Raw genomic sequence first — 56,372 nt, 5'->3', positions numbered from 1 at the left:
TTGGCCGCGCCCACGTAGTAGCGCAGACCGCCTTCGAGCGAGCCGGCGCGGGCGATGCATTCCTTGAGCACCTTCACGCCCACGCGCAGATTGCTCACCGGGTCGAACGCTGCCAGCTGGCCGCCGAAATGTTCGTACTTGTCGGTGTGCACGCGGGTCATCACCTGCATCAGGCCCTGGGCGCCGACGGAGCTCTGGGCAAAGGGGTTGAAGCTGGATTCGATGGCCATGATGGCCAGGATCAGCGTGGGATCGAGCTGGTTGCGTTCGCCCAGTTCATAGGCTTCGGAGACCAGCACCGCCAGCGGCTCGGCGGCCACGCGGTACTTCTTGCTCAGCCAGTACGCCACGGCGGCCTGCTCCTTGGGCAGCTCCGTCGGGTTGGTGGCAGTGGCACGTTCCACGGCATCCGGTTCGACCGGCGTGCCCAGCGTGGCCACCTGGCGCGCCTGCAGCCAGTCGCGCAGCTGGGCCTCGCCGGAGTGGCGCAGGTCAGGGCGGCTGATCAGCAGGATGGCGGCAAAGGCCACGGCCAGACCCAGCAGGGCAAAACCGTTGTGGGTGATTTCAATGAATCCGTCGGCAACGTCCTTGGCGAACGTGCGCAAGCCGGAAACTACCTGTGCAGATGCAGGCATAGCATTCCTTTCGTGGGGGTGCCTATGCGACCGTGGACTCGGAGGTCCGGCGGCTCACAGGGTGGCGCCCAGTGGGGTGGTGCTGCGGTCCATGCAGGAGGAGCGCGGGAGGATCGCGAAAAAGAGCGCGATCAAAAAGCAGCAAAAAACGTCAAAAAAATGACTCAAAGCAAAAGTGGGCGGATTCTAGTGGGGTGCTAAATTCCAGGTCAATACTATCAAAATTCTTTTTTATGATTTTAATGTATATAAAAACTGTATGTGCATCCAGGTTTTTAGGATGAATGCGGTGCCTGGCCCCCTGAAGCCCGGGAGATTAGGCTGCAGTGAGCGTTCGCTATCAAACAGATGAAAGAGTTTGTCAGAAACGATTGATTTCGCCGATGGCGGTGATTACATTGGAGTCGTCTGCAACGCGCAGGCATCGCCAGAAACCTCGGAACCCGATTGCCATGGACCAGCTAGGTGCCAGCGGCAGGTGAAGAGGAAGAACGGCACCATGGAAGCAATCATTGCTTCCGGGCATGCGGGGACGATCCTCTCCCTGATGCTCTAGCGGCACCGGCCTTTGCGCCTGCCGTGAAGCCCGGACGCCGGCGTAGCTGGCATCCGGGCTTTCGTGTTTTTGCACTCTTTCACGGTCGAGAGGGCGTAGTTTCTGGCGCAATCGCGGCGGACACGATAGATTCCATGCACAAGGAGAAGGTGCATAAGCATGCAATTGCAATTTTGGCGCAGTGCCACGCTGTGGCGCAGATTGGGGTGGGGAGCGGCTGCGGTCGTGGCGTTGTGGTTGCTCACCTGGCTGAGCTTCCCCTGGGCCGCCAAGCAACTGATCGAAAAACAGGGCAGCCAGGCCCTGGGCCGGGCGCTGACCGTCGGCAAGGTGGATTTCTCCCCCTGGACCATGGAATTGAGCCTGCACGACCTAGCGCTGGCCGGTGCGGACGGCCAGCCGGAACCCCAGGTTTCCATAGCGCGTATCTATATAGATGCAGAGCTGTCTTCTCTACTGCGCTGGGGCCCGGTGGTGGACGCCATCCGGCTCGACTCCCCCCACATCCGCCTGGCCCAGCTCGAGCCCGGCAAACTGGATATCCAGGACATTCTGGACAAGCTGGGCGCCGACAAGAAAGAAGACAGCAGCGCCGAGCTGCCGCGCTTTGCCCTGTACAACATCGAGATCAGCGACGGCCGCCTGGCCCTGCAGGACAAGGTGGCCGGCGCCGACCACCTGCTCAAGGACCTGCAGCTGAAACTGCCGTTTGTGAGCAGCCTGCCGTCCAAGCGCCAGGTCAAGGTGCAGCCGGAGCTGTCGTTCGACCTCAACGGCAGCCGCTTTGCCAGCGAGGCGCAGAGCACCCCGTTTGCACAGGACCGCAAGACCGCTGCCACGCTGACGGTGCAGGACCTGGACCTCAAGCCCTATCTGCCGTACTGGCCTGCCAGCCTGCCGCTGAAGCTGCAGGACGCCATGCTGCAGGCCCGCATCGATGTGGCCTTTGAGCAGCACACCGACTCCGTGGTGCGCCTGTCCGGCAAGGTGCAGGCCACCGGCGCCAAGCTGCAGGACCTGGCCGGCAAGGACTGGCTGCAGTGGGAGGCGCTGGACATCGATCTGGCCGATGTGCAGCCGCTGGCCGGCGTGGTCAAGCTCGGCCGTGTCAGCCTGCAGAAGCCTTCGCTGGCGCTGCGCCTGGACGCCAACGGCCAGTTGCTGAAATTCCCGGAACCCGCCAAGCCGGCGGCCGACAGCGCAGCGGCGGCCCCGGCGGAGGCCACCGAGGTGGCACCCGCCGGCCCTGTCGCGCCTTCGGCGTCCCCCACACCGGACGCCACGACGGCGGCTGCGGCCGCGGCCAACCAGGGCGGTGCCCAGGCGGCAGCTCCTGCCGCGGCAGCCGCTCCCAGGCCCTGGAAGATTGAAGTCGCGCAATGGGATGTGCAGCAGGGCCAGGTCAGCTGGACCGATGAAACCCTGAAACCTGCCGCCGAGGTCAAGGTGCGCGATCTGGCACTGTCCGGTCGCCAGGTCACCTGGCCCATGCAGGGCGACAGCCAGTTTGAAGGCCGGCTGGCACTGGCAGGGTTCGAAGGCGCCTCGCATGCGCGCCTGTCCGGCCACGGCACGCTGGAAGTGGGCCAGGTGGGCGTGGTGCTGGACGGCGTGCCGTTCGAGGTGGGCCGCGCCTATGTGTCGCAGTTCCTGCTGCCCCTGCTGCGTGCCCGCGCCGACGGCACGGCCGGTCTGGCCTGGAACAAGGGCCGGCTGTTCGCCGTGGTGCCGGAGCTGGCGGTGCAGAACCTGAGCCTCGGCGAGGACAAGACGCCGCTGGCAGCCTGGAAGCGTCTGGCGGTGGAAAACGCCCGCGTCGACATGGCGCAGCGCACCATGCACACCGAGCTGCTGCAGCTCGACGCCCCCCAGGTCAAGGTGTCGCGCGACCGCAAAGGCCAGTGGATGTACGAATCCTGGCTGCGCAAGGCCCCGGTCAAGGACGCGGCGGTGGCGCCCAAACCCAAGACCGGCGGCAGCGCCGGTGCCGCCGAGCCGGCGTGGACGGTGCTGGCTGATCAGACCCGCATCCGCGACGGCGTGGTGCTGCTGGAAGACGCCCAGGCGCCGCGTCCCGTGCGCCTGGGCCTGTCCAGCCTGAACCTGGACGTGAAGGGTCTGGACAGCCGCATGGGCAAGGCCCCCATCGACATCAAGCTGAGCGCCCAGCTGCTGTCCGTCAACACCCGGGGCCTGCTGCGCCCCAGCAAGACCGATGGCAGGCTGGACTTCACGGGCCAGCTGCGCCTGGCGCCGCAGATGGCCGCCGAAGGCCGCGTCCAGGCCCAGCGCCTGCCGCTGCACCTGTTCGAAAGCTATATGGACGGTGTGGTGAACATGCGCATGCTGTCCGCGCTGGCCAGCTTTGACGGCAAGGTGCGCTATGCCGACGCCAGCGGCAGCCCGTCGGTGCAGGTGCAGGGCAATGCCGGCCTGCACGACGTCTATGTGCAGACCGTGCACCGCACGGGCACGGCCGAGAAGACCACCATGGAAGCCGGTGAAGACCTGCTGCGCTGGAAACAGCTGCAGCTGACCGGTCTGGCGCTGGACATGCAGCCGCACAAGCCGCTGTCGGTGCAGGTGCAGAAAACCCTGCTGCGCGACTTCTTTGCCCGTGTGGTGGTGCAGCCCAATGGGCGCCTGAACCTGCAGGACCTCGCCGGTGCCCCGGACACCGAAGTCGCCGATGCCTCCGCTGGTGGTGATGCGCAGGCCCAAAAGGTGGAATCCAAGACGGAGGGGACCACCACGGCCAGCGTGCAGGTGGCGCCTGCGGCGACCGCACCCGATCCCATGGCGCCGCGCATCGTCGTGGGCCCGGTGGAGCTCAAGGGCGGTACGGTGAAGTTCTCCGACTTCTTCATCAAACCCAACTACACGGCCGACCTGACCGAGCTGTCCGGCTCGCTCAGTGCCTTCTCCTCGGTGGCGCCTGCCGCCGGTCAGCCGCCTTCCATGGCCGATCTGTCGATACAGGGCGTGGCCCAGTCCACCGCCAGTCTGGACATCTCCGGCAAGCTCAACCCGCTGGTCAAGCCGCTGGCGCTGGACATCACCGGCAAGGTGCGCGATCTGGAGCTGCCGCCGCTGAGCCCCTACTCGGTCAAATACGCCGGCCACGGCATCGAACGCGGCAAGCTGAGCGTGGATGTGCGCTACGAGGTGCAGCCCAACGGCATGCTGACTGCCAGCAACAAGCTGGTGCTGCACCAGCTGACCTTCGGGGATGCCGTGCAGGGGGCGCCGGCCTCGCTGCCGGTCAAGCTGGCGGTGGCCTTGCTGGCCGACAGCCAGGGTGTGATCGACCTGGACCTGCCCATCAGCGGCTCGCTCAACGATCCGCAGTTCCGCCTGGCTCCGGTGATCTTCAAGATCATCGGCAACATCATCCGCAAGGCCATCACGGCGCCGTTCGCCTTGCTGGCCGGTGCCTTCGGGGGTGACGAGAAGGGCGGCGGCGATGTGAAGTTCCCGGCTGGCACGGCCACGCTGGATGCCGAAGCCAAGAGCCAGCTGGATAAGATTGCCAAGTCGCTGAAGGACCGCCCTGGCCTCAAGCTCACGGTGGCGGGCAGTGCCTCCTCCGCCCAGGAGGCCCAAGGCTGGAAAGCCGCCAACCTGGAGGCGCAGATCGCCAGACAGGGCAAGGGCGAGGAGGACGATGCCGTACTGAGCGACAAGGAGCGCGACAGCCGCCTGAAGTCCATCTATCGCAAGGCGGACATCGAAAAGCCCCGCAACATGGTCGGTCTGTCCAAATCCCTGCCGCCCGAGGACATGCGCAAACTGCTGGTCGAGCAACTGCCGCTGCCACCCACGGCCATGCAGGAACTGGCCGCGGCACGTGCCATGGCAGTGCGCAGCTACCTGGGACAGCAGGGCATTGAGATGGCCCGTCTGTTCCTGGGAGACTCCAAGGCCGATGGCAAGGAAGCCGGTGCAAAAGCCCAGCTGAGTCTGGCAGTTCAGTAATTCGCTGCAGGCATGGAGCAATAAAGGGGAAAATACGCCCCATGCTCCGCGCATGCCTGTGCACGAGGAGCCATGCCCGCCCTATGGCGGGCATGCCCGTTATCCATAACTCATGTACCAACTTTTTTTGAAGCAGAAAAATGTCTGAAGCCCCAGAAGTGAACCCGACCCCGGCCAAAACCCCCGAGGCCCACCCGCTGGATGCAGTGACTGGCGGTGCTTTTTCTGCAGAAACCTCGGGCGACCGTGCAGCCCGCCTGCGTGACTGGCTGGCCACATCGCCCGCCCACGATGTGCTGCAGGAAGTCTTCAAGGAAATGAATGCCCGCGACAAGGGCGCCGCCCGCGTCGTGCGCGAGCGCCTGGACGAGCTGCGCCGCGCCAAGGACCAGGACGCCATCGCTGTGGAATGGGTGGAGAAGGCCCAGGCCCTGCTGGCCCAGCCGGCCCTGAACCTGGCCGATGCCGCCGCCTGGCAGCGTGACGCCGCCAAGGCCGGCGCGCCGCTGTCGCGCGAACCGCTGGCCGGTTTCAAGGCCCAGCTGGCCGAGCGCATCAAGGCCGCCGAAGACCTGCAGCACCGTGTGCAGGTGCAAAAGGAAGCGGCTGTGCTGCTGTCCCAGCGCATCGAAGTGCTGTCTACCAAGTCCTGGAAGGACGCCGCCGCCGTGCAGGAAGCGCTGAGCGCCGACGTGGCCCGCTGGCAGGAGCAGGCCCAGGCGCTGACCGAAGATGCCGCTTGGCCCAGCCTGGACGCCCGTCTGGCCCAGCAACTGACCAGCTCGCGCGACCAGCTGCGTGTGGTGTGGGACGCCTTTGTCTCGGCCCTGGCCGTGACCCAGGCTGCCGCCGACAATGCCGAAGCCGCGCTGCCTCCCGTGCCTGTGTGGGCCGACGAAATCCGCGTGGGCCGTGGTCTGCCGGCCGAGCTGGCCGCCGATGCACCGGCCGCCAAGCCGGCCAAGGGTGATGCACCGGTCAAGGCCGCTGCCGTGGTGCTGCAGGCCGCCCAGGTGCTGCAGCCTCTGGTGGGCACCGAGGAAGACAAGACTGCCGCCATCGCCGGTCTGCGTGCCGCACTGCGCCAGCACGGTCGTGCGCTGGATGCCGAAGTGATCCAGCAGATGGATGCGCTGCTGGTGCAGGCAGGCGACGCCCGTGGCTGGAAGCCCCAGGCCGTGGATGCCGAGCGGGAAGCCCTGATCGCCAAGGCCAAGGGCCTGGTGGAGCGCCCCGAAGGCCAGACTCTGGGTGGCCGCAAGGTCCAGGAGACACTGCGCCAGCTGCGCGAGCAATGGAAGCTGCTGGACCAGGGCGCGGTGCCCAACCACGGTCTGTGGAAGCAGTTCGATGAAGCCTGCAACACCGCCTACAAGCTGGTCGAAGGCTGGCTGGACAAGCTGCGCACCGAATCGGCCCAGCACAAGGCTTCGCGTACCACGCTGATCGAAGAACTGCGTGCCTGGGGGCAGTCCGTCAAGGACTCCAAGGACTGGAAGGGCATGGCCCGCAGCCTGCGCCAGTTTTCCGAACGCTGGCGCGAAGGTGGCCATGTGGGCGAGAAGCTGTATGCCGAGCTGCAACAGCAATGGCGCCAGGCCATCAGCGAAGCCGAAGCCCCGCTGCAGCAGGCGCAGAAGGACAGCCTGCAGCGCCGCCAGGCCATGATCGAGGAAGCCCAGGCACTGGGCGCGGCACCGGCCCTGCAGATCGCTGCCATCAAGGCGCTGCAGCAACGCTGGCAGGCCGAAGCCCAGGAAGTGCCGGTGGACCGCCGCCAGGAACAGAAGCTGTGGGATGCCTTCCGCAAGCCGCTGGACGAGGCCTTCAGCCGCAAGCCGGCCGAGCGCGGTGAGCGCGGCAGCCGTGCGGTCAATCTGGAATCGCTCAGCGCCCACGACCGTGCGGTGCTTGAAGCATCGCAGCAGCTGGAAGCCGCCAACGCGGAAGGCGATGCGCAGAAGATCCGTGCAGCCCTGACGGCGCTGGAAGACGCCCTGCGTGCCGCCCCTGCGGCCGAAGCCGGGCAGCCGGCCACTGCGGCAGCACCAGCGGCCCCTGTGGCGGCCGACCGCCCGGTGAAGGCGGTGCGTGGCGATGACCGCCCCGGCATGCGCAAGGAAGCCCCGGCCGCGGCGGCAGCCGGCCGCAAGCCCGGCCCCCGCCAAGACCGGGGTGACCGGGGTGACCGTTTCGAGCGCACGGCCCGTGGCCCGCGCCTGGGTGATGCGGCTTTCCGCGCCCAGCGTGAAGCCCAGGAACACGCCCAGTCTGCGCTGCGCAAGCTGACGGCCCAGGCCCATGGCGAAGCCCTGACCCAGCTGATGGACGCCTGGTCCAAGCGCGACGCGGCCCTGGTGCCGCCCGCGCAGGAACTGGGCAAGCTGAGCAATGCCTCCCGCAACAGCTGGCATGCCGCCGTGGGCGCTGCCGCCAAGGGCGAGGCGACCGAATCGCTGCTGCGCCTGGAAATGGCCGCTGACGTGCCCACCCCGGCCGACCAGCTGTCCGCACGCCGTGCACTGCAGCTGCAGCTGCTGACCAACCGCAAGGCCACGGACCCGCGCACCACCTGGGAGCAGGATGTGGCGGCGGTGCTGGCTGCGGAGCGCAGCGACAGTGCGGCCCAGCGCCTGCAAAGCGCGCTCAAGGCTTTGCTGCGCGGCAGCAAGTAAGGCAGGCGCCAGCAGCGCCAGGATGCAGGGTCCTGCGCTGCAACCGCAAAAAGCCAGCCGAACGGCTGGCTTTTTTCATGCCATTTCAGGGTTTATGGGGACGCCGAAGGCAGTGACGCGGCAGAAAGAGGCTCGCACAATGGGGCATCTGCCCGCCACAACAAGGAGAGACCCATGCTGCTGCGTCGCTGGATGTGGATTGCCTGGCCGGCCTTTCTGGCCGCCGGGGTGATGGAGATGCTGGTGTTTGCCGTGGTCGACCCGCTGGAAATGCAGTGGCTGTCGGCCTACATCGAGGTGTCGCGCCTGGGCGTGTGCACGGTGGCCTTCTTTGTGTTCTGGGCCATCATCATGATGGCATCGGCCATGACCAGCCTGCTGGCGCTGTCCCCGCAGGAGCTCAATGGCCCGCAGGCCCGCGTTCCGTCGCTGTGAGCCGGGGGCATCACCCGGCAATGAAAAAAGCCTCCGGACGGAGGCTTTTTGCATGGGGCGGAAGGCGCTTATTCGCACGCGTGCTGGCTGTTGACGATGCGCTTGAGGCCTTCGGTGTCCAGGATGCGCACATGGCGCTGCTTCACTTCGACCAGACCTTCCTCGACAAACTTCGAGAAGGTGCGGCTGACCGTCTCCAACTTCAGGCCCAGGTAGCTGCCGATCTCCTCGCGCGTCATGCGCAGCACCAGCTCGGAAGACGAGAAGCCCCGGGTGTGCAGGCGCTGCACCAGGTTCAACACGAAGGCGGCCAGGCGCTCCTCGGCGCGCATGCTGCCCAGCAGCAGCATCACGCCGTGCTCGCGCACGATCTCGCGGCTCATCACCTTGTGCACATGCGACTGCAGGGCAGTCACTTCGCGCGAAAGCTCTTCCAGGCGGTCGAACGGCATCACGCAGACTTCCGCGTCTTCCAGCGCCACGGCATCGCAGGTGTGGTGGTCGTGCACGATCCCGTCCAGGCCAATGATCTCGCCCGCCATCTGAAAACCTGTCACCTGGTCACGGCCATCTTCCGTGGCCACGCAGGTCTTGAAGAACCCGGTGCGGATGGCATAGAGCGCCGTGAAGTCTTCGCCATTTCGGAACAAGGTGCTGCCCCGTTTGATTTTGCGACGCGTGGCCACAATATCGTCAATACGGTGCAACTGCTGCTCATTCAAGCCTGTGGGCATGCACAGTTCGCGCAGATTGCAGTTGGAGCAGGTGACTTTGATAGGGGGTGGTGTCATGGCACTGACGCCTTGGGCTCCCGCTGAACGGGCCATTGGACGTAACGCTGAAAGGTTATCGGGCTGGGAGGCGAGAGAGGGGGTGCTCAGTTGTGCGAATGATATGAATCAATTGTCTCAGGAATGGTATTTGAATGTCTTGATTTGCATCAAGGCTGATTTTCCCGGGGTGCGGCACAGTGCTGGGCAGCACCTAAGGAATATTCAATGACAGCAGTAACGCCGGAGCTTTTGCGTCGGTACGACGTGCCTGGGCCCCGTTATACCTCTTATCCCACCGCAGATCGCTTTATTGAAGCATTTGGTCAGGATGATTATGTGTTGGCGCTGGAACAGCGTAAGCACCATTCTGCGGCCAAGGCGCTTCCCATGTCACTGTATGTGCATGTGCCTTTTTGTGAGGCCTTGTGCTACTACTGCGCGTGCAACAAGATCATCACCAAGCACCATGAACGTGCGGTGACCTACCTGGAGTACCTGGAAAAAGAGGTCGCTCTGCAGGTGGCGCACTGTGGCAAGGGACAGGCAGTCAGCCAGTTGCATCTGGGTGGCGGCTCGCCGACCTTTCTGTCGGATGCCGAGCTGACCCGGCTGATGGACATGTTGCGCGCGAACTTCGCTTTTGAAGCGGTGGGCGAGTATTCCATCGAGGTCGATCCCCGCACGGTCACCCGCGAACGCCTGGCCCATCTGGCGCAACTGGGATTCAATCGCCTGAGTTTCGGGGTGCAGGATTTCGATCCCGATGTACAGAAGGCGGTGCACCGCGAACAACCGGCCGAGCAGGTGTTCGATCTGGTGCAGGCAGCGCGCGAACTGGGTTTCCATTCGGTCAACGTGGACCTGATCTATGGCCTGCCCAGGCAGACCGCCGCATCGTTTGCGCGCACCTTGGAACAGGTGTGCCAGCTGCGGCCGGACCGGATCGCGCTGTATGCCTATGCGCATTTGCCGGAGCGCTTCAAGCCGCAGCGCCGCATTGCCATCGAAGATCTGCCGGAGGCTTCGGACAAGCTGTCCATGCTCTCGGGCTCCATCGATGCCTTCATGCAGGCCGGCTATGTGTATGTGGGCATGGACCACTTTGCCCTGCCGGAAGACGCACTGGCCATTGCCAAGCGGCAAGGACGGCTGCACCGCAACTTCCAGGGCTACAGCACACAGCCGGACTGCGACCTGATTGCGCTGGGTGTGTCCGCCATCGGCCGCGTGGGTGCGACCTACAGCCAGAACGCCAAGACCCTGGAAGAGTATTACGACTTCCTCGATCAGGGCCGGCTGCCGGTGGTGCGGGGCCTGGCGCTGGGGCGGGATGACCTGGTGCGGCGCGCCGTCATCATGTCGCTGATGTGCCAGGGGGAAGTGCTGTTCGAGCCCATGAGCCAGTCGTGGCTGCTGGACTTCCAGCAGTACTTCGCGGGCGAACTGGAAATGCTGGCCCAGCAGCAGAAGCAGGGCCTGGTGGTGATCGATGACGACGGCATCAAGGTCACGCCCATGGGCTGGTTCTTTGTGCGCGGCGTGGCCATGACGTTTGACCGGCATTTGCAGGCGGGCAAGAACCGGGCGCGTTTTTCCAGGATCATCTAGCCCATGTGGCTGTCGTTGCTTGGAACCGCTTTTTTCATGGGGCTCGTGGGTGGGCCCCATTGTCTTGCGATGTGCGCCGCACCCTGTGCGGCCATCGTCTCGCCGTTGCGCACCGGCGGGCGGGTGGTATCCATCCAGCAAGAAGGGGCTTCGGCCCAGCCGATGGAGGCTGCCAATGCCGGGCGCTGGCTGGGCTTTCACGCCGGTCGCCTGATGGGCTATGCCGCGCTGGGTGGCGTGGCGGCCTATGCCATGGAGACGGTGGCCTGGTTCTCCGACCGTACCTCCGCCTTGCATCCGCTGTGGGTGCTGCTGCACCTGGCGGCATTGGCATGGGGCCTGATGCTGCTGCTGCAGGCCCGCCAGCCGCAGTGGGTGGAATCCGGCGGGCGCAAGCTCTGGGGCAAGGTGCAGCACGGTGTGCGCGGGCCGGGTGGAACCTGGGTGGCCGGTAGCCTGTGGGCTTTCCTGCCCTGCGGTCTGCTCTATTCCGCTGTCATGGTGGCAGCCCTGGCCGGTGGCGTGTGGCAGGGCGCTGCATCCATGGTGGCATTCGGGGTCGGTGGGGGCCTGTGGCTGGCCCTGGGTCCCTGGCTGTGGCGGCGCATTAGCCGCCTGCAGCAGTGGCGCGAAGCCTGGGGGCTGCGCACCGCTGGCGCCCTGCTGGCGGGCGTCTCGCTGTGGGCGCTGTGGATGGACATGGTGCATGTGCCGTCACAGTGGTGCCGCTGAGGCTGACATGGGATGGTGACATGGTGCAATATGCTGTTGCTTGCTGAAGCACAGCGGCGTCGCTTGCACAACCCCTTTATGTAAGTACTTATTTGTCCCAGGCAGTCGTCATAATGAGCGGTTTGGATCGACTGGCTTGCTGGCGTGCTGCAGCCCAAACAACGTGACGCACTCCCTTTTAATTGACGTTCGGGACATCTGCATAGGTATGTATGTCCAATTGGACATTGGCTGGTTGCGCCATCCATTTCCAGTGAGCAGCTTTCGAGTGACCAGCCAGGAACAGATTGACGTGCTGCAGTCACTGGGTTTGGATGAGATTCGTTGCATTCCTGCAAAATCTGATCCCAGTGTTTTGACTTTTTTACCTCCTCTTACAAATGAGGAGGAAGAGGTGCCCCCAGCTGAGGCCGCGCCGCCACAGCCGGCACGGCCTGCCACCATCGGCTCGTCCGGGCTGCACATCCCGACACTGGCGGCACGCGATGTGTCGGCCACGGCGTCGAGCGAAGTGGCCGCGCTGAAAACCTGCGACCAGCGTTTCTCGGCAGCCACCCACAGCTACCGCGAAGTCGTGTCGCGGCTGGTCAACGACCCGCAGGACGCGATGCGCGCCAGCTCGAGCCTGGTGGCCGGGTATATCGCCGAGCTGCTGGATGCCTCGCAGACAGCCATCCGCCTGCTGTCCGAGAGCGTGGGCGAACAGCAAGGCGCCCACCCCATCAATGTCACCGTGCTCTCGCTGCTGCTGGGCAAGTCCCATGGGCTCAATTCGGCGCGGCTCATGGACCTGGGCCTGGCCGCCTTGCTGCACGATGTGGGCAAAAGAGATATCGATCCCCGCTGCACCGAACTGCTGCCCAGCTTCACACCGGAGCAGAAGGCCGCATACGAAGACCATGTGGGCGCTTCGGTGGCCTATGGCCAGCGCATGGGGCTGTCGCCCGCCGCCCTGACGGCGATTGCGCAGCACCACGAGGCGACGGACGGCACCGGCTTTCCGCTCCATCTGGTGGAGGAGGACCTGACCATCGAAGGCCAGATCCTGGCGCTGACCAATTGCTACGACAAGCTGTGCAATCCGCTGGCGCATGCGGTGGCGCTGACGCCGCACGAAGCGCTGTCGGACCTGTTTGGGCGCCGCCGCGGCGGCTTCACGCGCGAGCTGGTGGAACTCTTTGTGCGTGTGATGGGGGTGTATCCCCCGGGCTCGGTGGTGCAGCTGAGCGATGAACGGTTTGGCCTGGTGGCCTCCGTGCGCAGCGACCAGCCGCTGAAACCTGCGGTGCTGCTCTACAACCCGGACGTGGACCGGACCAAGGCCGAGCCCGTGGAGCTGTCGGAGCTGCGCGGCGTGGTCATCAAGCGCAGCCTGCGTCCTGCGCAGCTGCCGCGCGAGGTGCTGGACTATCTGTCGCCGCGCCAGCGCGTCTGCTACTTCTTTGAGCGCGCCGTGCCGCTGATGTCTGCCGTGGGAGGGGAGGCATGAACCAGTCCACCCATTTGCAGGCATGGTGCCAGGCGTTTGAGTGGATGACGGAGGCGGTGTGGCTGGTGGATCCCCACAGCCTGACCGTGGCGTATTCCAATTCGGCGGCGCAGCGTCTGGTGGGCCTGACGGGTTCGCGCCTGCAAGGCTGGCACGTGCGTGATCTGGCGGCGGCGCCGCAGGACATGTACCGCTGGAACGATGCTGCGGAAGTCAGCTGGGGGCAGGTGACCCACACCCAGGTGCTGCATGCCAGCGGCAGGGCCATCCCGGTGGAGCAGCGCATCCGTGAAGTCGAAGACCCCCAGGGTGGGAACTGGCTGCTGTGGACCTTGCTGGATCGCAGCGAGCAGGAGCACAACGAGCGCGAGCTGGAGAGCCTGCTGGCCGAGCTGCGCGCCACCCTGGATTCGGCGGCCGATGGCGTGCTGGTGTGCTCGGCCGATGGCGCGATCCGCGCCTTCAACCAGAAGCTGGCCGAGATCTGGGCCATGCCGGCTGCGCTGCTGCTGCAGCGCAATGATGCGGCCATCATGGCCTGGATGCGGGACCAGGTGCTGTCGCCGGCCCTGTACGACCAGCAGCTGCAGGCATTGGGCCAGGACCCCCTGGTGCACACCGCCGATATTCTGAATCTGGCGGACCGGCGCGTGGTGGAACGCCGCTCGGTCCCGCTGCTGCGCCACGGCATGGCCGTGGGGCGTATTTTTTCGTTCCGCGACATCTCCAGGGAGATGGAAGTCCAAAGCGGCCTGCGGGTGGCCGCCCAAGTGTTTGAAAGCAGCCTGGACGCCATCTTCATCGCTGATGCGCAGGGGGCCGTTCTCCAGACCAATCCGGCCTGCGACGGCATGCTGGGTGCAGCCCTGTCCCCCGGTGCGCAGGCCAGCACGCTGTTTGCGCAGACCGAGCCGGAATGGCTGGACGCGGTGGCGCAGGAATGGAAAGAGGTCGGGCACTGGGAAGGCAACCGCCAGCTGCAGCGCGTGGACGGCAGCCTGTGTGCCGTGCGCCTGTCCTGGGTGGTTTCACGCGACGAGCGCGGGCAGGTGCAGCAAAGCGTGGGCTTCATCCGGGACCTGACCCAGCAGCAGGCGGCGCAGCAGAAGATCGAACAGCTGGCATTCAGCGATGCGCTGACCGGCCTGCCCAACCGCCTGATGCTGGGCCAGCATGTGGAGCAGGCCATCACCCAGGACACGCAGGCCGAGTTCGCCATCCTGTTCCTGGATCTGGACCGTTTCAAGATCATCAACGACTCCCTGGGCCACCAGTTCGGCGACCGGGTGCTGCAGCTGGTGGCGCAGCGCCTGCAGTCCTGCCTGCGGCCGCTGGATGTGCTGTGCCGCCTGGGCGGAGACGAATTCGTGCTCTACCTGCACGCGTGCCAGAAGCAGCATTCCGAGCGGATTGCCCGGCGCATCCAGGATGCGATGCGCGAGCCGTTCGTGCTGGACGGCCTGGGCTTTTCGGTGCAATGCAGCATCGGCATGGCCCAGTACCCCGAGCATGGGCGCACGCTCAATGAGCTGATCAAGCAGGCCGACACGGCCATGTACCGGGTCAAGGCCAGCGGCAAGGGCAGCTTCGGCTTTTACGAGCCGGCCATGTCCAACGGGCTGCTGGGCCGGGTGCAGATGGAGCACGCGCTGCGGCAGGCACTGGACCGCGACGCCTTGCGCGTGGTCTACCAGCCCCAGGTCGAAATGCACACCGGCAGCATCGTCGGTTGCGAGGCGCTGCTGCGCTGGACGGATGCACGCCTGGGCGTGGTCTCGCCCGGGGTGTTCATTCCGCTGGCCGAGGAGTCCGGCTACATCGTCAAGCTCGGCGCCTGGGTGCTGGAGCAGGCGGTCAAGGAAGCGGTGCGCTGGGTCAAGCAGGGCCTGGGCGTGAAGGTGTCGGTCAATGTCTCCTCGCTGGAGCTGCACCAGCCCGACTATGCGGCGCGCGTGGCAGCGCTGCTGAGTGCCTATGGCCTGCCGGCTTGCTGGCTGGAGCTGGAACTCACCGAGTCGGCCCTGCTGCAGAAGGAGCCGGTCATCGTGCACTGCATCGAACAGCTGGCGGACCTGGGTGTGCAGCTGGTGATCGACGACTTCGGCACCGGCTATTCCAACCTGGCCTACCTCAAGCGCATGCCGATTTCCAAGCTCAAGGTCGACCAGTCCTTTGTGCGCGGTCTGCCGCAGGACATGAGCGACAAGGCCATTGTGGAAGCGGTCATCGGCCTGGGGCGCGCCCTCGATGTGGAGATCGTGGCAGAGGGCGTGGAAACCGCTGCGCAGCGTGAAACGCTGATGCGCATGGGCTGCGGCTTCTACCAGGGATTTCTGTGTGCCCCAGGGGTCGAGGCGGCCACGTTCCAGGCCATGCTGCGCGCCCAGGCGGCAGGCCTGGAAGCGGGAAGTCTGGGGGGCGGAGTGCCGGGAGAAGACCGGCCGGTGTAGCGGCTTTGGCCGCCGGGATGAGGGTGGGGGGTGTCTGCAAAAACCACCGCGCCGTCATCCTGAACCGGGGGTTCAGGTGGGCGAGGGCAACCAGACGTTGGGTTCGTCTAACGCGAGACGATCACGCTTGCCTGGCAATGTACCAAGCCCGTGCTCAGGGAGCATTGGTTCAAGGCAATATAAAGCACGGCAGATTTGCAGACGCCTTCATTTTAGCGCGTGCCCGGCGGCTTGTGGTGGACCGGATGGAGAAAAGGGGAATTTGCGCGGCAGCAGCTTTTCGGCGTTGCCGCAAGGCCTCTACAGCAGCTTGCTGTCGACTTCCAGCGCGGCTTCCAGGCGTTCGATCAGCGCCTGCGCCTGTTGCAACTCGTGCTCGCGCAGCGCCAGCAGCTCTTGCAGCTGCGAAGCCAGTGCCTGGGCTTCTTCCTGTGCCTGCTGCGCTTGCTGCAGGGCGTCTTCCTGCGGGGTGTCTTGCAACGGGGCCGTGGGCAGTGCGTCGGCCGCAGGGGCGGCAGGTGCCAGGCCGTTTTCCAGCGTCAGTTCCAGCTCCTGCTCCAGTTCCTGCACGCGGGTGTAGAGCGATGCACTCTCGAACGCCAGATTCACGGCGGCCAGCACCCCCACGCGTTCGCGGGCGCGCACCTTGCCGGTGTTGCGGATACGTTCCATGTCGGCATCCACCCGCTGCACGGCGGCCAGCAGCATGTCTTCCTGGCCCTCGGGGCAGGTCAACACATAGTCTTGCTGGAGGATGCGCGCTTCGATCTGGCTCATGGTGCCTCTTGGTTGGCGGGCAGGCGCTCAATCAGTGCGTCCACCCGTGCACGTGCCGCCTGCAGGCGCGAACGCAGGGAATCGCGCTCCTGTGTGAGCGCGGCCACCTGCTCGGCCAGCAGGGCATTGGTGCGCTGAAGCTCGGCGTGGCGCAGCAGCAGGCGATCAACACGCTCTGCCAGCGGCTCGATCATGGAAGGCTGCGAGGTCATGGACATAGAGGGTAGCAATTGTAGGCGTGGCTAAATGTAAGCAGGTGAAATAAGGCCGAATCAGCCTGCATATGACGCTGGAAAACACCGGTGCACAGCACTTTTTTTACGAACGGCACGACTGAAACTAAAATCGGTGCTGTTGGTGCTCGCAGCGCGGTTCACGCGCAGCAGTTCAACGGGAAGCAGGACGGCCTCGTTTTTTTCAGAACCCGCCCAGCCTGCGCTGCCCCCGCAACGGTGAGTCCCTGGTGCATGCCATGCACCCCCGCTATCTGATACCGCCACTGGATGCCTTGAACAAGCGTCTGGGAAGGCGATGGTGTGGAGGACCAGCCCGGATACCGGCCAACACTGGTGTGCCCGCTCGAACGGGCATGGTTTTGCCCATCACTGGCGGGGAGGCTGGTACGGGCGACTTGGTGTTTTTTCTCATGTTTTCGAATGTTTTGAAGGCCGGTGCCGTGGCGCCCGCCTTGCCGTGGTCTGCCGTGTCGGCGGCCGTGTTGTGCGCTGTGGCGGCAGCCGCCCAGGCCCAGGAGAGCCCCACAGCTCGCTCCACGCTGGAGGAAACTGTGGTGGCCGCCACGCGCAGCGAGCAGCGCCTGTCGGATGTGATCGCGGACATGACGGTCATCGACCGCGACCAGCTGGACCAGCAGGCCGGCCGGTCGCTGGAAGATGTGATGGCCAAGTTGCCCGGCGTGCAGATCACCCGCAACGGCGGCCCCGGCACCGAAACCGGTCTCTACCTGCGCGGCGCCAGCAAGCAGCACACGGCGGTCTATATCGACGGCATCCGTGTCGATGTACAGAACGGCTCCGGCGGTGCGCAGTGGGAGTCCCTGCCGGTGGACCTGATCGAGCGCATCGAAGTGCTGCGCGGCCCCGCGGGTGCGGTCTATGGCTCGGACGCGCTGGCGGGCGTGGTGCAGGTGTTCACCAAGCGCGGTGAAGCCGGCGTGCAGCCCTTTGTGGGCGTGGGGGCCGGCGAGTACGGCAGCCGCAAGGCCGAGGCCGGCATCAGCGGCGCCCAGGGCATGATGGATTACGCGCTGGGCCTGTCCTATGCCGAAAGCCATGGCTTCGACTCCAAGAACCGGGGCGTGCACAACGAAGACCGCGATGGCTACACACGCAAATCGGCCAACGCCCGCGTGGGGCTGCAACTGAACGCAGACCAGCGCCTGGAACTGACGGCCCTGACCAGCCGCACCAATGCCGGGTATGACGCCAGCAAGTCGGTCAAGGACGACCGTGGCCTGCGCGCGCTGGATGCCTATGGCCTGAGCTGGACTGCCCAGTGGACGGAGCGCTTTCGCACGCGCCTGTCCGTCAGCGAATCCACCAACCGCTACGAGACCTCGGGCACCAGCACCTACGAAGCCGAAACCCGTCTGCGCACGGCGCTGCTGCAGAACGAGTGGCTGCTGGGCCCGGGCACGTTGAGCCTGGCGCTGGAGCGGCGCGAAGACACGCTGGAGAACACCGGCCTGAAAAACACCAGCCACAAGGACCGCGACCAGACCGGCGTGGCCATTGGCTACGGTGCCAAGTTCGGTGCCCACAGCGTGCAGCTGAATGCCCGCAGCGACGAGGACAGCGACTTCGGCCGCAAGAACACCGGCGGCATCGGCTACGCCTGGGCGTTTGCACCGCAGTGGCGCGCCACCGCATCCACCTCGACCGGTTTCCGCGTGCCCAGCCTGTACCAGCGCTTTTCGGACTATGGCGATCCGGCGCTGGCCCCCGAAGAAAGTCTGAACAAGGAAATCGGTCTGCGCTGGGCCGATCAGGGCAACCACCTGGGGGTGACGCTGTACCGCAACAAGCTGCAGAACCTGGTGTCCTATGAAAAAGGTCTGGGCAGCTGCGGCAAGACCTCCTGCTATGTGAACGTGGAGCGTGCGCAGCTGCAGGGCATCACCCTGACCGGGGCCTACCGCACCGGTCGGCTGAAATGGTATGGCTCCCTGGATTTCCAGAACCCCACGAACGAGGCCACCGGCAAGCTGCTGGAACGCCGCTCGCGCCGTTTTGCCACCCTGGGGGTGGATGCGGCCGTCCACGGGTGGACACTGGGCGGGGAAATGCAGGCGGCCAGCCGCCGCTACAACGCCAAGGACGAGCAGGTCATGAGCCTGGGGGGCTACACCCTGTTCAATCTGTCGGCCTCCACGCAGGTGGGCAGGGACCTGACCCTGACCGCACGCGTCGACAACCTGATGGACCGGGCCTACACACTGGCCCAGGATTACGCCACGCCGGGTCGCACCTTCTGGGTGGGCCTGAAATGGCTGCCCCGCTGACCGCAGGGGCTGCCGGAAAGCATGCATGTTGACTGAAACTTCCGCCCAAGCTGCGCGCCGCTGCGTGGCCGTGTTGGTGGCGGCTCCGGCCTCGGGTCAGGGCAAGACCACCGTGACCGCCGCGCTGGCGCGCTGGCACACCCGCCAGGGGCGCACGGTGCGCGTGTTCAAGTGCGGTCCGGACTTTCTGGACCCCTATTGGCACCAGCTGGCCAGCGGTGCGCCGGTGCACAACCTGGACGGCTGGATGGTGGGCATGGACGAGGTCCGGGCCCGCCTGCATGCCGCTGCCGGCGAGGCCGACGTCATCCTGATCGAAGGGGTGATGGGCCTGTTCGACGGCAGCCCGACCGCGGCCGATCTGGCCCAGCAGTTGGGGGTGCCCGTGCTGCTGGTGGTGGATGCGGGCGCCATGGCCGGCTCGTTTGGCGCCCTGGTGCTGGGCATGCGGCAGTACCAGCCGCAGGTGCCGTGGGCCGGGGTGCTGGCCAACCGCGTGGCCACCGGCATGCATGCGCAGATGCTGCAGACCAGCCTGCGCGAACCCGAGCTGTGGCTGGGCGCGCTGGCGCGCATCGGCCAGGGCAGGGATGCACAGCTGCTGCCGGAGCGCCACCTGGGCCTGGTGGCCGCGCACGAGCTGCCCGATGCCATGGCGCGCCTGAACGCCGCCGCCGACCAACTGGCGGACACCCCGCTGGGCCAGATGGACTGGGCCGCCTGGCAGCGCTGGAGCGTGGAATTCCCCGCTGCTGCCGCGGCCCAGCCGCCGGCCGGACAGCAGGCGTTGCAGCCCTGGCTGCAGGGGCGCACGGTGGCCGTGGCCAGCGATGCGGCCTTCAGCTTCATCTACCCGGCCAACCTGGACTGCCTGCAGGCCATGGGGGCCAATCTGGCATTTTTCTCACCCCTGGCCGGCGAAGGCCTGCCGCCCTGCGACGCCCTGTGGCTGCCCGGCGGCTATCCGGAACTGCATGCCGACAAGCTGGCGGCCAACACCGGGCTGCAGGCCGATCTGCGCGCCCACGTGGCGGCGGGCAAGGCCGTGTGGGCCGAATGCGGCGGCATGCTGGCCCTGGGGCAGCAGATCACCGATGCGCAAGGCCAGTCCCGGCCGCTGTGGGACATCCTGCCGGGCACGGCACAGATGCAGACCCGGCTGGCCGGTCTGGGCATGCAGCAATGCGTGCTGCAAGGCAGCGTGCTGCGCGGCCACACCTTCCACTATTCGCGCTTTGACTGCAGTGCGCCCGAGGTGGGGCGCACCAGCCGCGCACGCCAGCCGGTGGAGCCCGGCAAGGGCGAGGCGGTCTACCGGCAGGGCAGCGTGCATGCCAGCTACTTCCACGCCTGGTTCCCTTCGCACCCGCGTGCGGTGGCCGCCTTGCTGGGGGCCGAAACAGTGTCCTGGGACGGGCCGGCAGAGCTTTCATAATCCACGCCACCATGAGCGATTCCCTTTCTTCCCCCGTGGCCTGGCAGGAACTCATCCTGGGCGGCCAGAAAAGCGGCAAGACCCGCCGTGCAGAACAGGCTGCGCGTGACTGGCTGGATGCCGCCCCCGGGCGCAGCGCCACCTACCTGGCCACCGGCCAGGCCTGGGACGACGAGATGCGCGCCCGCATTGCCCGCCACCAGGTGGACCGGGCCGCGCGCGTGCCGGGCATGCAGACGGTGGAAGCGCCGCTGCAGCTGGCCCAGGCCTTGCAGGCCCATAGCAGCCCCCAGGCGCTGGTGGTGGTGGACTGCCTGACCATGTGGCTGACCAACTGGATGATGCCCATGGAGGCCACTGCGTCCGCTGCGTCGTCCGCCCCGTCGTCGGCGCCATCTGCGGCGCCAACGCCGGACTGGGGCGCGCAGCGCAGCCGGTTTCTGCAGGTGCTGGCGCACTGCCCCGGCCCGGTGGTGCTGGTGGGCAACGAGATCGGCCTGGGCGTGATCCCCATGGGGCGCGAGGTGCGCGCCTTTGTCGACACGCTCGGGGTCTTGAACCAGGACGTGGCCGCCGTGTGCAGCCGCGTGACCTTGATGGCAGCGGGCTTGCCGCTGCAGCTGAAATGACCGGGATGGCTTCTTCCATGGCACTGCCGCGCGCTGCGGCCCAGGGATTGCGCCACCGTGCAGCGGCCATCGCCTGCCTGGTCCTGTGGGCGGCGCTGCCGTCCATGCCCGCGCAGGCCGCTGCAGTGCCGCCGCCGCTGGCGGAAAGTGCGCGCCTGGCGCCGCAGCCCATCACCGATGACCGGGGCAGGACCGTGCAGCTGGCCAAACCGCCGCAGCGCATCGTCAGCCTGCTGCCGTCGCTGACCGAAAGCACCTGCGCCCTGGGCCTGTGCGACCGGCTGGTGGGCGTGGACCGCTACTCGGACTGGCCGGCTTCGGTGCAGAAACTGCCCGTGGTAGGCGGCGGGCTGGACCCCAGCGTGGAATCCATCGTCGCCCTCAAGCCCGATCTGGTGCTGCTGTCCAATGCCTCCAAGGTGGCGGAGCGTCTGGAGTCACTGGGCATCAAGGTCGCCGCGCTGGAAGTGAAATCGCAGGCCGGCGTGCACCAGGTGCTCGACAAGCTCGGCCGGTTGCTGGGCGTGCCCCCGGCCCAGGGAGCCGACCGGGTCTGGCGCGAACTGCAGACCGGCGTGGCCGATATGGCCCGGCAGATGCCGGACAGCGCCAAGCAGGTGCGTGTGTACTTTGAAGTCAGCCGCGGCCCGTATGCGGCAGGGCCCCAGTCCTTCATCGGTGAAACACTGACCCAGCTGGGCGTGCGCAATGTGGTGCCGTCCGATCTGGGGCCGTTCCCGCGCCTGAGCCCCGAATTCCTGCTGCGCGCCCAGCCCGATGTGATCATGCTGGGCAACCGCAGCATGCAGGTGGCCACCAGCTACCCGGGCTGGAACAGCCTCAAGGCCGTGCGCGGCAACCAGGTGTGCACATTCAGCGAACAGGAATCCAATGTCATCGTGCGCCCCGGCCCCCGCATGGCCGAGGCGGCGCAGCTGATTGCCCGCTGCCTGATCGACAAGGCCCCCAAAGCGCCTGCATCGGGGGCGAACCGCTGATGGTGCATCCCATGTCATCCTCTTCCGCGCACCGGCATGCCCATGCCCCGGGCCAGCGCCGCAGCACCGTGCTGGCCCTGGTGCTGTTGGCGCTGACCGCCGTCCTGCTGATGGGGGGCGCCAGCGTGGGCAGCACCGGCTGGGAAAGCGTGCTGCGCATGCGGGACGACCCCGTGTCATGGCAGATCGTGGTGGACATCCGGCTGCCGCGCTCCCTGGGGGCATGGCTGGCCGGTGCGCTGCTGGGCCTGGCAGGCGCCGTGGCGCAAGGGCTGTTCCGCAATCCGCTGGCCGATCCCTACCTGCTGGGCAGTGCCTCTGGCGCTTCGCTGGGCAGTGCCGTGGGTCTGGTGCTGATGGGCTCGTCGGTGACCAGCCTGAACCTGCTGTACCGCCTGGGCATGACCGGCATGGCCTTTGTCGGCGCCGCCTGCGCCGTGGCGCTGACCGTGGTGCTGGCGCGCAATGTGCAGAACACGCTGCGCCTGCTGCTGGCCGGCGTGATCGTGGGTGTGGTGCTGGGCGCCGTGCGCGATCTGCTGGAGCTGCGCCACCCCGACATCCTGCAGGCCATGCAGGCCTTCACCCTGGGGACTTCCGCCTTTGTGGGCTGGGAAGGCTGCGTGCTGATGGCCGGCGTGCTGCTGGTGTGCGGCCTGGCCACCTGGGCCTGCGCCCGCGTGCTGGACGGGCTGACCCTGGGCGAGGCCACGGCCGCCAGCCTGGGCCTGCCGCTGGCGCAGCTGCGCTATGGCCTGGTCGCGGTGCTGGCGCTGGCCACGGGGACCTCGGTGGCCCAGACCGGTCTGATTGCCTTTGTGGGCCTGGCGGCCCCGCACCTGGTGCGCAGCCTGGTGCGTGTGGGCCATGGCCGCAGCACCTTGCTGGCGGCTGCCATGGGGGGCGTGCTGCTGCTGGCGGCCGACATCCTGGCGCGCTGGCTGGTGGCGCCGCAGGAGCTGCCCGTGGGCGTGCTCACCGCCGCCCTGGGCGGCAGCTACCTGCTGTGGCGCATGCACCGCAGCACGCGCGCAGGGGGGGCGATGTGATGCCGTCCCATTCGCCGAGCCTGGCCCTCAGCGCGCACCGGATCCATGCCAGCGTGCACGCCCAACCCATTCTGCGGGATCTGTCCGTGGACTTCACACAGGGGCGCTGGACTAGCATCGTCGGCCCCAACGGCGCTGGCAAATCCAGCCTGCTGAAGGTGCTCAGCGGCCTGTGGCCCGCGCACAGCCTGCAGGGCCAGGTGGCGCTGCAGGGCCGGCCGCTGCACAGCTGGCCGCGCCGGCAGCGCGCCCAGATCCTGGCCTGGCTGGGCCAGGGCGAGGTGGTCACTGAAGACCTGACCGTGCTGGACGTGGCCCTGCTGGGCCGCCTGCCGCACCAGTCCTGGCTGGCCGCGCCCAACAGCGCGGACCACGCGATCGTGGAGCGCTGCCTGCGCCAGACACAGGCCTGGGAATGGCGCCATCGTCCGGTGGCCGAACTCTCGGGCGGCGAGCGCCAGCGGGTGCTGCTGGCCCGGGCCATGGCCGTGCAGGCCAGCGTGCTGCTGATGGATGAGCCGCTGGCCAATCTGGACCCGCCGCACCAGACCGACTGGATGCATGCCGTACGCGCCCTGGTGGCGCAGGGCACCACGGTGGTCAGCGTGCTGCACGAGCTCTCGTTTGCCTTGCTGGCCGATGAGATGGTGGTGATGGCGGCAGGGCAGGTGGTGCACCACGGTGCCTGCCAGGCCCCGGAGACCCATGCGGCGCTGGAAGCCGTGTTCGACCACCGCATCCGCATCTGCCAGGTGGAAGACCTGTGGATGGCGCTGCCACGCTGATGGACGCACTGATTTTTTAACCTGCATTGCCCGCAATGCCCTTTGGAAGGAGACCTGCCATGCATATCGAACCGGGACTGGTGGATGGAAGCAAGATACTGCTGAGCTATGCTACGGCCACGGCCGCGCTGGCCTACACCGCCAAACTGGCATGGGACATGTTGCGGCACAACGGCCCGTTGGCCCTGCTGCTGCGCTCGGCCGTGGCCGCTGCGCTGGTGTTCGCCTTCTTCGAGGTGTTCCCGCACCACCCCGTGGGCGTGTCGGAGGTGCACCTGATCCTGGGCACCACCTTGCTGCTGATCTTCGGCTCCGCACCGGCGGCGATCGGGCTGGCCGCCGGCCTGCTGGTGCAAAGCCTGTTCTTTGCTCCCCAGGATCTGCCGCAGTACGGCATGAACGTGACCACCTTGCTGGTGCCGCTGTTCGCCACGGCCGCCCTGGCGCGCCGGGTGATCCCCGCCGACATGGCTTATGTGGACCTGGGCTACGCGCAGACCTTCAAGCTGTCGGTGGCCTACCAGGGCGGCATCGTGCTGTGGGTGGGCTTCTGGGCCATTTATGGCCAGGGCGCTGGTGCCGCCAATCTGGCGGACATTGGCCGCTTTGGCGCAGCCTATATGACGGTGGTGCTGCTGGAGCCCCTGATCGATCTGGGCGTGCTGGCCATCGCCAAGGCGTGGCAGCGCCTGCAGGGCAGCGCCCTGGTGGAGCGCCGCATGTACCAGGCCGCCTGATCGATCGGACCTGACCTGGCCTAACCGAGCCGGGCCGCTGGTGCCGGTTGTTTGCGCATGGGCCACCGTGGTGGCCCCCTTTTTTGGAATCTCCCGGACCTTGAAGGTCCACTCTCGCCTTATGCAAATCGAAACCCCTCCTTCCGAAAAGCCTTACGAAAAGCCCGAGGGCGAACGCCGCGGCCTGGTCATCGTCAACACCGGTGACGGCAAGGGCAAAAGCACGGCCGCCTTCGGCCTGGCTTTCCGCGCCACCGGACGGGGCAAGGCCGTCAAGGTCTACCAGTTCATGAAGGTGCCGACCGCCCGCTTTGGCGAACACCGCCTGGCCGAACGGGTGGACCTGCCCGTGGTGGGCCTGGGGGACGGCTTCAGCTGGAAGAGCAAGGACCTGGAGCAATCGGGCCAGCTGGCGCGCGATGGCTGGGAAAAGGCCAAGGCCGACATCCTCTCGGGCGAGTACTTCCTCGTGGTGCTGGACGAAATCACCTACCCGCTGATCTACGGCTGGCTGCCGCTGGAAGATGTGCTGGGGACCCTGCGCAACCGCCCCAAGGACGTGCATGTCTGCCTGACCGGCCGCCGCTGCCCCCAGGAAATCATCGACCTCGCCGACACCGTGACCGAGATGAAGCTGATCAAGCACGCCTTCCAGGCGGGCGTTCCGGCGCAGCGCGGCATCGAGGACTGAACGCTGCCAGCGGCGCAGCATCCGGCCATAGTGCAGCATTTTGGGCGCTGCCCGGGTCATGCGCCGCTGCCGCTGGAAGTCCCTGCGCCAAAGGCCCACAATCCCCCTATGTCTGAAGCACCCACCACCCCGACCATTGCGGCCACGCCGTTCACCGAGGCCGAGCGTGCCGCCGTCTACCGCGCCATCTATGAGCGCCGGGACATGCGCCACTTTGCCGGCGGCACGGTGGCCGAAGACGTGCTGCTGCGCCTGCTGCGTGCAGCGCACCATGCGCCCAGCGTGGGTTTCATGCAGCCGTGGCGCTTTCTGCGCGTGCGCAGCCCGGCGCTGCGCCAGGGCATCCATGCGCTGGTGGAGCAGGAGCGCTTGCGCACCGCCCAGGCCCTGGGCGTGCGCGAAGAAGACTTCATGAAGCTGAAGGTGCAGGGGGTGCTGGATGCGGCCGAGGTGCTGGTCGTGGCCATGCCGCCGGGCCGCGAGGCGCACATCTTCGGCCGCCGCACCTTGCCGGAGATGGACATCGCCAGCACCGCCTGCGCCATCCAGAACATGTGGCTGGCTGCGCGGGCCGAAGGCCTGGGTCTGGGCTGGGTGTCGATCTTCGACCCCCAGGAACTGGCCCAGCTGCTGCAGATGCCCGAAGGCGCCCACCCGCTGGGCGTGCTGTGCCTGGGACCAGTGGATGCCTATTACGCCGAGCCCATGCTGCAACAGGAAAAATGGGCCTGCCGCGCGCCGCTGGAAGACATGCTGATGGACGACCTGTGGGATGCCTCGCGTCCGCCGCCGGTGGCGGCCACACCGCCAGCGCCTGCACCGTCGGGTGCCGCCCCATCGGGTGCCGCCCCATCGGGGGGCTCCCCCAAGGCCGCGCCGGACGGCGCCCAGCCCTGAGCCGGTGTGCCTGTTTTTTTGTGCCCCGGCCCTGGCTGGCGGGGGCAGGTGATCTGTGACTGAATGACTGCGATACCGTTGATCGAGCTGCTGGCCACGGCCGTGAGCCCGCTGGCCTGGCTGTGGAAGCTGTGCACCACCAGCGGCGGTGCGCCCCAGCTGTGGGCCCAGGACCTGATGGGCGCGGCCCTGGCCGTGCTGGTGGCGCTGGCGCTGGACCGGCTGTGGGGCGAGCCGCCCGTGTGGCTGCACCCGGTGGTCTGGATGGGCCGCCTGCTGGGCGCCACCGGCCGGTGGATCGCGCCCCGCGCGCCGGTGTCCCGGGACTGGATGCGTTTTGCCGCCGGCATGCTGGCCTGGTGTGCGCAGGCCGCCCTGGTAGGCCTGATCTATGCCGTGCTGCAGCTGTTGCTGCCGCCCCAGCCCTGGTGGCTGGCGGGCGCGCTGACCGGCGTGCTGCTCAAGCCGCTGCTGTCCTGGCGCATGCTCAAGGATGAGGTGCTGGCGGTGGAAGCCGCCCTGCAGCAGTCCCTGCCGGCAGGGCGCGAACGCCTGACCTGGCTGGTGAGCCGCGATACCGCGCAACTCGATGCGGCCACCGTGCGCGAAAGCACCATCGAGACGCTGGCAGAAAACCTGAACGATTCGGTGATCGCGCCGCTGTTCTGGTTTCTCGTGGGGGGGCTGCCCGGGGCGGCCATCTACCGCTTTGCCAACACGGCCGATGCCATGTGGGGCTACCCCGGCTGGCGCGGCACGGGCGCCCAGCGCCGCCACTGGCAATGGGCGGGCAAATGGGCGGCGCGCGCGGACGATGTGCTGAACTGGATTCCGGCACGCATCACTGCCGCCTGGCTGGCGCTGCTGGCCGGTGGCGTGTCCTGGTCCGGCCTGCGCCGCGATGCGGCGGTGACGCCGTCGCCCAACGGCGGCTGGCCCATGGGGTGCATGGCGCAGGCGCTGGGGGTGCACCTGTCCAAGCCGGGGGTCTACCAGCTCAACCCGGCGGGCAGGGCGCCGCAGGCCGATGATGTGCAGCGTGCCGTGGGTCTGGCCTCCCGGGTGGTGACCCTGCAAGTCGGGGCCGCGCTGGCAGCGCTGGCCGGCCTGGGCCTCTGGCTGTGGGGGGCTGCCCTCCATGGCTAGTTTTTCCCACGGCGGTACCGATGCGCTGGGCGTGCCCGCCCATGATTTTTCCACCAACCGCAACGCCTGCGGGCCGTGTCCTGCAGCGGTGGCGGCACTGCAGTCCGCGCATGTGGCGCAGTACCCCGATCCGCTCTACACCGATCTGCGCGCGCAGCTGGCAGCCTTCCATGGCGTGGCGGTGGCGCGCGTGCTGGTGGGCGGCAGCAGCAGCGAGCTGATCCACCGCTTCACCCAGCACGCCGTGCGCAGCGGAGCGCGCCGCGCCACATTGCCTGCGCACCACTACGGCGACTACCTCCAGGCCGCGCAGGTCTGGGGGCTGGCGGCGCAGTCCCGCTCCGTCCCCGGGCCGCAGGGCCTGCACTGGGCCTGCGAGCCCTCCAGCCCGCTGGGGGCGCCGGACGCGGTCTGGCCCGACTGGGCGGCGCCGCCGGCCAGTGGCCCCACATGGCGCATGCTGGACTGTGCCTACCGCCCGCTGTGGCTGGAAGGCACAGCGCCGCAGCGCGATCTGGACACCGTCTGGCAGCTGTGGACGCCGAACAAGGCGCTGGGCATGACCGGCGTGCGCGCGGCCTATGCGATAGCGCCACTGCATGCGGCGGCGCAGGAGCTGGAAGCCCTGCGCCTGCTGGCCCCGTCGTGGGTCGTGGGCGCGCACGGTGTGGCCATGCTGCAGGCCTGGGTGTCCCCGCCGGTGCAGCAATGGCTGGCGCAGAGCCTGGAGACGCTGCGTGCCTGGAAAGCGCAGCAGCTGGTGCTGTGCGAACAGCTCGGCTGGCAGGTGGTCACTGGCCACCAGGCCAATTACCTGGTCGCGCGCCTGCCGCTGCCGCCGCAGGAGCTGGGGCACAGCCTGGCGGCCTTGCGGACCCACGGCGTGAAGCTGCGCGACTGTGCCAGCTTCGGGCTGCCCGGCCATGTGCGCCTGGGCGTGCTGCCGCCGGCATCACAGGCCGCGTTGGCGCAGGCCTGGAACCTTCTGGAGAACTAGAACATGACAGCCTCGATTCAACTTCCGCGCCCCGTGCCCGGCCAGCGCCCGGCGCTGTGCGTGATGGTGCTGGGCACCAGCAGCGGCGCTGGCAAGAGCTGGGTGGCCACGGCCCTGTGCGCCTGGTACGGCGCACAGGGCTACCGGGTGGCCCCATTCAAGGCGCAGAACATGAGCAACAACGCGCGCGTGGTGGCCACGCCCGACGGCAAGTGGGGCGAAATCGGCACGGCGCAGTACCTGCAGGCCCTGGCGGCCGGCGTGGTGCCCGATGTGCGCATGAACCCGCTGCTGCTCAAGCCCGAGGCCGACACCCGCAGCCAGGTGGTGCTGCTGGGGCAGGTGGACGAGGCCCTGTCCCAGCTGCCCTGGCGGGGCCGCAGCCTGCGGGTCTGGCCGCAGATTGCGCAGGCGCTGGATGCGCTGCGCGCCGAAAACGATGTGGTGGTGATCGAGGGCGCGGGCTCGCCCGCCGAGATCAATCTGCACAGCAGCGATGTGGTGAACATGCGCGTGGCCCGGCACTGCGGCGCGCACTGTCTGCTGGTGTCGGACATCGACCGGGGCGGGGCGTTTGCCCACCTCTACGGCACCTGGGCGCTGTTGCCGGAAGACGAGCAGGCCCTGATCCAAGGCTTTGTGCTCAACAAATTCCGTGGCGATGCCGCCTTGCTGGCCCCGGCCCCGCAGATGCTGCAGGACAGGACGGGCGTGCCCACCGTGGCCTGCATTCCCATGCAGTTCCAGCACGGTCTGCCGGAAGAGGATGGCGTGTTCGACGACCGCGGCAGCGCGGGCGCCGGCCAGGCCGTCCACACCACCATTGCCATCGTCGCCTATCCGCGTATCAGCAACCTGGACGAGTTCCAGCCCTTGCTGCAGGTGCCGGGCGTGCGCGTGGTCTGGGCACGCACACCGGCGCAGCTGGCCGGGGCTGATTGGGTCATTCTGCCCGGCAGCAAGGCCACGGCGGCAGACCTGGCCTGGATGCGCAGCCAGGGGCTGGATGCCGCCGTGGTGGCGCACGCCGCTGCGGGCAAGCGGGTGCTGGGTATCTGCGGCGGCCTGCAGATGCTGGGCGAGGCCCTGATCGACCTGCACGGGGTGGACGGCAATGCGGCCGGCCTGGGCCTGTTGCCGGTGACCACGCTGTTCGCGCAGGAGAAGACGGTGCAGCGCACCGAGGTGCGGCTGCCGGCCCTGCCCGCACCCTGGCAGGCCCTGGAAGGCATGGCGGCATCGGTCTATGAAATCCACCATGGCCGGACCGCACCGCACACCGCCATGCAGGCGGCCGGACAGACGGTAGTGGAAGCCGTTCCCGGCCTGCTGTGGCACAGCCCGGACGGCGTCGTTCTGGGCTGCTACTGGCATGGCCTGTTCGAGAACCAGGCCGTGCTGCAGGCATTGTGGGGCACGGCCGCACCGTCGCTGGAAACCGTGTTTGCGCGCATGGCCGAAGGGGTGGGGCGCTGGTTCCAGACGGTGGAATGAACTGCGGCGCTGCCGCACTGTAGGCGGTGGCCTGCATGCGTTGACGGGCTGGGCCGATAAGCCGTCCGGGAAAACACCAGCAAGCTTCGATTCTTGTGTTCCCACCCTGGAAAGGAGTTGCTGATGACACGCACCTGGATTCGTCCCGTCCAACTGGGCCTGAGCGCGCTGGCGCTGAGCATGGCTGGCTGGGCCGGCGCACAAACCGCGGCACCGGCCGATGCCCCGCCACCACCGCCGGCGGCGATGAAAAAGGCCCCCGACAAACCTCCCATGGGCAAGCACCACCGTCCGCACCACCGCGGTGACAAGGCGCAGCACCCCGGGGACCGCGATCCGGCCACCCGCGAAGCGGGCGCGGCACGCGAAGAAGCCCGCCGCGGCAAGCTGGACACCCGGACACCGGAAGACCAGTTGCAGCGCAATGCCCTGGCACGCTGCGAAGTGTTCAAGACCGATCTGGACCGCCAGGCCTGTGTGGGCCGTGTGCGCAGCGGCCAGGTCAGCGGCTCGGTGCAGGATGGCGGCACCATCACCGAATACACCCAGCAGGTCCCGGTACCGCAGTAAGCCACGGCCAGCCGCCCGGACTGGCCCCCGCGCCTGCAGCCTGCTTGTGGCCTGCATGTAGCCCCCAATCTCTTCCGCCCGCGCGGAAGAGATTTTTTATGGTCTTGTGCCATGGCAAAGCCGCCGGTGCGGGCGCAGGAGGATACTTGGACGCTTCTTTTGTGAGCGTGGCACGCAGCCCGTGCCCCGCGTAGGAACCGCTTCGCCATGTACGACTTTCTGCCCGCCATCCCGTCCATCCAGGACGACACCTTCACCCAGCATGTGCAGCAGTTGCTGGACCACAAGACCAAGCCCGTGGGCTCGCTGGGCGTGCTGGAGCGCCTGGCGCTGCGTGTGGCGACCATCCTGGGCCAGGACCAGCCGGTGCTGCAGCACCCGCAGATGGTGATTTTCGCGGCCGACCATGGTCTGGCTGCGCGGGGCGTGTCGGCCTATCCCACCGATGTCACCTGGCAGATGGTGGAGAACTTTCTGGCCGGGGGCGCGGCGGTGAGCGTGCTCTCGCGCACCAACGGCATCCACCTGAACATCGTGGATTGCGGCGTGGCGCGCGACATTGCCCGCCGCGAGCAGGACCCGGAAGACAAGCTGCCCAAGCCCGGCGAGCCGCGCCTGTGGCGCCGCAAGGTGGCCTATGGCACGCAGGACAGCTCGGTCGGCCCCGCGATGACCGATGCCGAATGCCGCCTGGCGATCCAGAACGGCATGGCGCTGGTCAAAAAGCTTCCGGGCAACGCGCTGCTGCTGGGCGAGATGGGCATCGGCAACACCTCCTGCGCATCGTTGCTGCTGGCGCGGCTGGCCAACATCGATGTGGCCAGCGTCAGCGGCATGGGCACTGGCCTGGATGCCGAAGGCGTGCGCCGCAAGGTGGAAGTGCTGCGCGCCGTACTGGACCTGCATGCCGGGGTGACCGAGCCGCTGGCTGTGCTGGCCGCCATGGGCGGGCTGGAAGTGGCCACCATGGTCGGTGCGCTGCTGCAGGCCGCGGCCGAACGCCGCGTGATTCTGGTGGACGGTTTCATCACCTCGGCCGCCGTGCTGGTGGCCAGCCGGCTGTGCCCTGCAGTGCTGGAGCGCTGCGTGTATGCCCATCGCTCGGGCGAGCGCGGCCACACGCTGATGCTGCTGGAGCTGGGGGCAGAGCCCCTGCTGGACTGGCATATGCGCCTGGGCGAAGGCTCGGGGGCGGCCACGGCCTGGCCACTGCTGGTGGCCGCCTGTGCCGTGCTGCGCGAGATGGCCAGTTTCAGCACGGCCGGGGTGTCGGTCAAAAGCGCCTGACCGGCGCCTGCCGCGCAAGGCGCCCTGTGGCGCTGCGCCTTGTCTTCCCGTCTCCGGTCAGCCCGGGGCGGAGAAGGGGGGGGGGGTGTCAGCGTACCTGAATGCCGGGCAGGAATTCAATGCCGGTGCGGCGCACCAGTTCCTGGTAGCTGATGGGGCGGGTCACCGTGGCGTGGTCGGCATTGGCCTGCCAGTGGGCCCAGGCGCGGTGGGTCTGGGCGTCGTAGACCAGTTTGAACAGGTGGGACGGCACGCGCACATGGTTGGCGCCCACGGAGTGTTCTTCACCCTGGTAGACCGGGCCGGTGATGATGAACACATCGCCCTGGGCGCGACGGGCATAGCGGCGCGTGTCCTGCTCGATGCGTGCCCAGGGGCCGCCGTTCTGCTCGATGGACTGGGGCACCATATTGGCCAGCGAAAAGCTCTGCGCCATGGCCTGGGGGGTGGGCATGTCGCCGGCCGGCGCCATGTGGCCGCGGGAATAGCCGGAGCGCTTGTAATCCTCCAGCTCGGCGCGTTCGGCGCGGGGCAGGCGGGCATCGGCATAGAAGCGGTTGCTGCGCTTTTCGTCAGCGTCTTCCACCAGCGCGCGGTTCAGGCGCTGGGCCACGAACATCGGGGTCTTGGTGCTGCCGTTGTGCAGCACCGCGAATGCGTCATAGCACAGGGCGCGCAGGCGCGGCAGAGGCTGCACGGCCGGCGGCGTGCCGTTGGCAAAGAAGCTGGGGCATTCGGCAAAGTCCCCGCTGATGGCTGCCGCCGTGGCGGGCAGCAGCGGCGTCTTGGCCTGCAGCAGGGAAGCGGGGAGGGCGGCGGCCAGCAGGGCGGCGGCGGCAATGGCGCGCACCCGGCGCGCCCACGGAAAAGCGAATTTCACGAAATACCTGGGGCACCAGGCCCCTTGTCACAAGCGAAGAGAGAGCGCTGATTGGAACACCAATCGCTTTCTCCTTCCGGGGCACAGGAATTGCCGCCAGGGCCTGCCGGTCCGGTTCAGACAGCTATGCAAAGCTGAGCAGATCTGGCCCTGCCCGGAGTGGGGCAGGTCAGCGCATCAGCGCTTCAGATCGTCCACGGAGGCACTCCAGCGCTCGCCCCAGTTGCTGCGCACCTGGTCGATGCTGCGGCGGTCGCGCTTGGTGGGGCGGCCGTCGTGCCGCCCGGCAATGGCGTCGGCCGGCTCCGGGGCCAGGCGGCGCTGTTCGGCCAGTTGCTGGCGCAGGACCAGGCTGTCGGCGGTTTCTTCATACAGCTGCTGGGCGACGGGGGCCGGGCCGCGCATGCCGCTCAGGCCCCTTACCACCACGGTGCGCGGCACCTGGCCCTGGCGCAGGGCAATGGTGTCGCCCACCCGCACTTCGCGTGCCGGCTTGGCATGGGCGCCGTTCAGGCTGACGCGGCCCTTGCCGATTTCTTCCACGGCCAGGCTGCGGGTCTTGTAAAACCGTGCACACCACAGCCATTTGTCCAATCGCATCGAAAGCAGTTCGCTCATAGCCGTTATTTTGCCTGGGTGAAGGCTGCGTTGGTGCTGCAGTGCATCAGCGCCCGGCCGGCGGGTGCAGCGGCAGCTGCGCCATGGCATCCAGTCCGACCACCTCCCCCGATGTGGGGTGCAGGCGGTTGACCAGGCGCAGCTCACCGTGCAGCGCTTGGACGATTTCGCGGCAGATGGCCAGGCCCAGGCCGGAGCCGCTGTGCCGGTCGCCCGCGGCAAAGGGCTGGAACAGCCGGCGCTCCAGCTCGGGGCTGATGCCGGGGCCGCTGTCGGCAATGCACAGCAGCGCATCGCTGGCGCTGTGGGTGAGCCGCACCTGCAGCGGCGTGCCCGGCGGCGCGTGGCGGATGGCGTTGTGCAGCAGGTTGCGGGTGAGCTCGCGCAGCATCCACTCCGGGGCGGCGACCTGCACCGGCTGGTCGGCCTGCAGCTCGAAGTCCAGGCCCTTGTCGGCCACCAGCGGGGCCAGATCCAGGGCGACATCGCGCACGATCTGCTCCCAGGGCTGGGGGTGGGGCACTTCGGCCTGCTGGCGCAGCTGCTCCACCTTGGCCAGGGCCAGCATCTGGTTGGCCAGGCGGGTGGCGCGGTCCACCGTGGCTTCGATTTCGGCCAGCGCCTGCTCGGGCGGCATGTCGCCGCGCCGTGCGGACTGCACCTGGGTCTTGAGCACGGCCAGCGGTGTGCGCAGCTGGTGGGACGCATCGCGCACAAAGCGCTTCTGGTGGGCCAGCAGCGGGCGCAGCCGGTCCATGACCTGGTTGGTGGCGTTCAGCAGCGGCTGCAGCTCGCGCGGCACGGCGGACGGCTGCAAGGGGCTGAGATCGCCCTGCGGGCGCTGGTCGATGGCATCGCTGATGCGGCGCACCGGCCGGGTGACGCGCTGCACCACCACCAGCACGGTCAACACCACCAGCGCCACCAGCAGGGCCTGGCGCCACAGCGTGTCGCGCAGCAGGTGCAGCGCCAGTGTCTGGCGCAGCTGCAGGGTTTCGGCCACCTGGATCACCGCCATGCTGCGCCCGGTGGCGCTGGCCACGGGCTGCAGCAGCACGGCCACGCGCACCGGTTCGCCGCGAAAGGAGGCATCGTAGAAATCCACCAGCGCGCTGTAGGGCGGGCGCGCCGGGATGCGGCCCCGCCACATGGGCAGATCGGGAAAGCCCGAGACCAGGGCGCCGTCCAGGCTGGAGACGCGGTAGTACATGCGGCTCTGGTTGTCGGCCTCGAAAATCTCCAGCGCCGAATAGGGCACGGTGGCGCGCAGCTGGGCCTGCTGGTCGTAGCCATGCACGTCCAGTTGTTCGCTGATGCTCTTGGCCGAGGCCAGCAGCGTGCGGTCGTAGGCGGTGTGCAGGGTCTGCAGCGATTCCAGGTACAGGCTGTAGGTGTTGAAACCGATGCAGGCCAGCACCGGCACCAGAATGCCCACCAGCAACTGGCGGCGCAGCGACCAGGCGGTGCTGGTGCGGGCGGCGGAGGAAGCGGAGCGGGGCATGGGATCAGGCTGCAGGCGCAGCCGCCACTTTCAGCAGATAGCCCAGGCCGCGCAGCGTGACCAGGTCCACGCCGGTGCCGGCCAGCTTCTTGCGCAGGCGGTAGACCACCACCTCGATGGCCTCGTACTGCACCTCTGTGGCGCCGGGAAACACCAGGCCATACAGCCGCTCCTTGGCCACGGCCTGGCCGGGGCGGGCCAGCAGCGCGTGCATCAGCGCACGCTCGCGCCGGGTGAACTCCAGTGGCTCGCCCAGGTGGTAGATGGCCCCGCTGTCCCGCTCATAGCGCATCAGACCCAGTTGCACCACCTGGCTGTCACCGGCATCGGCCGTGGCCGTGGCCGAGGCGCTGCGGCGCAGCAGCGCGCGCAGGCGGGCTTCCAGTTCGTCCAGATCGAAGGGCTTGGCCAGGTAGTCGTCGGCTCCGGCGTTCAGCCCCAGCACCCGGTCGCCCACAGTGCCCCGGGCGGTGAGCACCAGCACGGGGGTGCGCAGGCCCTGGCGGCGTGCCTGGGCCAGCACATCCAGGCCATCCATGCCGGGCAGGCTCAGGTCCAGCACCACGGCGTCGGGCGGCTGGGCCGTCCACTGCGCCAGGGCCTGAAGGCCGTCGCCCACCCAGTGCACCTGCATGCCGCGCCGCGCCAGGGCGCGCTGCAAGGTGGTGTGCATGGCGGGATCGTCTTCGACCAGGAGAATGTGCATGGCGCAGGAACATAGCACCGCGCAGGCGGGCTGGCAGGGTGGTGGTGCTGGGGTTTTCACTGAGACGGGCGGACAGCGGTTTGACAGGCTGGCGGCGCATGATGCAATGCAGCGCCCCCTGCGTGCATGCGTTCAGCGGGGCGATTCATACCCACAAAGGAGACACAGACATGCGACGCGACACCTTCCTCAAGTCCATGATGGCACTGGCCGCCGCGGGCGCCCTGCCACTGTCGGCCCAGGCCGCCACCGCCATGAAGATGATGCTGCCGGCGAACCCCGGCGGCGGCTGGGATACCACCGGCCGTGCCGTGGGCAAGGCCCTGATCGATGCCGGCGTGGCCTCTACCGTCACCTACGACAACAAGGGCGGTGCGGCCGGTGCCATCGGTCTGGCCCAGTTCGTCAATGGCAGCAAGGGCGATCCCAACGCGCTGATGGTGATGGGCGCGGTGATGCTGGGCGGCATCATCACCGGCAAGCCGCCGGTGAACCTGTCCCAGGCCACGCCGCTGGCACGCCTGACCAGCGAATACAACGTGTTCGTGCTGCCGGCCAACTCGCCCTACAAGAGCATGGCCGAGGTGGTGGCGCAGCTCAAGAAAGATCCCGGCTCCATCAAGTGGGGCGGCGGTTCGCGCGGCTCCACCGAACACATTGCGGCGGCCATGATTGCACGTGCCGTGGGCGTGGACCCGGCCAAGATCAACTACGTGGCCTTCCGTGGGGGCGGCGAGGCGATTTCCGCCATCCTGGGCGGCAATGTGACCATCGGCGGCAGCGGCTACAGCGAATTTGCCGAATACATCACCACCGGCAAGATGAAGCCGGTGGGCGTTACCTCCGATGAGCGCCTCAAGGGCATCGACGTGCCCACGCTCAAGGAGCAGGGCATCGACGTGTCCATCGGCAACTGGCGCGGCATCTACGGTGCGCCCGGCATCAGCAAGGCACAGCGTGACGAGCTGATCGCCAAGCTGGACAAGGCCCTGAAGAGCAAGAGCTGGGCCGAGTCCATGGAAAAGAACGGCTGGACCCCGGCCTGGCTGGCGGGCGACGCTTTTGCCACCTTTGTGGACAAGGAATTCGCCAGCCTGCGCGACACCATGACCCGCTCCGGCATGGTCTGACCGGTGAAACCGTCCGGCAGGCCCTGCCGGACCTTTGGCCGACCGCGGTGACACGCAGCGTGTCCCGCGCAGGCCTGCCTGGCGCGCCAGCCCGTTGCGGGCCGCCATGGCGCACTCCTGTGGAAGGAGGGAATCTCTCATGAACCAAACCAATCCTGCGGACGGAGCTATCCCGTCCGCTGAACCGCCGAGCGAAGGCGGCGCCATCCCTTCCGCGGCCTGGCAGGCGCGGGTCGGCGGCGCTGTGGTGCTGCTGGCCATTGGCATGGGCTGGGGCGCCAGCCATGTACCCGGTGATGCCGGCTATGGCGGTGTCGGTCCGGGCTTCATCCCCTGGGTCTGCGCCGTGGTGCTGGCCATCTGCGGCCTGTGGCTGATCTGGGAAGCCAGGACCGGCGGCTACCGCCATGCGGCCGATCCGGGCGGACAGGCCAAGGCCGACCTCGGCGCCTTTGTCTGGGTCTCGGCCGGCATGCTGCTGAATGCCGGCCTGATTGAGCACCTGGGTTTCATCCTCAGCTGCACGCTGTGCTATGTGCTGGCCGTGCAGGGCCTGCGCCGCGCGGCCAAACAGACCCACACCCTGTCGGGCCGGGGTCTGCTCAAAGACCTGCTGGTGGGCCTGGCGATTGCCGCGCCGGTGTACTGGGCCTTCACGCAATTCCTGGCGATCAACCTGCCAGGACTGACGGAAACAGGGTGGCTGTGATGGAACTTTTCAATGCGCTGATGGGGGGCTTTGCCACCGCCGTCACTCCCATCAATCTGCTGTGGGCCCTGTTGGGCTGTGCACTGGGCACGGCCGTGGGCGTGCTGCCCGGTATCGGCCCGGCGGTGGCGGTGGCCATGCTGCTGCCCATCACTGGCAAGGTGGAGATCACGGCGTCGATGATCTTCTTCTCCGGTATCTACTACGGCGCCATGTACGGTGGCTCCACCACCTCCATTTTGCTGAACACGCCGGGCGAGACGGCTAGCATGGTTACGGCCATGGAAGGCAACAAGATGGCCAAGAGCGGCCGCGCCGGCGCGGCGCTGGCCACGGCGGCCATCGGCTCCTTTGTGGCCGGCACCATCGCCACCGTGGTGGTGACCCTGTTCGCGCCGGCCGTGGCGGACTTTGCCGTCAAGCTGGGCCCGCCCGAGTACTTCATGCTGATGGTGCTGGCTTTCACCACCGTGAGCGCCGTGCTGGGCCAGAGCAGTCTGCGCGGCATGACCGCCCTGTTCCTGGGGCTGGCGCTGGGCTGCGTGGGCATGGACCAGATTTCGGGCGCCGCACGCTACACGGCCGGCCGCATGGAGCTGCTGGACGGCATCGACATCGTGCTGGTGGCCGTGGGCCTGTTTGCCGTGGCCGAAGTGCTGTACGCCGCCCTCTATGAAGGCAAGGTGGAGGACTCGCAGAACAAGCTGACGCGGGTGCACATGTCGGCACGCGACTGGAAGCGTTCCTGGCCCGCCTGGATCCGCGGCACCATCATCGGCACGCCCTTCGGCTGTGTGCCGGCCGGTGGCACCGAGATCCCCACGTTCCTGAGCTATGCGATGGAAAAGAAGCTGGCCAAGGGGGCGAACAAGGACGAGTTCGGCAAGGAAGGCGCCATCGAAGGCGTGGCCGGCCCCGAAGCCGCCAACAACGCCACGGTGACCGCCGCGCTGATCCCGCTGCTGACCTTGGGCATCCCCACCAGCAATACCACGGCGGTGCTGCTGGGGGCGTTCCAGAACTACGGCATCAACCCCGGTCCGCAGTTGTTCTCCAGCTCGGCCGCGCTGGTGTGGGCACTGATTGCCTCGCTGTACATCGGCAACATCATGCTGCTGGTGCTGAACCTGCCCATGGTGGGGATGTGGGTCAAGCTGCTGCGCGTGCCGCGTCCGCAGCTGTACGCCGGCATTCTGATCTTCGCCACCGTGGGTGCCTATGGCATGCGCCAGAGCACGTTCGACCTGTTCCTGCTGTACGGCATCGGCATGCTGGGTGTGCTGATGCGCCGCTTCGACTTCCCCACTGCACCGGTGGTGGTGGGCATGATCCTGGGCCCGCTGGCAGAAGCACAGATGCGCAACGCCGTGGCCATTGGCGAAGGCAGCTTCAGCATCTTCCTGCAGCGTCCCATGTCGCTGACACTGATCGTCATCGTGCTGGCGGTGCTGATCCTGCCGCGTGCGCTCAAGCACTGGGCCGAACGGCGCATGGCCCACCATGCCTCCACCCCCACGGTCTAGGGGGGCTCGGCAGTCCACAAAAAGGGAGCGCATGGCGCTCCCTTTTTTCATGCCGGGACAGGCTGGGGCATGGGCCACCGCACAAGGCTTCCAGGTGGAGGTCCCTGCCTTGGACCTGATCGTGCCGTGGCACAGCGCACGCAATGGCAAGGGGCCCGATCATGGGTGCCTGTGCAGGGAGTGCGGACTGCAGGGCTGAAGTCGGGTGCCCTCGCCACCACCGCATCATCTGTTGCATACGGCCCAAAAAAAAGGGAGCGCATAGCGCTCCCTTTTTTTACTTGCACCGACAGTTGCCGGCGCGGGCCGCTACACGGCTCAGGCTTCGGCCGTGGCCGTTTTTTCCTGGCGCGGCAAGGCGCGGGGGGTGGCGGGGGCCAGGGCTGCAGGAGCCAGTGCCGGGGCCTGCAGGGCCGAGCCCGGCAGCTCCACGGCCGGCGTGGCGCTATGGCTCTGGTCCAGCGTGAACGTGGCCACCACATCGGTCAGCTGGCGGGCTTGCTGGTTCAGGCTGGAGGCGGCGGCCGCGCTTTCTTCCACCAGTGCGGCGTTCTGCTGCGTCACCTGGTCCAGTTGGTTCACGGCGTCGCTGACCTGGCTGATGCCACGCGCCTGCTCCTGGCTGGCGCTGTTGATTTCGTTGATCAGCGCCGAGACCTGCTGCACCTGCTCCACGATGTCCTGGATGGTACCGCCGGCGCTGTCCACCAGACGGGCCCCGCTGCCGACCTGGTCCACGCTTTGCTGGATCAGGGCCTTGATCTCCTTGGCGGCTTCGGCGCTGCGGCCGGCCAGGGAGCGCACTTCGCCGGCCACCACGGCAAAGCCACGGCCCTGTTCACCGGCGCGGGCCGCTTCCACCGCCGCGTTCAGCGCCAGGATGTTGGTCTGGAAGGCGATGCCGTCGATCACGCCGATGATGTCGGCAATCTTGCTGGAACTGGCCGAGATGCTCTGCATGGTGCGGGTGACCTGCTGCATGGCATCGCCGCCCTGGCGCGCTGTGTCGGCGGCGCGCACCGCGAGGGTGGACGCCTGGGCGGCGGCATCGGTGTTGTGGCGCACGGTGGCGGTGAGCTCTTCCATGGACGCTGCCGTCTGCTGCAGGTTGCTGGCTTGGGTCTCGGTGCGTTGCGACAGATCGTTGTTGCCCATGGTGATCTGCGAGGCACCGGTGGCAATCGACTCGCTGCCTGCACGGATGCGGCCCACCACTTCGGAGAGGTTGCTGTTCATGGTGCGCAGCGCGGACAGCAGGCGGCCCACTTCGTCATGGCCCTGGTGGCTGATGTGGGCCGTCAGATCGCCCCGGGCCACGGTTTCTGCCACCTGCACCGCCTGGTTCAGCGGCTCGATGATGGCTCGGATCAGGCGGCGGCCGGTCCACAGGGCCAGTGCAATAGCGGCCAGCAGCACGGCGGCGCTGACGGCCAGCAGACGCTGGTAGTCGGTGTTGGCGTGTTCGTAGGCGGACTGGGCTTCGGTGGTCTGGATGTCGATCAGCTCGTCAAACGCCTTGGCCAGCGGGGTGACGGTGGGAAACAGCCGGTATTCGATGAAGGCGCTCATGCGCTCCATGTCGTAGTTGGTCAGAATGGAGTCCAGTTCCTTGAGGCGGGGCTGGGCGGCTTCCTTCAGGCCCTCGATGCGCTGGATCAGCTCTTTCTCGCTGTCCAGCAAGTCCGTGGCCAGGTAGGCAGCCCACATGCCGTCCATGCGCTGGCGCTGCTCGGCCAGCATCTGCTGGCCATGCTCGGGCAGGATCTGCTGTACATAGACCTTGGTGGCCACTTCGATCAATTTGACCGAATAGCTGTCCGCCGCCACCTTGAGCTGTTGCATGGGCAGGACGCGGTCGTTGTAGATGGTGGACAGGCGCTGGTTGGCCACCTGCAACTGCCACATCAACGCCAGGGCAGAGGTCGCAACCAGAACCAGAAGCGAGATCACCAGACGCCACAGGCGGGCGCGGATGCTGACTTGTTTCATACGAAATTCCTGAGGGGGGAGAGGGCGGGAACGGCTGGCCGGTGCGTGGCGGCGGGTGCTGGCTGGCAAGTCTGTCCAGTCCGTTCGTCAATAGATCCGGCAAATTCTGTCAGTCAATTCACGAAATGAAACATTTGATCTGTCCCCTGAAAAACACTCCGTGATAGCGAATTCATATGGGGTGGCTTTGAATTCCGCATAGGGCTGTCGATTGATGCTCCTGTTTTTGTAGTTTGCGGGCGCTATGTGTTTGTCAGGATGTTGTCAGTATTGAAGCGAAGTTGGTGCGAATCGGCGCTGTTGGGTGCTGATCGGTGCGAATCCATACGCTGCTCTGCGCTTTCGTCTTCCTCTGCGCGCAGAGGACAAGGGTCCGCTCCGGCATAAAAAAACCCGCCCGTCTCGCAGCCGAGGGGGCGGTGTGTGCCGGCACGCCCCAGCGGGGGCGCATCTGTCAGTCCGGCATGGAGCAGTGGCCGCCTTGCACGGCCTGGCCGGAGCCGGCGGCGATCAGGGGCGCTTCGAAGCGCAGGTCCACGGGCTTGGAATGCTGGTAGTCCCAGGCGATGAAGCCCAGCAGCACCACCCAGAAAGCGGTGCGCAGAATGGTTTTTTGCGTCATGGAGCGGTCCCTTGCTTAGAAGCCGAAGCGGCGGCGGATGCGCAGCCCGAAGATGGTGCCGGCAAACGCCAGCGGCACCCAGATCCAGCCGTGGATCGAGCCGGTGGAAATGCCGGAGAACATGGCGCCCACATTGCAGCCAAACGCCAGGCGCGAGCTGTAACCCAGCACCAGCCCGGCGACCAGGGCCACGGCCCACTGCGTGCCGGTCAGCGGCTTGGCGGATGCGGGCTTGCCCGCGCTGACCCACAGCGCGCCGGCCAGAATGCCGATGTTGGTGATGCTGGTCACATCCAGCAGCACCGTCTCCTGCAGGCGCGCGGCATTGCCGGGCTGGCTCCAGAACCAGTTGTGCGACAGGTCCACCGCGCCCGTGGCGTTGGCCACCTTGGCCGCCCACAGGCCGAAGCCGTAGACCACGCCCCAGGGCTGGCCGGCAATCAGCAGGTTGGCCGTGGCCAGCATGGCCAGCAGCACGGCGCCCACCACCCACTTGCGCACAAACAGCGGCTTGGGCGCGATGCCCGCCTGCAGGTTGCTGCGCTTGCAGTACAGGCTCACACCGGCTGCCACCAGCGCCAGACCGGCCAGCGTGGCGGCCAGGGCTGCATCCCAGCCCCAGACCGTGACCAGGCCCACGGGCGCTGCGCGGCCCAGGTCCAGCCACCAGCCCAGGTGCAGGCTGCCCAGAAAGCTGCCAATGGCAAACAGCGGCAGGATGGCCGTGTTCATGGGAATGCCCATGCCGGCCTTGTACAAGGTGCCGCTGCCGCAGCCATCGGCAATCTGCATGCACAGGCCGAACACGAAAGCGCCCACCAGCAGGCTGATGCTGGGCGGGCCCAGGGCGGCGGTCAGTTCCGGAAAATGGCCCAGCAGCGGCATGGCCATGGCGGCGGCCAGGGCCAGCAGCAACAACTGGCCGAAGACCCCGGAAGGGTCCTTGTCTTCGATCAGCATGCGCCAGCCGGTGGTGAAACCGAAGCGCTTGCCGGCCAGCACGGCGCCCAGGCCAATGCCCACGGCAAACAGCGCGGCCTGGCGCAGGGACACGGTCCACAGCAGCCAGCCAAGGAAAAGGGCCATCAGAACGGCCAGGGGGAGTCGTTTCATAGAGTGTGGTTCTGGGAGTCGGCGGTGCAGGGGGTGAAGCCACGCATGGCTTCAACACGAAGTACGGGCTCAGTTCAGCTTTTTCTGCCACCACTGCTGGGTGGCGCGCAGCAGCTGCTCGCCCCGGCCGGGCATGTTCTGCATGGCAGGCATGTCGGGCGACTGGGTCCAGTCCACCATCGATCCGGCGTACAGCTTCACATTCGGCAGGCCGGCCACTTCGCTCAGGCCGAACCAGTCGGTCGCCGCCCAGTGGCCGGTGTTGCAGAACGCCACGGCGTCCTGGCCCTCGGGGTGCTGGATGTGGGCAGCCACTTGCTTGGCCTTGGCGGTCTCCACAAAGGTGGAGGAGCCGGGCACAAACCACTGGTTGAAGTCCAGTTGCACGGCACCGGGCAAGGTGCCGGCCAGCTTGGCGGCGGGCGCCTGGGTCTTGCCCTGGTAGAAGGCGTCGGGGCGCGAATCCACCAGCACGGCGTTGCTCAGCTTGACATGCTGCTGCACATCGTCGCGCGTGGCCAGCCAGCGCGCATCGAAAGTGGGTGCGTACTGGCTCGGTGTCACCTGCACGGCCTTGGTCGACGTGGGCAGCTTGGCCGCGTCCCAGGCCTGCATGCCGCCGTTGACGATGGACAGCTCGGTCATACCCAGCGACTTGAGCGTCCAGTACACCCGGGCCATGGCGCCGAAGTCGGTGGCGTCCTTGCCGGTGGAAACCACCACGGCGTGGGTCCGAGGCGTCAGGCCCAGCGACTGCACCAGTGCCACCAGCTTGGCCTGGTCTGGCAGCTCGCCCGGGTTGCTGGCCGGGCCGCGCCATTTGCCATAGGGGGCGTTCACTGCGCCCGGAATGTGGGCAGCGTCAAAGCCCTTGGGTTCGCGGATGTCGATCACGCGTACTTGCGGGTCTTTGAGCAGGGGCTGCAGCGCAGCCGGTGTCAGCAGGGGCTGGGCGGCCAGGCTCCAGCCGGTGCTGCCCAGGGACAGGGCCAGGGCGATCAGTTTGTGGTTCATGGCATCCGCCGCAGCGCGCGCAGGCAGCTGCGGATGGGAGTGGAAAGAGGCAGATATTGTCCGATCCCTGGGCCCAGGCTTCAACGCACCCTGCGTTTGATGCAGATGCAGCCAGGGCCATTGCGCAGGATCGGGCGAACGGTGGGAGTGGGCACTTGCAGTGCAGGCGCCCCCGGCCGTGTGGCGCAACGGTGCTGCAAACCTCCCCTGCGGCACGACCGGGCAGGGGGAGGGGCTCGCAGCGCCCCAGCGGGTCATTGCAGGGCCTGGCCCTTGAGCTCGGGGATCAGCCACACCGTGGCCACCATGTCGATCACATACAGCGCCGCCAGCAGCGCAATCGCCACCTGGAAGCCGTAGCCCATGGCCAGCGCGCCCACCACCACGGGGCCGAAACCGCCCACGGCACGGCCGATGTTGAACAGCACATTCTGCGCGGTGGCGCGGGCTTCCGTGGGGTAGGCCTCGCTCATCACGGCGCCATAGCCACCCATCATGCCGTTGACAAACAGGCCCAGCACGGCGCCGGCCCACAGCATGGCCGTGGGATCGGACAGCTGGGCGTACAGCACCACCATGACGACGGAGCCCAGCTGGAAGAGCAGAAAGCTGGGCTTGCGGCCGATGCGGTCGGCCAGTTGGCCGAAGACCCAGATGCCGACCATCATCCCGACGATGGTGACGGCCGTCCACATGGCGGACTTGGTCAGGCTGAAGCCCAGCTGCTTGGACAGAAAGCTGGGCATCCAGATCATGATGCCGTAGTAGCCAAAGTTCTGGACCGAAGTGAGCACGATCACACCCAGGCTGGTCCTGGTGGTGGCCTTATCCTTGACCAGCAGCTTGAACGCGGCAAAACGCTGGCCCTTGGCGGGAGCGGGCTTGCGCACAAAGGCTTCGGGCTCGTGCAGCTTGTTGCGGATCACCCAGGCCACGATGGCCGGAATCACCCCCACCAGGAACATGCCGCGCCAGCCGATCACCGGCAGCAGCAGCGGGGTCAGCAGGGCCGCGGCCAGCACGCCCACCTGCCAGCCCAGGGCCACATAGGACGAGACGCGCGCACGGTGGCGTGCCGGCCAGGCTTCGGCGGCCAGCGCCATGCCGATGCCGAACTCGCCGCCCAGGCCGATGCCGGCGATGGTGCGGTAGATCAGCAGGTCCCAGTAGCCCTGTGCCAGGGCGCACAGGCCGGTGAACACGGCGAACAGCATGATGGTCCAGGTCAGTACGCGGATGCGGCCGTAGCGGTCCGACAGCGCACCAAAGAAGATGCCGCCGGCCACGGCGCCGATCAGCGTCCAGGTGACCAGCGAGCCGGCCTGGCCCGGTGTCAGCTGCAGATCGGCCGAGATGGCGCTGAGCATGAAGCCCAGGATCAGCAGATCGAAGCCGTCCATGGCATAGCCGACGGCGGAGCCGGCCAGGGCCTTCCAGCTGTAGCCGTTGATTTCGGTGGGCTGGCAGGTGCCAGCAGGGGAGACTGCGTTCATGGGGTGTCGTTGTCCTTGTGTTGTGGCATGAAAGCGTTTCCGCCGCCCGCCGCAGCCGCCCGCGCGCGGCAAAGCCGCGGCAGGCGCCAATGGACAGGTGGGGAAAGGGCGTAAGGTGGGGGGCGGCGCATGCGCGGCCCTCACAAAAAGCAGCTTCCCCGGACAAGGCCGGGCAGGGTCACAAGGGCGGAGGGGATGGCAGGCCACGTAGCGGCGGCGGCCTGCGCGTTGCGGCGCAGCAGTTGCACGGACAGGGACCGCCCTGGTCCTATGCCGGCAGGCCATGGTGGGGGCGTGCACACGGGGCACGTACCAGTCGATGGCTGCGGGCGCGATTCTGGCAGGCCCGGCGCAGCCCTGCAGGCGGCGCAGGCGGCACCGCTACGCCGCAGGAGGACATGCCGCAGCGGGGCTGCGCGCGGCGCCATTCCGTGGCAGTGCACATGCGCACTGCCGTGCCGCGGTGGTGGGCGGTCTCTGCGGGTACCCAGCAAAACAGCCCTTGTCCGGTGGGCAAGGGCTGTGGCTTTGGGAGCGGCAGGGCGCGCTAGGCTAGGGGGGGACGGGGCAGGTGCCCCGCGATCGCATCAGGCCTCGGTGGAAGGCTGGGCAGACGACGGTGCCGCGGGGGCGGTGGGCGCAGCCTGCGCGGTCTCGGCGGCAGCGCTGTGCTCGGCCGCGGGGGCCGCAGCCGGTGCGGGCGCGGCTGCGGGCTCCTGCACGGGGGCCGTGTAGGGCTGCACCGGCCAGCCGGCGGTGTGGCGCAGCGTGAGCGTGCGCAGCGCGTCGATCCAGTGCGGCGTGTCGTTCAGGCAGGGAATGAAGTGGAACTGCTTGCCGCCGGCCTGCAGATAGGCATGGCGCGCTTCCTGGCCGATTTCTTCCAGCGTCTCGAGGCAGTCGCTGGTAAAGCCGGGGCAGATCACGTCCACGCCCTGGATGCCGGCCTGGGCCAGCGCCACCAGCGAGGGCTCGGTGTAGGGCTCCAGCCACTTGGCCTTGCCAAAGCGGGACTGGAAGGTCACGGTGAAGCGTTCCTGCGGCAGCCCCAGGCACTCGGCCAGCAGGCGGGCGGTTTCCAGGCATTCGGACTGGTAGGGGTCGCCCAGATCGCGGGTGCGCTCGGGCACGCCGTGGAAGCTCATCACCAGGTGGCGGCCCATGCCGTGGGCCTGCCAGTGCTGCACCACGCGCTGGGCCAGGGCCTGGATGTAGCCCGGGTCGTTGTGGTAGCGGTGCACAAAGCGCAGCTCGGGAATGTGGCGCTGGGTCTTGGCCCAGTCGTAGACCGCGTCGCAGACGCTGCCCGTCGTGGTGCCGGAGTACTGCGGGTACAGCGGCAGAATCAGGATGCGCGTGGCGCCCTGGGCCTTGAGGGTATCGAGCTGCTTGGCGATGGACGGCTTGCCATAGCGCATGGCAAAGCCCACCAGTACGTCGTAGCCGGCGCCCTGCATCCATTCCTGCAGGATCTCGGCCTGGCGGCGGGTCCAGTGCAGCAGGGGCGAGCCCAGCTCCGCATCCCAGACGGTGGCGTACTTGGCGGCCGATTCCTTGGGGCGCTTGCGCAGGATGACCCCGTGCAGGATCAGCTTCCAGACCGGCTTGGGAATTTCCACCACGCGGTCGTCGGACAGAAATTCAGCCAGATAGCGTTGCACCGCCGAGGGGGTCGGGGCGTCGGGGGTGCCAAGGTTGCACAGCAGCACGGCCAGACGTTCGGGCTGTCCTGCGGGCAAGGTGGGTTCAGGTGCAAAGCGTGAGGGCATGGCCCCGATTGTGGCAAATCCTGAGGGCCTGTCGGACAAGCTTGTCCCTGCAGCCGGGCAGGAGGCTGGGTCTTGTGACATATGCTGACACATCAGCACGCCTGGAAGCCTCCTGTAGCCCTCCTGAATGCCGCTTTGCCGGTCCACAGGGGCGGCCGTTGTCACCCGCGCGCCGGCCGCGTGGCTGCAGTATGCTCAGCGGCTATGCTGGACTCTCGACACATTCGCGCCGTCACTTTGGATCTGGACGACACCCTGTGGCCCGTGTGGCCGGCCATTGCCCGCGCCGAAGCGGTGCTGCTGGAATGGCTGGCCACGCATGCGCCGCGCACCGCCACCATGCTGGGCACCACCGAGGCGGTGCGTGCCATCCGCCTGCAGGTGGAGCGCGACCGCCCCGACCTGCGCCACGACCTCAGCGGTCTGCGCCGCGAATCCATCCGCCAGGCGCTGGGCCAGGCTGGCGAAGATCCGGCGCTGGCGGAGCCGGCCTTCGATCTGTTCTTTGCCCATCGCCAGAAGGTGGACCTGTACGACGACGCGCTGCCGGCACTGGAATTTCTGTCCGCCCGCTGGCCGGTGATTGCCCTGTCCAACGGCAACGCCAATGTGCACACCATCGGCCTGGGCCGGTATTTCCAGGCCAGCCTGAATGTGGGCAGCACCGGCTTTGCCAAGCCGGATGTGCGCATGTTCCATGCAGCAGCCCAGGCGGCAGGCGTGGCGCCCGAGCAGGTGCTGCATGTCGGCGACGACGCCCACCTGGATGCCGTGGGTGCCCTGGGTGCGGGTATGCACGCGGTCTGGCTCAATCGCAAGGGCGTAGACTGGCCTGCACAGGGGCCGGCCCCCCACGCCACGGTGGACAGCCTGCACAGCCTGTGCCGCCTGCTGGAACAGGGCAACTAGCACCCGTTCCCAGCCGCGCGCAGGCCCGGGCGGCCTCTGTGGTGTGCCACTCCACAGGAACAATGCCTATGCCCGGTATCCTGACACCCACTGCCTCCGTGGACCTGCCCACGGTGCGCTCCATCAGCATGCTCACCCCGCTGGAATGGCTGGCGCTGGGCTGGAAAGACATGTGCCGCGCGCCCTGGCTCAGCCTGGCGCATGGCGTTTTCTTGACTTTGGTCGGGTTGGCCATTTTGGCGCTGGGGCACAATCGCTTCTGGTTGATGGCCGGGGCGCTGTCCGGTTTCCTGATCGTGGGGCCGGTGGTTGCCACCAGCCTGTATGCCATCAGCCGTGCGCTGGAGCGCGGGGAAGCCGTGTCCTGGCAGACGGTGCGCAGCACCTGGCTGCGCTGGCAAAGCGGGCGGGGCAGCCAGGCCGGAGGCTACTGGTGCCTGGTGCGCTTTGGCCTGCTGCTGGCGCTGGCGGCCACAGGCTGGGTGGTGGTGTCGGCGTCGCTGATCACGGTGCTGTCGCCGGTGCGCATTGCCACGCCGATGGATTTTCTGCAGCAGGTGGTGCTGGCGCCCGACGGCCATCTGTTCACGCTGTGGCTGGGCCTGGGCAGTGTGCTGGCGGCGCCGATCTTCGCGTCCAGCGTGGTGGCCATGCCGCTGCTGCTGGACCGGCGCATCGGCGTGTTCCAGGCGGTGCTGACCAGCTGGCTGGTGGTGGTGGAAAACCCGGTCGCCATGGCGTGGTGGGCGGGTCTGATTTTGTTGTTTACCCTGTTGGGGCTGGGATCGCTGCTGATCGGACTGGTGCTGGTCATGCCGATGCTGGGCCATGCCAGCTGGCATGCCTACCGCGCTCTGGTGGACGCCTCCGCGTTTGAAGCACGCGGGCTGTCCGACTCTGAGGAGGAGGGCCGCAGCAGGGGTTTGTAGAAGAAGAACGTTGTGATCTTTGGCTATACGGAAGAGCAGCTGGCACATTTTTTCCTCACCTACGGGGTGGGTGCCTTCATCGCCTTCATGGTGTTCATCATCTGGAAACTGGCCCGCGACTCCAAGGCGGGCAAGTTCGGCACGTTCGTGATCTTTCTGGGCCTGGGCGTGGGCTTTGTCGGCTACCTGGCCAAGATCGTGATCCAGTGGTGGATGGAACGCTGAAGCGGCCGCCTCCGCAACTGGCCGTGCGCCCCGGGGAGGCCCTGCCCGGGGCCGGGTGCCTCTGATTCCCCGGTTTCCTTGAACAGCGCCCTCGGAGGGGGAGAGCGCCCGCTCCGTCTCAGTCCGGCTTGACCTGGGCGCGCAGCAGCACCTGTTTCCAGCGGGCCTGTTCGGTGGCGATGAAGCGGGCAAACTCGGCGGGGGAGCCGCCAATCGGATCCGCGGCATCGCCCTGCAGGCGCTTGAGCGCATCGGGCGCCTGTACGGCCTTCTTGCATTCGGCGGCCAGACGCTCCACATGGCCGGCCTGCAGGTTGGCCGGGGCCAGCATGCCGTACCACTGCGTCATCTCGAAGCCGGGAAAGCCCTGCTCGGCCACGGTGGGCACATCGGGCAGCTGGGCCAGGCGCTTGGTCGAGCCGGTGGCAATGCAGCGCACCTTGCCGCTCTTGATGAAGGGCAGCAGGGCCGATGCGCCCACCGAGGCCGCATCCAGCCGGCCGGACAGCAGGTCGGTCATCATCGGGCCGGTGCCCTTGTAGGGCACATGCAGCATGAACAGATTGGCGGTCATCTTCAGGTATTCGAACGCCAGATGGCCGGCACTGCCGTTGCCAGCCGAGCCATAGCTGAACTTGCCCGGGTTGGCGCGCACATAGTCCACGAACTCCTTCAGGTTCTTGGCCGGCACATCCGGGTGCACCACGTACAGGCTGGGCACCTTGGCCAGCAGGCTGACGGGCTGGAAGTCCTTGTTCGGGTCGTAAGGCAGCTTGGGAAAGATATAGGGATTCACCGCCAGCGTGCCGATGTGGCCCAGCACCACGGTGTGCTGGTCATCGGCGCGGGCCACTTCCTGCATGGCAATGTTGCCGGCGGCGCCAGGCTTGTTTTCCACATACACGCTCTGGCCCAGGCTCTTGCTCAGTTCGGCCGCGGTGGAGCGGGCCACGATTTCCGAGCTGCCACCCGGCGCGAACGGCACCACGAAACGGATGGACTTGGTCGGCCAGTTGGCCTGGGCATGCAGGCCGGGCAAGGTGGCGGCCAGACCCAGGGCGCTGCCGCTTTGCAGCAGTTGGCGGCGGGTGAGGGACGGGGTGGTGTGCAAGGTGGGCAGCAAGGCCATGGGACAGTCTCCAGCAAAGCGCCGCATCCGGGCGCACACCGCCGATCTTGGCGCGGAAAACTGTCAATCTGCTGTGCCGGCAGATCGGGGGATACCCGGTGCTGCAGTGCAACGCAGGTTGAACTCCCGCGCCCTCTCGCAAGCTCAGAAAGCCTGGGCCACTTCCAGTCCGCTGCGCACCGCACCTTCCAGCGTTGCGGGGTAGGGGCCTTCCACATAGTCACCGCAGGCCCACAGGCGCGGTGCCACATGGGCGGCGGGGCGCTGCACATCTGGCGTGCAGGCAAAGGTGGCGCGCTTTTCCACCACGGTGCGCAGCGCCTCCAGGCCCGGCAGTGCCAGTTGCTGGCGCGCTTGCGCCAGGGTCTGGGCCTGCAGCGTGGCGCGGTCCAGCGGCAGCGCATCGCTGGCGCTGATGACCAGGGCCATCAGCCCGGCCGGCCCACCCAGCTGGCCCCGGTCAAAGGCAAACTGGGCCGGTGCGTCGGGCCCGCTGTGCAGCGCCACCATGGGCGCCGGCAGGCCGCTGCCGGCCGGGCACTGGGCATAGACCGTGGCAATGGCGGTGTGCGGCAGGGCGTCGGCCAGTCCGGCCCAGTGCTCGCAGGCACTGCGCGTGTCGTGCAAGGCGGACGCACCGGTCAGCGCCAGGCGAGCGGCTTCGGCGCTGGTGGTGGCCAGCAGCACGCCGTCAAACGCCTCGCCGTCCACCTGCCAGCCGCTTTGGGCGTCCTGGCCCCGGGGCTGCAGGCTGTGCACGCGCTGGCCCAGGTGCAAGGTGGCGCCCTGCGCTTCCAGCCACCGGGCGGCGGTGGTGGGGAACAGCGTGCCCAGGTCGGTGCGTGCCAGCAGCAGGTTCGAGCCACCCCGGCCGGCAAACAGGCTGTCGTGCAGCACGCGCAAAAACACCACACCGCTGGCCTGTGCCGCCGGCAGATTCAGCGCCGAAATGCACAGCGGATCGATGAAGTCCTGCAGCAGCCGCTGGGACAGACCCTGGCACAGATCGGCCACGGTGGCATGGGCGTTGCAGCGGAAATGGCTGCGCTTCCAGTGCGCAGCGCGTGCCAGCAGGGCGTATTTGTCGCGCCATGACCAGCCCCGGGCGCGGGCAATGCCCAGGGCCGCATCCCAGGGCGGGGGCAGATCGGGCAGTTGCAGGCCGTGGCCGTGGGCATCGCGCAGATCCAGCGGCAGGCGCAGCAGGGCCTGTTCCACATCGACCCCCACGGTGCGCATCAGCGCCAGGCTGTCGGTGTAGGCACCAATCAGGATGTGCTGGCCGTTGTCCACGGTCAGCGGCTGGCCTTGCAGGTCCTGCACCACCAGCGCGCGGGCGCGGCCGCCCCAGTGGCGTGCGGTCTCCCACAGGCTCACCTGGTGGCCGCGCTGCACCAGGGACACGGCGGCGGCCATGCCGGCCCAGCCACCGCCGACCACGGCGATACGCCGGGGCGCCGTGTGCGGGGAATGGGGGGCGGGCGCAGCGGCCACGGGTGCGGCCACCGGCTTACATGCGGCCCAGGGCCTGCATCTTCCAGGCCAGCCACAGCTTGCGCAGCGGTGTCAGCGCAATGCGCTGGTGCAGCACCCGGAAGTTGTCCGCCTCGATCTCGCGCAGCAGCGTGCGGTAGATGCTGGCCATCATCAGGCCGGGCTTCTGCGCACGGCGGTCGGCATCGGGCAGCAGCGCAAAGGCTTCGTCGTACAGCTGGTGGGCGCGGGCCGCCTGAAAGCGCATCAGCGCGGTGAAGCGGTCGGAATACTCGCGCTTGGTGATCTCGTGCGCCTTCACATCGAACTGCTGCAGCTCGCTGATCGGCAGGTAGATCCGGCCGCGCAGCGCGTCCTCACCCACGTCGCGGATGATGTTGGTCAGCTGGAAGGCCAGGCCCAGCTTGTGTGCGTACTGGGTGGTGGCGTCGCTGGTCTGGCCGAAGATGCGTGCGGCCACCTCGCCCACGATGCCGGCCACCAGGTGGCAGTAGCGCTGCAGGCCCGGGTAGTCCAGGTAGCGGGTCTGCTCCAGGTCCATCTCGCAGCCTTCGATCACGGCCAGCAGGTGGCGCGGCTCGATGCCGAACTCCTGGACGTGTGGCATCAGCGCCTGCATGGTGGGGTGGCTGGGCTGGCCGGCAAAGGCCTGGGCCACCTCCTTGCGCCACCAGGCGAGCTTGGTCGCAGCGACACCGGCATCGTGCACTTCGTCCACCACATCGTCCACCTCGCGGCAGAAGCCATAGAACGCCGTGATGGCGGCGCGGCGCGGAGCCGGCAGAAACATGAAGGCGTAGTAGAAGCTGCTTCCGGAGGAAGCGGCTTTTTGCTGGACGTACTGTTCCGGTGTCATAGGGGCGGCATTGTCCCATGCCCGGATGGCATCGCCGTTGGGCGGCCTATGCTTTCGTCGCTTGATGTGCATCAAGCGGGCTGCAGATGCTGTGTGCAGGGCCTAGGGAAAGCGCGGCAGACATCCTAGGATGCCCTGATAGCAACAAGTTGATACAGGGAACGATCCGCATGTGGAGCTTCAATGGATTGAAGTTGACCCAACGCTACACCTTGGTGTTTGTGGCTTATTGGGTTTCATTGATTGCCGTGATTGGCATGAGTTGGTATGGCCTGCTGTCCGCCCGCGACAGCCTGCGCAATCTGCACGACCAGTCGCTGCAGCGCATTCTGCTGGCCGATGCCATGACCGAAAGCGCGCTGCAAAGCCGCGCGCAGCTGCTGCTGGCCTACCAGCATGCGCCCGACAGCCCGCTGGCGGCCCTGCACGACCACCCGGTGAGCGCCCACCTGGACACGGTGCGCGAAAGCCTGGAGCGCGGTGCCACGGTGCAAAAGGAATTGCGCGCGCTGACCGATGACCCCCAGGATCTGGCCATGCTGGACGAGGTGGTGAAGGTCGACCAGGCCTGGTCCGCCCAACTGACCGACTACGTGCGCAGCATGGGCGCCGGGGATTTCTCGCCTGACCTGATGGCCCGCTTCCTGGCCACCGGCCGCGAGCAGGGCGAGATGCTGGTGGGCCTGGTGGGGGCCTTCAAGGGCCTGCAGGTGAGCAAGGCCGATATCGCCTACCAGGAAGCCGAGCAGCACTACCACGTAGGCATTCTGGTGTTCATCGCCGCCATCGTGCTGGGGGGCGTGCCGGCCACGCTGCTGTCGATCTCGCTGCTGCGCCGCATGCGCCAGGGCTTCCAGCAGGCCCAGGCATCCGCCCAGGCGATTGCCAAGGGGGATCTGTCGCAGCAGGTGCGTGCCAGCGGCAAGGATGAAATCTCCGACCTGCTGGGCCACATGGAAGACATGCGCGCCCACCTGCACCAGATCATTGCCCAGGTGCGCACCGGGGCCGACGCCATTGCCGGCGCCTCCACCCAGGTGGCGGCCGGCACCCAGGACCTGTCCAGCCGCACCGAGCAGCAGGCCGCCTCGCTGGAGCAGACGGCGGCGGCCACCGAGCAGCTGTCCAGCACCGTGCAGCACAACGCCGACAGTGCAGTGCGCGCCAGCGAGCTGGCCTCCACCGCCACCGATGTGGCCCAGCGCGGCGGTGCCATGGTGGGCCAGGTGGTGCAGACCATGGAGGACATCAACACCTCCTCGCGCAAGATCGAGGACATCATCGCTGTGATCGACGGCATTGCCTTCCAGACCAACATCCTGGCGCTGAATGCTGCCGTGGAAGCCGCCCGTGCTGGCGAGCAGGGTCGGGGCTTCGCTGTGGTGGCGGGTGAAGTGCGGTCGCTGGCCGGCCGCAGCGCCGAAGCGGCCAAGGAAGTGAAAACGCTGATCACCGCATCGGTGGACCGGGTGCGTGTGGGCAGCGAGCAGGTGCACCGCACCGGCGCCACCATGCAGGACATCGTCAGCGGCATCCAGCGCGTGGCCGACATCGTGGGCGAGATCGCCGAAGCCAGCCGCGAGCAGTCGCGCGGGCTGGAACAGATCAACCTGGCCGTCGCCAATCTGGACGATGTGACCCAGCAGAACGCGGCGCTGGTCGAAGAAACCTCGGCCGCTTCGTCTTCGCTGCAGGAGCAGGCCCGCCAGCTGGCCGCCATGGCCGCCAAGTTCGTGCTGCAAGGCGGCGCGGCCGGCTATGCACGCCCGGCAGTGGATGCCGCTGCGCGCGGCCCGGCCAGCCTGGGCGGTGGCGGCGGTGGCCAGCCGGTGACAGCCCCGCGCAGCCAGCCCCAGCCGCGGGCTGCGGTGCAGTCCTCTGCCAAGGCGCCGGCCCTGGTGTAAGGGCTGCCGCAACCTCCTTCCAGCCCCGCCGTGTGCGGGGCTTTTTTGCGGCTTTCGGCGGGCAGGCAGCGCCGGTCGTACAAAAAAAGAAGCCCCAGCGCCCCGCAAAGCCTGCAGGGCAGGGACAATCCGCGCTTTCCTTGCAGGGGCCGCAGTCGACGGCCAACACTATGGCAAATATGGCACGCAACAAAAACGAATGGGCCAACAAGGTGCTGATGCTGGTGCGCTCCGGCAACACGGACGCTGCGGTGGCGCAGATCAAGGTGGCGCCCACCGTGGGCGATGTCACGCGGTTGCAGGCCCTGCTGGAGCAACTGCCGTCCACGCCCGCCTTGCGCCAGCTGCAGCAGTTTGTGGAAGAAGAGCGCGCCATGCTGGCCGCGCCGCGCCTGCACCGCGCACCCTGAACGGACGAGCCCGCCTCGGGCCCAGCACACCCGCAGGCCGAAGCCGGGGCACGGCGGCGGCCGTGCCAGCCCGGGCTCAGTCCCGCTTCATTTCCGCTTCAGCACTCCACCACGTTGACGGCCAGACCACCGCGTGACGTTTCCTTGTACTTGGTCTTCATGTCGGCGCCGGTCTGCACCATGGTGCGAATCACCTGGTCCAGCGACACAAAGTGCGTGCCGTTGCCCAGCAGCGCAATGCGTGCGGCGTTGATGGCCTTGACGGCGCCCATGGCATTGCGCTCGATGCAGGGAATCTGCACCTGGCCACCCACCGGGTCGCAGGTCATGCCCAGGTTGTGCTCCATGCCGATCTCGGCCGCGTTCTCCACCTGGGCTGGTGTGCCGCCCAGCACCGTGGCCAGGCCGGCTGCGGCCATGGAGCAGGCCACACCCACTTCCCCCTGGCAGCCCACTTCGGCGCCCGACAGCGATGCGTTGAGCTTGTAGATGGCGCCAATGGCACCGGCTGCCAGCAGAAAGCGGCGCACCCCGGCGGCATCGGCCCCGGGGATGAAGCGCTGGTAGTAGCGCAGCACGGCCGGTATCACGCCGGCCGCCCCGTTGGTGGGGGCTGTCACCACGCGGCCGCCGGCTGCGTTCTCTTCATTGACGGCCATGGCATACAGATTGACCCAGTCCATGGCGGCCAGCGGATCCGGCGGTCGCTCGCCGGCCTGGGTCTTGAGGTGGGCCATCAGCGCCCCGGCGCGCCGGGGCAGGCGCAGCGGGCCGGGCAGCAGGCCGCTGGTGGCGCAGCCGCGCACGATGGCACCGTCCATGACCTGCCAGATGCGGTCCAGCCCCTCGGTCACGGCGGACGGTTCGCGCTGGGCGCATTCGTTGGCCCATGCCAGCGCATCGATGGACAGGCCGTGCGCCTGGCAGAGGCTGAGCAACTGGCTGGCACTGCGGTAGGTGTAGGGCACGGCGGCGTCGGGGTGCGCCAGCGGCGGGCCGGGTGGGGTGCCCACGCGCAGGCCGGCTTCGTCTTCCACAAAGCCGCCGCCCACCGAGTAGTAGGTGGCTTCGTGCAGCAAGGCACCGGTCGCATCGTGTGCGGCCAGGCGCATGGCATTGGGGTGGCGCGGCAGGCTTTTGCGGCGCAGCAGCATCTGGCGCTGGGTGGTGAAGCGCGTGGGGTGCGATCCCAGCAGCGGCAGCTGGCCGCTGGCGTGGACCTGGTGAAGCAACTGCTGGGCGGCTTCGGGGGGCACGTTGTCGGGGCTGTGGCCGGCCAGACCCAGCAGCACGGCGGTGTCGGTGGCGTGGCCGATGCCGGTGGCCGCCAGCGAACCGAACAGTTCCACCGTCACGCTGGCGGTCTGCTGCAACTGGCCGCGGGCGGGCAGCGCCTGGACAAAGTGCTGGGCCGCCACCATGGGTCCCACGGTGTGGGAACTGGACGGGCCGATGCCGATCTTGAACAGGTCGAACACGCTGACATGCATAACGAAAAAAACTCCTTGTGCCGGCATGGTACGCATGGCGGGGCGCGGGCGTGGGCAGGGCTACGCCAGGGGGAGAGATGTGCGGGGGCTTTGGTGCCGGGCTTACATCGTCAGCGCCCGCCACAGCATGCGCGGCAGATCGATCTTGCCCACGGTGGGGCGCTGCAGCAGGCTGTCGCCTTGCAGGGCGTCGACCTTGTCCAGGATGCGCAGTCCGCCTTGCACCACCAGGCGCAGCTCCCAGCCGATGCGCCCCGGCAGGCGGTGGACCAGCGGCGCACCGGACACCATCAGCTGGCGTGCCCAGGTGGCGCAGTCCATGACCAGCGCACGGCTGGCGGCCGTGGTGTGCGGCTGCAGCAATTCGGTGCGGGCCACGCCCCAGCGCGCCAGGTCGGCGTCGGTGAGGTAGTGGCGCCCGCGCGGTAGGTCCACGCTCAGGTCCTGCCAGAAATTGATCAGCTGCAGCGCGCTGCAGATGGCATCGCTTTGCTGCAGGCTGCGCGCATCGTCCACGCCATACAGGTGCAGCAGCAGCCGGCCCACGGGGTTGGCCGAACGGCGGCAGTAGTCCAGCAATTGTTTACGGTCGGCATAGGTGGCGGCGCGGGCCGT

48 protein-coding genes and 1 riboswitch (2 of these 49 cut by a window edge) are annotated in these 56,372 nt (G+C 67.6%); of the genes, 29 read left to right on the top strand and 19 right to left on the bottom strand.

Going from position 1 to position 56,372, the window contains the following annotated elements; genetic code table 11:
* Positions 1-638, bottom strand: the 5' portion of a protein-coding gene (locus B3349_RS01275) for a lytic transglycosylase domain-containing protein (RefSeq protein WP_291585704.1). The gene continues 178 nt to the left of window position 1, outside the view; the window shows 638 of its 816 coding nt (coding positions 1-638); its start codon is at positions 636-638; its stop codon lies off the left edge, out of view.
* 715 nt (positions 639-1,353) lie between these two features.
* Here B3349_RS01275 and B3349_RS01270 point away from each other — a divergent pair.
* The 3 genes from B3349_RS01270 to B3349_RS01260 all read left to right on the top strand — a co-directional run bounded on the left by B3349_RS01270 (position 1,354) and on the right by B3349_RS01260 (position 8,279).
* Entirely contained in the window at positions 1,354-5,169 is a 3,816-nt protein-coding gene (locus tag B3349_RS01270) for a DUF748 domain-containing protein (RefSeq protein WP_291585702.1), read from the top strand.
* A gap of 140 nt (positions 5,170-5,309) precedes the next feature.
* Positions 5,310-7,844, top strand: coding sequence for a DUF349 domain-containing protein (locus B3349_RS01265; RefSeq protein ID WP_291585700.1), 2,535 nt, complete (start codon positions 5,310-5,312; stop codon positions 7,842-7,844).
* A gap of 174 nt (positions 7,845-8,018) precedes the next feature.
* Complete coding sequence (locus B3349_RS01260; protein WP_291585699.1) at positions 8,019-8,279, top strand: hypothetical protein; 261 nt, start codon at positions 8,019-8,021, stop codon at positions 8,277-8,279.
* A gap of 68 nt (positions 8,280-8,347) precedes the next feature.
* On the opposite strand, the gene B3349_RS01255 is transcribed toward B3349_RS01260, so the two are convergent.
* Entirely contained in the window at positions 8,348-9,070 is a 723-nt protein-coding gene (locus B3349_RS01255) for a fumarate/nitrate reduction transcriptional regulator Fnr (protein WP_115594691.1), read from the bottom strand.
* A 207-nt stretch (positions 9,071-9,277) separates the two neighbouring features.
* On the opposite strand from B3349_RS01255, the gene hemN reads away from it, so the two are divergent.
* From hemN to B3349_RS01235, 4 genes are all read left to right on the top strand, one after another.
* On the top strand, positions 9,278-10,660 hold the full coding sequence (gene hemN / locus B3349_RS01250; protein WP_291585694.1) for an oxygen-independent coproporphyrinogen III oxidase: 1,383 nt from the start codon (positions 9,278-9,280) through the stop codon (positions 10,658-10,660).
* A gap of 3 nt (positions 10,661-10,663) precedes the next feature.
* On the top strand, positions 10,664-11,392 hold the full coding sequence (locus B3349_RS01245) for a sulfite exporter TauE/SafE family protein (protein WP_291585691.1): 729 nt from the start codon (positions 10,664-10,666) through the stop codon (positions 11,390-11,392).
* 163 nt (positions 11,393-11,555) lie between these two features.
* Complete coding sequence (locus B3349_RS01240) at positions 11,556-12,881, top strand: cyclic di-GMP phosphodiesterase (protein ID WP_291585689.1); 1,326 nt, start codon at positions 11,556-11,558, stop codon at positions 12,879-12,881.
* Positions 12,878-15,331 (top strand): sensor domain-containing protein, encoded by a 2,454-nt coding sequence (locus tag B3349_RS01235; protein ID WP_291585687.1) that lies wholly within the window; start codon positions 12,878-12,880, stop codon positions 15,329-15,331. The genes B3349_RS01240 and B3349_RS01235 overlap by 4 nt, the downstream gene beginning before the upstream one ends.
* Before the next feature lie 300 nt (positions 15,332-15,631).
* On the opposite strand, the gene B3349_RS01230 is transcribed toward B3349_RS01235, so the two are convergent.
* The gene (locus B3349_RS01230) at positions 15,632-16,108 is read right to left on the bottom strand and encodes a cell division protein ZapA (protein WP_291585685.1); all 477 of its coding nucleotides are present in this window, start codon (positions 16,106-16,108) and stop codon (positions 15,632-15,634) included.
* The gene (locus B3349_RS01225; protein WP_066533865.1) at positions 16,105-16,320 is read right to left on the bottom strand and encodes a hypothetical protein; all 216 of its coding nucleotides are present in this window, start codon (positions 16,318-16,320) and stop codon (positions 16,105-16,107) included. The genes B3349_RS01230 and B3349_RS01225 overlap by 4 nt, the downstream gene beginning before the upstream one ends.
* A gap of 126 nt (positions 16,321-16,446) precedes the next feature.
* Positions 16,447-16,687, top strand: a riboswitch (cobalamin riboswitch).
* Positions 16,688-16,754: 67 nt separating this feature from the next.
* Here B3349_RS01225 and B3349_RS01220 point away from each other — a divergent pair.
* The 14 genes from B3349_RS01220 to cobT all read left to right on the top strand — a co-directional run bounded on the left by B3349_RS01220 (position 16,755) and on the right by cobT (position 31,344).
* Complete coding sequence (locus B3349_RS01220) at positions 16,755-18,629, top strand: TonB-dependent receptor domain-containing protein (protein WP_291585683.1); 1,875 nt, start codon at positions 16,755-16,757, stop codon at positions 18,627-18,629.
* 25 nt (positions 18,630-18,654) lie between these two features.
* On the top strand, positions 18,655-20,064 hold the full coding sequence (locus B3349_RS01215) for a cobyrinic acid a,c-diamide synthase CobB (RefSeq protein ID WP_291585682.1): 1,410 nt from the start codon (positions 18,655-18,657) through the stop codon (positions 20,062-20,064).
* 11 nt (positions 20,065-20,075) lie between these two features.
* Positions 20,076-20,693, top strand: a complete 618-nt coding sequence (locus B3349_RS01210) for a bifunctional adenosylcobinamide kinase/adenosylcobinamide-phosphate guanylyltransferase (RefSeq protein ID WP_291585681.1) — start codon at positions 20,076-20,078, stop codon at positions 20,691-20,693.
* A 5-nt stretch (positions 20,694-20,698) separates the two neighbouring features.
* On the top strand, positions 20,699-21,691 hold the full coding sequence (locus B3349_RS01205; protein WP_291585680.1) for an ABC transporter substrate-binding protein: 993 nt from the start codon (positions 20,699-20,701) through the stop codon (positions 21,689-21,691).
* A gap of 11 nt (positions 21,692-21,702) precedes the next feature.
* Positions 21,703-22,740, top strand: a complete 1,038-nt coding sequence (locus tag B3349_RS01200) for a FecCD family ABC transporter permease (protein WP_291585679.1) — start codon at positions 21,703-21,705, stop codon at positions 22,738-22,740.
* Positions 22,740-23,525: an ABC transporter ATP-binding protein gene (locus B3349_RS01195; RefSeq protein ID WP_291585678.1), complete on the top strand. Its 786-nt coding sequence runs from the start codon at positions 22,740-22,742 to the stop codon at positions 23,523-23,525. Before B3349_RS01200 ends, B3349_RS01195 begins: the two co-directional genes overlap by 1 nt.
* Before the next feature lie 59 nt (positions 23,526-23,584).
* A complete protein-coding gene (locus tag B3349_RS01190) occupies positions 23,585-24,262 on the top strand; it encodes an energy-coupling factor ABC transporter permease (protein ID WP_291585677.1) in 678 nt (225 codons plus the stop codon).
* A gap of 121 nt (positions 24,263-24,383) precedes the next feature.
* Complete coding sequence (cobO, locus tag B3349_RS01185; RefSeq protein ID WP_291585676.1) at positions 24,384-24,953, top strand: cob(I)yrinic acid a,c-diamide adenosyltransferase; 570 nt, start codon at positions 24,384-24,386, stop codon at positions 24,951-24,953.
* 108 nt (positions 24,954-25,061) lie between these two features.
* Positions 25,062-25,850, top strand: coding sequence for a 5,6-dimethylbenzimidazole synthase (gene bluB, locus B3349_RS01180; protein ID WP_291585675.1), 789 nt, complete (start codon positions 25,062-25,064; stop codon positions 25,848-25,850).
* 63 nt (positions 25,851-25,913) lie between these two features.
* Positions 25,914-26,996, top strand: coding sequence for an adenosylcobinamide-phosphate synthase CbiB (gene cbiB / locus B3349_RS01175; protein ID WP_291585674.1), 1,083 nt, complete (start codon positions 25,914-25,916; stop codon positions 26,994-26,996).
* Positions 26,989-27,993, top strand: a complete 1,005-nt coding sequence (locus B3349_RS01170; RefSeq protein ID WP_291585673.1) for an aminotransferase class I/II-fold pyridoxal phosphate-dependent enzyme — start codon at positions 26,989-26,991, stop codon at positions 27,991-27,993. Before cbiB ends, B3349_RS01170 begins: the two co-directional genes overlap by 8 nt.
* Before the next feature lie 3 nt (positions 27,994-27,996).
* Positions 27,997-29,487, top strand: a complete 1,491-nt coding sequence (locus B3349_RS01165; RefSeq protein ID WP_291585672.1) for a cobyric acid synthase — start codon at positions 27,997-27,999, stop codon at positions 29,485-29,487.
* Positions 29,488-29,610: 123 nt separating this feature from the next.
* A complete protein-coding gene (locus B3349_RS01160) occupies positions 29,611-30,057 on the top strand; it encodes a hypothetical protein (protein WP_291585671.1) in 447 nt (148 codons plus the stop codon).
* 207 nt (positions 30,058-30,264) lie between these two features.
* Positions 30,265-31,344, top strand: coding sequence for a nicotinate-nucleotide--dimethylbenzimidazole phosphoribosyltransferase (cobT, locus tag B3349_RS01155; protein ID WP_291585670.1), 1,080 nt, complete (start codon positions 30,265-30,267; stop codon positions 31,342-31,344).
* 88 nt (positions 31,345-31,432) lie between these two features.
* Here cobT and B3349_RS01150 read toward each other — a convergent pair whose 3' ends face one another.
* The 4 genes from B3349_RS01150 to B3349_RS01135 form a co-directional block, all read right to left on the bottom strand.
* Complete coding sequence (locus B3349_RS01150) at positions 31,433-32,224, bottom strand: DNA/RNA non-specific endonuclease (protein ID WP_291585669.1); 792 nt, start codon at positions 32,222-32,224, stop codon at positions 31,433-31,435.
* 177 nt (positions 32,225-32,401) lie between these two features.
* The gene (hslR, locus tag B3349_RS01145; RefSeq protein WP_291585668.1) at positions 32,402-32,842 is read right to left on the bottom strand and encodes an Hsp15 family ribosome-associated heat shock protein; all 441 of its coding nucleotides are present in this window, start codon (positions 32,840-32,842) and stop codon (positions 32,402-32,404) included.
* Between the two features lie 46 nt (positions 32,843-32,888).
* Positions 32,889-34,343 (bottom strand): sensor histidine kinase, encoded by a 1,455-nt coding sequence (locus B3349_RS01140; RefSeq protein ID WP_291585667.1) that lies wholly within the window; start codon positions 34,341-34,343, stop codon positions 32,889-32,891.
* A gap of 4 nt (positions 34,344-34,347) precedes the next feature.
* Positions 34,348-35,049: a response regulator transcription factor gene (locus tag B3349_RS01135; RefSeq protein WP_291585666.1), complete on the bottom strand. Its 702-nt coding sequence runs from the start codon at positions 35,047-35,049 to the stop codon at positions 34,348-34,350.
* A gap of 170 nt (positions 35,050-35,219) precedes the next feature.
* Here B3349_RS01135 and B3349_RS01130 point away from each other — a divergent pair, with 170 nt between their 5' ends.
* From B3349_RS01130 to B3349_RS01120, 3 genes are all read left to right on the top strand, one after another.
* Positions 35,220-36,179, top strand: a complete 960-nt coding sequence (locus B3349_RS01130) for a Bug family tripartite tricarboxylate transporter substrate binding protein (RefSeq protein ID WP_291585665.1) — start codon at positions 35,220-35,222, stop codon at positions 36,177-36,179.
* Between the two features lie 139 nt (positions 36,180-36,318).
* Positions 36,319-36,888: a tripartite tricarboxylate transporter TctB family protein gene (locus B3349_RS01125; protein ID WP_291585664.1), complete on the top strand. Its 570-nt coding sequence runs from the start codon at positions 36,319-36,321 to the stop codon at positions 36,886-36,888.
* On the top strand, positions 36,888-38,411 hold the full coding sequence (locus B3349_RS01120; protein WP_291585663.1) for a tripartite tricarboxylate transporter permease: 1,524 nt from the start codon (positions 36,888-36,890) through the stop codon (positions 38,409-38,411). The genes B3349_RS01125 and B3349_RS01120 overlap by 1 nt, the downstream gene beginning before the upstream one ends.
* A 318-nt stretch (positions 38,412-38,729) precedes the next feature.
* Here the strand turns inward: B3349_RS01120 and B3349_RS01115 are convergent, their stop codons facing one another.
* The 6 genes from B3349_RS01115 to hemH form a co-directional block, all read right to left on the bottom strand.
* Positions 38,730-40,400, bottom strand: a complete 1,671-nt coding sequence (locus B3349_RS01115; RefSeq protein WP_291585662.1) for a methyl-accepting chemotaxis protein — start codon at positions 40,398-40,400, stop codon at positions 38,730-38,732.
* A 454-nt stretch (positions 40,401-40,854) separates the two neighbouring features.
* On the bottom strand, positions 40,855-41,022 hold the full coding sequence (locus B3349_RS01110; RefSeq protein WP_172591780.1) for a hypothetical protein: 168 nt from the start codon (positions 41,020-41,022) through the stop codon (positions 40,855-40,857).
* A gap of 15 nt (positions 41,023-41,037) precedes the next feature.
* The gene (locus B3349_RS01105; RefSeq protein WP_291585661.1) at positions 41,038-42,135 is read right to left on the bottom strand and encodes a YeeE/YedE thiosulfate transporter family protein; all 1,098 of its coding nucleotides are present in this window, start codon (positions 42,133-42,135) and stop codon (positions 41,038-41,040) included.
* A 69-nt stretch (positions 42,136-42,204) separates the two neighbouring features.
* On the bottom strand, positions 42,205-43,149 hold the full coding sequence (locus B3349_RS01100) for a sulfurtransferase (RefSeq protein WP_291585660.1): 945 nt from the start codon (positions 43,147-43,149) through the stop codon (positions 42,205-42,207).
* A 254-nt stretch (positions 43,150-43,403) separates the two neighbouring features.
* Positions 43,404-44,642 (bottom strand): MFS transporter, encoded by a 1,239-nt coding sequence (locus B3349_RS01095; RefSeq protein WP_291585658.1) that lies wholly within the window; start codon positions 44,640-44,642, stop codon positions 43,404-43,406.
* Between the two features lie 587 nt (positions 44,643-45,229).
* Complete coding sequence (gene hemH, locus B3349_RS01090; protein WP_291585656.1) at positions 45,230-46,411, bottom strand: ferrochelatase; 1,182 nt, start codon at positions 46,409-46,411, stop codon at positions 45,230-45,232.
* Between the two features lie 204 nt (positions 46,412-46,615).
* Here hemH and B3349_RS01085 point away from each other — a divergent pair, with 204 nt between their 5' ends.
* The 3 genes from B3349_RS01085 to B3349_RS01075 all read left to right on the top strand — a co-directional run bounded on the left by B3349_RS01085 (position 46,616) and on the right by B3349_RS01075 (position 48,474).
* Positions 46,616-47,320 (top strand): HAD family hydrolase, encoded by a 705-nt coding sequence (locus tag B3349_RS01085; RefSeq protein WP_291585654.1) that lies wholly within the window; start codon positions 46,616-46,618, stop codon positions 47,318-47,320.
* Between the two features lie 68 nt (positions 47,321-47,388).
* Positions 47,389-48,249 (top strand): DUF2189 domain-containing protein, encoded by an 861-nt coding sequence (locus B3349_RS01080; RefSeq protein ID WP_291585652.1) that lies wholly within the window; start codon positions 47,389-47,391, stop codon positions 48,247-48,249.
* Positions 48,250-48,261: 12 nt separating this feature from the next.
* A complete protein-coding gene (locus B3349_RS01075) occupies positions 48,262-48,474 on the top strand; it encodes a DUF2788 domain-containing protein (protein ID WP_066533829.1) in 213 nt (70 codons plus the stop codon).
* Between the two features lie 118 nt (positions 48,475-48,592).
* Here B3349_RS01075 and B3349_RS01070 read toward each other — a convergent pair whose 3' ends face one another.
* The 3 genes from B3349_RS01070 to hpnD all read right to left on the bottom strand — a co-directional run bounded on the left by B3349_RS01070 (position 48,593) and on the right by hpnD (position 51,953).
* Positions 48,593-49,603, bottom strand: a complete 1,011-nt coding sequence (locus B3349_RS01070; RefSeq protein ID WP_291585649.1) for a Bug family tripartite tricarboxylate transporter substrate binding protein — start codon at positions 49,601-49,603, stop codon at positions 48,593-48,595.
* 144 nt (positions 49,604-49,747) lie between these two features.
* A complete protein-coding gene (gene hpnE / locus B3349_RS01065) occupies positions 49,748-51,097 on the bottom strand; it encodes a hydroxysqualene dehydroxylase HpnE (protein ID WP_291585647.1) in 1,350 nt (449 codons plus the stop codon).
* Between the two features lie 16 nt (positions 51,098-51,113).
* Positions 51,114-51,953 (bottom strand): presqualene diphosphate synthase HpnD, encoded by an 840-nt coding sequence (gene hpnD / locus B3349_RS01060; protein ID WP_291585645.1) that lies wholly within the window; start codon positions 51,951-51,953, stop codon positions 51,114-51,116.
* Between the two features lie 170 nt (positions 51,954-52,123).
* Between hpnD and B3349_RS01055 the strand changes: the two genes are divergently transcribed.
* Positions 52,124-53,857 (top strand): methyl-accepting chemotaxis protein, encoded by a 1,734-nt coding sequence (locus B3349_RS01055; protein ID WP_524535971.1) that lies wholly within the window; start codon positions 52,124-52,126, stop codon positions 53,855-53,857.
* A 179-nt stretch (positions 53,858-54,036) separates the two neighbouring features.
* On the top strand, positions 54,037-54,267 hold the full coding sequence (locus tag B3349_RS01050; protein ID WP_066533824.1) for a hypothetical protein: 231 nt from the start codon (positions 54,037-54,039) through the stop codon (positions 54,265-54,267).
* A 98-nt stretch (positions 54,268-54,365) separates the two neighbouring features.
* Here B3349_RS01050 and B3349_RS01045 read toward each other — a convergent pair whose 3' ends face one another.
* Together B3349_RS01045 and hpnC are read right to left on the bottom strand one after the other, a co-directional pair.
* Positions 54,366-55,757, bottom strand: coding sequence for an L-serine ammonia-lyase (locus B3349_RS01045; protein ID WP_291585641.1), 1,392 nt, complete (start codon positions 55,755-55,757; stop codon positions 54,366-54,368).
* Between the two features lie 102 nt (positions 55,758-55,859).
* A protein-coding gene (hpnC, locus tag B3349_RS01040; protein ID WP_291585640.1) for a squalene synthase HpnC crosses the window boundary here: on the bottom strand, positions 55,860-56,372 show its 3' portion. Its footprint extends 351 nt past the window's final position; the window shows 513 of its 864 coding nt (coding positions 352-864); its start codon lies off the right edge, out of view — the gene reads right to left on this strand; the stop codon is at positions 55,860-55,862.

It is taken from the genome of Comamonas sp. UBA7528 (assembly GCF_002479375.1).
Lineage (GTDB): Bacteria > Pseudomonadota > Gammaproteobacteria > Burkholderiales > Burkholderiaceae_C > Comamonas.
This window is presented reverse-complemented; position numbering and strand designations above follow the sequence as displayed.

What these genes read in the sequence shown, in the direction of transcription:
- B3349_RS01225 (WP_066533865.1), bottom strand. Translation starts at nt 16,320, where the DNA reads ATGACCTCGCAGCCTTCCATGATCGAGCCGCTGGCAGAGCGTGTTGAT.
- B3349_RS01095 (WP_291585658.1), bottom strand. Translation starts at nt 44,642, where the DNA reads ATGAACGCAGTCTCCCCTGCTGGCACCTGCCAGCCCACCGAAATCAAC.
- B3349_RS01270 (WP_291585702.1), top strand. Translation starts at nt 1,354, where the DNA reads ATGCAATTGCAATTTTGGCGCAGTGCCACGCTGTGGCGCAGATTGGGG.
- B3349_RS01135 (WP_291585666.1), bottom strand. Translation starts at nt 35,049, where the DNA reads ATGCACATTCTCCTGGTCGAAGACGATCCCGCCATGCACACCACCTTG.
- B3349_RS01125 (WP_291585664.1), top strand. Translation starts at nt 36,319, where the DNA reads ATGAACCAAACCAATCCTGCGGACGGAGCTATCCCGTCCGCTGAACCG.
- B3349_RS01105 (WP_291585661.1), bottom strand. Translation starts at nt 42,135, where the DNA reads ATGAAACGACTCCCCCTGGCCGTTCTGATGGCCCTTTTCCTTGGCTGG.
- B3349_RS01085 (WP_291585654.1), top strand. Translation starts at nt 46,616, where the DNA reads ATGCTGGACTCTCGACACATTCGCGCCGTCACTTTGGATCTGGACGAC.
- B3349_RS01130 (WP_291585665.1), top strand. Translation starts at nt 35,220, where the DNA reads ATGCGACGCGACACCTTCCTCAAGTCCATGATGGCACTGGCCGCCGCG.
- B3349_RS01255 (WP_115594691.1), bottom strand. Translation starts at nt 9,070, where the DNA reads ATGACACCACCCCCTATCAAAGTCACCTGCTCCAACTGCAATCTGCGC.
- B3349_RS01235 (WP_291585687.1), top strand. Translation starts at nt 12,878, where the DNA reads ATGAACCAGTCCACCCATTTGCAGGCATGGTGCCAGGCGTTTGAGTGG.
- B3349_RS01045 (WP_291585641.1), bottom strand. Translation starts at nt 55,757, where the DNA reads ATGCATGTCAGCGTGTTCGACCTGTTCAAGATCGGCATCGGCCCGTCC.
- B3349_RS01070 (WP_291585649.1), bottom strand. Translation starts at nt 49,603, where the DNA reads ATGGCCTTGCTGCCCACCTTGCACACCACCCCGTCCCTCACCCGCCGC.
- B3349_RS01220 (WP_291585683.1), top strand. Translation starts at nt 16,755, where the DNA reads ATGTTTTCGAATGTTTTGAAGGCCGGTGCCGTGGCGCCCGCCTTGCCG.
- B3349_RS01140 (WP_291585667.1), bottom strand. Translation starts at nt 34,343, where the DNA reads ATGCCCCGCTCCGCTTCCTCCGCCGCCCGCACCAGCACCGCCTGGTCG.
- B3349_RS01245 (WP_291585691.1), top strand. Translation starts at nt 10,664, where the DNA reads ATGTGGCTGTCGTTGCTTGGAACCGCTTTTTTCATGGGGCTCGTGGGT.
- cbiB (WP_291585674.1), top strand. Translation starts at nt 25,914, where the DNA reads ATGACTGCGATACCGTTGATCGAGCTGCTGGCCACGGCCGTGAGCCCG.
- B3349_RS01265 (WP_291585700.1), top strand. Translation starts at nt 5,310, where the DNA reads ATGTCTGAAGCCCCAGAAGTGAACCCGACCCCGGCCAAAACCCCCGAG.
- B3349_RS01120 (WP_291585663.1), top strand. Translation starts at nt 36,888, where the DNA reads ATGGAACTTTTCAATGCGCTGATGGGGGGCTTTGCCACCGCCGTCACT.
- B3349_RS01115 (WP_291585662.1), bottom strand. Translation starts at nt 40,400, where the DNA reads ATGAAACAAGTCAGCATCCGCGCCCGCCTGTGGCGTCTGGTGATCTCG.
- B3349_RS01110 (WP_172591780.1), bottom strand. Translation starts at nt 41,022, where the DNA reads ATGACGCAAAAAACCATTCTGCGCACCGCTTTCTGGGTGGTGCTGCTG.
- cobO (WP_291585676.1), top strand. Translation starts at nt 24,384, where the DNA reads ATGCAAATCGAAACCCCTCCTTCCGAAAAGCCTTACGAAAAGCCCGAG.
- hpnD (WP_291585645.1), bottom strand. Translation starts at nt 51,953, where the DNA reads ATGACACCGGAACAGTACGTCCAGCAAAAAGCCGCTTCCTCCGGAAGC.
- B3349_RS01160 (WP_291585671.1), top strand. Translation starts at nt 29,611, where the DNA reads ATGACACGCACCTGGATTCGTCCCGTCCAACTGGGCCTGAGCGCGCTG.
- B3349_RS01165 (WP_291585672.1), top strand. Translation starts at nt 27,997, where the DNA reads ATGACAGCCTCGATTCAACTTCCGCGCCCCGTGCCCGGCCAGCGCCCG.
- B3349_RS01205 (WP_291585680.1), top strand. Translation starts at nt 20,699, where the DNA reads ATGGCTTCTTCCATGGCACTGCCGCGCGCTGCGGCCCAGGGATTGCGC.
- hemH (WP_291585656.1), bottom strand. Translation starts at nt 46,411, where the DNA reads ATGCCCTCACGCTTTGCACCTGAACCCACCTTGCCCGCAGGACAGCCC.
- B3349_RS01260 (WP_291585699.1), top strand. Translation starts at nt 8,019, where the DNA reads ATGCTGCTGCGTCGCTGGATGTGGATTGCCTGGCCGGCCTTTCTGGCC.
- B3349_RS01190 (WP_291585677.1), top strand. Translation starts at nt 23,585, where the DNA reads ATGCATATCGAACCGGGACTGGTGGATGGAAGCAAGATACTGCTGAGC.
- B3349_RS01080 (WP_291585652.1), top strand. Translation starts at nt 47,389, where the DNA reads ATGCCCGGTATCCTGACACCCACTGCCTCCGTGGACCTGCCCACGGTG.
- B3349_RS01170 (WP_291585673.1), top strand. Translation starts at nt 26,989, where the DNA reads ATGGCTAGTTTTTCCCACGGCGGTACCGATGCGCTGGGCGTGCCCGCC.
- hemN (WP_291585694.1), top strand. Translation starts at nt 9,278, where the DNA reads ATGACAGCAGTAACGCCGGAGCTTTTGCGTCGGTACGACGTGCCTGGG.
- B3349_RS01100 (WP_291585660.1), bottom strand. Translation starts at nt 43,149, where the DNA reads ATGAACCACAAACTGATCGCCCTGGCCCTGTCCCTGGGCAGCACCGGC.
- B3349_RS01230 (WP_291585685.1), bottom strand. Translation starts at nt 16,108, where the DNA reads ATGAGCCAGATCGAAGCGCGCATCCTCCAGCAAGACTATGTGTTGACC.
- B3349_RS01050 (WP_066533824.1), top strand. Translation starts at nt 54,037, where the DNA reads ATGGCACGCAACAAAAACGAATGGGCCAACAAGGTGCTGATGCTGGTG.
- B3349_RS01195 (WP_291585678.1), top strand. Translation starts at nt 22,740, where the DNA reads ATGCCGTCCCATTCGCCGAGCCTGGCCCTCAGCGCGCACCGGATCCAT.
- B3349_RS01210 (WP_291585681.1), top strand. Translation starts at nt 20,076, where the DNA reads ATGAGCGATTCCCTTTCTTCCCCCGTGGCCTGGCAGGAACTCATCCTG.
- B3349_RS01215 (WP_291585682.1), top strand. Translation starts at nt 18,655, where the DNA reads ATGTTGACTGAAACTTCCGCCCAAGCTGCGCGCCGCTGCGTGGCCGTG.
- B3349_RS01055 (WP_524535971.1), top strand. Translation starts at nt 52,124, where the DNA reads ATGTGGAGCTTCAATGGATTGAAGTTGACCCAACGCTACACCTTGGTG.
- B3349_RS01200 (WP_291585679.1), top strand. Translation starts at nt 21,703, where the DNA reads ATGTCATCCTCTTCCGCGCACCGGCATGCCCATGCCCCGGGCCAGCGC.
- hslR (WP_291585668.1), bottom strand. Translation starts at nt 32,842, where the DNA reads ATGAGCGAACTGCTTTCGATGCGATTGGACAAATGGCTGTGGTGTGCA.
- bluB (WP_291585675.1), top strand. Translation starts at nt 25,062, where the DNA reads ATGTCTGAAGCACCCACCACCCCGACCATTGCGGCCACGCCGTTCACC.
- cobT (WP_291585670.1), top strand. Translation starts at nt 30,265, where the DNA reads ATGTACGACTTTCTGCCCGCCATCCCGTCCATCCAGGACGACACCTTC.